The organism is Actinoplanes sp. NPDC048988, from assembly GCF_043197815.1.
GTDB lineage: Bacteria > Actinomycetota > Actinomycetes > Mycobacteriales > Micromonosporaceae > Actinoplanes.
This window is the reverse complement of sequence record NZ_JBICTW010000021.1, coordinates 56,057-112,011: the sequence shown is the minus strand read 5'-3', so window position 1 is coordinate 112,011 and position 55,955 is coordinate 56,057. Positions and strand designations below refer to the sequence as shown.

The following is a 55,955-nucleotide window of genomic DNA, read 5'->3' as shown; positions in this document are numbered from 1 at the left end:
CCGCTCAGTTCTCCACGAGGGTTCGCAGCGTCCGGCGGAACTGATCCGACGCACTGGGGCTGGTCCCGGCCAGGAACGTGCTCTCGGCCTTTCGGTACGCGACCTGAGCCGCGTCGTAGATCTGCAACCCCTGCTCGGTGAGCTCGACGACATTCTTGCGCCGGTCCGCGGGGTCGGGTCGTCGCGTGACGACGCCCTTGCGTTCGAGCACGTCCAGCAACGCCACCATCGTGGTGCGGTCGACGCCGAGCGTCTGCGCCACCTGCAGCTGCGACGCCGGTTCTCGGTTGGCCAGGACCCGAAGCGCCCCGAATTCCTTGCTGTCGATCCCCAGCGGTTCGAGCGCCGCGTCCGTCAACGCCGTGAGCTTCTGGGTCGCGTGCTTGAGGAGGTACCCCAGGACCTCGTGCGGGTCAGCGCTTGTGGACATGACCACCATCTTAGGCGTACTCTGATCGTCAGCACTACTGATCGTTTGAGTTCCTGACAATCAGAGTCACTTCGAAAGGCATCACCATGATTCTCGTCACCGGAGGAGCCGGCTTCATCGGCTCCCACACCGTCCGCGCCCTCACCGAGGCCGGTGAGGAGTGCGTCCTGCTCCAGCGCCGCACTCCGCAGGCTCCCCCGCACCTCACCGACCTGCCCCTTCACCTCGTCCAGGCCGACGTCGCCGACCTCGACGCCCTGCTCGCCGTCGGCCGGCAGTACCCGATCACCGGGATCGTGCACCTCGCCGTCGCCCTGCCCTGGCCGGTGACCGACGACGACCCGATCGAGGCCACCGGGGCGGCCCTGGAGGCGTTCCTCAACATCGCCCGCGCCGCGCAGGCCTGGGGTGTGCGCCGTGTCGTGACCGCGAGCACCATCGGCGTCTACGGCTTCGCCGCCGAAGATGGGCTGACCGAGGACGTGCCGATCTCCTTCGAGCACTCCCACCCCATCCCCACGTTCAAGAAGATCACCGAACTCCTCGCCGGCCACCTCTCGGACGTGACGGACGTGGAGATCGTCAACGCACGCATCTCGGGAACCTGGGGCCCCGGCGGACACCTGCCCGACCCGTTCTTCGCCGCCCCTTCCCTGGCCGACGCCGCAGCCCGGCGCGCCGAACCCGACCTGTCGGGGCTCATCGCGCCGCCGCACGCGGAGGACGCCCTCGACCTGCTGTACGTCAAGGACACCGGTCGCGCGCTCGCGCTGCTGCAGCTCGCGCCGAAGCTGAGCCATTCCACGTACAACGTCGCCTCCGGTCGCGCCACGAGCAACGCCGACGTCATCACCGCGATCCGCTCCGTCGAGCCGGAGTTCCGGTGCGACCTTCCCTCGGGCGGAAACCGCCCGGTGAGCTGGCTCGACATCACACGCCTGCGCGAGGACACCGGTTTCGAACCCCGGTACGACACCGCCGCCGCCGCCGCGGACTACATCGCCTGGCTGCGCGCGGGGAATCAGCGCTGACCCCGCGCCCCGCGATACTCTCTGTCAGTTACTCAGAAACCGAAGGAGAGTGTTGGATGGGAACCCGGGAAGAGATCAGTGGGCTGCCGCCGGAAGCCGATCTGGCCCGGGCGGACTCGCTGGCGCGCGAGATCTTCTCGGATGTCGCCAACAAGTGGGCTCTGCTGATCATCGAGTTCCTGGGCGACGGCGCCCTGCGCTTCGGTGAGCTCCGTACCAAGATCGGCGGCATCAGCCACAAGATGCTCACCCAGAATCTGCGCATGCTGGAACGCAACGGGCTGGTGGAGCGAACCGTCTACCCCACCATCCCGCCGCGTGTGGATTACACCCTCACCGAGGCCGGCGAGGGGTTGCGTCAGGTGGCCGACGGGATGTGCGGTTGGACCCAGCGGTACCTCGGTCACATCGAGGCGTCCCGTAGCCGATTCCGCGACCCGGCCGCCGGCTAGTCCAGCACGGCGACGGCCTCCAGCTCCACGAGGTGCTCCGGCACGTCGAGCGCCACGATGCCGAACAGCGACGCCGGTGCCGCCGGGGTGACGCCCAGCTTCGCCGCCGCGCGGCTGATCCCGTCCAGCACCAGCGGCATCTGCTCGGGCTTCCAGGCGACGACGTGCATGGTCAGCTTCACCACGTCGGCGAAGGTCGCGCCGACGCCGGCCAGAGCGGTTCCCACGTTCAGGTAGCACTGCTCGACCTGGGCGGCGAGATCGCCGTCGCCGACCAGCGCGCCCGACTCGTCCCAGGAGACCTGGCCCGCGACGTGGATGAGCTTCGACCCGGTGGCCACCGACACGTGTCGGTAGATCGGGATCTCGGGCAGCCCGCTCGGGTTCACCAGGGCTACGGCCATGTCAATTGCCTCCGTACTTTCTTTCGGTTACTGGAAAACCGTAGGAGGCCGATACCGATCGCGGAAGAACGCACTTTTTAGTGCCCCGGTCACCAAAAGGTGACCGGGGCCCGAAAAACCGGTCCCCCATGCGAGCGACAGCGAACTGTCCACTCCGTGGTGACGCTTTCGGCGAACTGATCGCTCTAGCGTCATCGGTGTTGCCAGCCGAGGGGAACGGAGAAAAATATGCACACGCTGGTCATGACTGGCGCGACCCGGGGAATCGGGCGCTTCGCAGCGGCCGCCCTGCTGCACGACGACCCGGAGCTCCGGCTTGTCGTCCTCGCCCGTGAGTCCACCAGCGCCGAGGCGATGCGTGAGCTACGGGCCGACGACCGGGTCACGGTCGTGAACACCGAACTGGCGAGTATCGACAGTGTCGAGTCGGCCGGCCGAACCGTGGGCGCTCTGCTCGACGCGGGAGAGCTGCCGCCGCTGCGCGGGTTCGCCGGCAACGCGGGCGTCCAGTTCACCGATGCCCTGCACACCACACCGGATGGCCTGGAGACCACGTTCGCCGTGAACGTGCTGGCCAACCATCTGCTGCTGCGCGCACTCGAATCCCGGCTGGCCGGCCCGGCCCGGATCGTGCTCACGAACAGCGGCACACACTTCGGGGATCTACGGCACACGTACGGACTGACCCCGGCACCACGCTGGGCCGACCCGAGCGTCCTGGCCCGGCCGGGCGCCTTCCCGTCGCCGGCGAGCGCCGCCGCGGGGTACACCGCGTACGCGACCAGCAGGCTCGCGGCGATGTACCTGGTGCACGAGTGGGCGAGGCGCCTGCCTCCTGGCGTGGACATCGTCGCGCACAGCCCTGGCCTGGTCCCCGCCACCGGGCACGGCCGGCACGCCAAGCCCTTCGCCCGCTTCCTCAACGACCGGGTCGTCCCGTTGCTCACGGTGACGCCGGCCATCGACGACGCCGCGACGGCCGGCCGCCGGCTCGCCGCCACCATCACCGGGCGCACGGCCGCGCCGTCCGGCTCGTACGTCGACCGCACCCGCGTGACACCCTCGTCGAGCGAGTCCTACGACGCCGACCGCGAACGCGCCCTGTGGGACTACCTCGAGGCTGTACGGCTGCGCACCATGAACGTATGACCGGCGGCGGACTTCAAACAGATGGGCGCCAGACCACGCTGACGTAGAAGAGGCGGGGGTCGTCGCCTGCCCCGTATTCGTGGTAGGAGGAGACGCTGCCTGAGCCGGCTGGGTGGCGGATCAGGTCCCGGGTCATGCCTGTGGCCTTCATGAGGGCGTCCCGGGCTGTCACCGGCTCCAAGTCGCAACCGAAAGCGCGCAGCGCTTCGGGGTATTCGGCGAATGGGTGTGAGCGGCGCCAGGCCGCGTGCTGCCAAGTGTCTGACTTGGACTGCTGGGCCAGCACCAGAACAGCTTCGGCGGGAATGGGAAAAGCGTCGGGGAAAGCGGGTGGAAGACCGCGTTCGTCGAGCGATTCCAGGAATGTCACGCCGGTGAGGATGTGGGCGTTCGCGTCGTATTCGTAAGGCGGCGCCGGTGGGCGGAGCGGCTCCAGGCGGCCGGACACCCCGCCGGCGTCGAGCGCGGCCAACGCCGCCGCGACCACCCGCGGGGCCTGGCCGGCGTGGTCCTGCAGATCCAGGTGGAGGGTCGGGCCGTCGTCGCTGAGAAAGGCGTCTGCCGCATTGGGTAAGGGCGCGGTGGGCTCGTCGGGGTGGGGGATGGCTCGGACGGCGTCCGCCGCGGCTCGTAGCGCGGCCATGGCCATCTCGTCGTCGGGAGATTCGCGGATCACCAGCACGGCTCGACCGGGGCGGTCGGCCACGTAGGCGGCCAGGGCGGCCTCGTCTCGGTGCAGCATGGCCGAGATTCTGGCACGGGCATCGACGTCGGTGAACGGAAAATGGCAACCGTCGGCCTCACCAGGCGGTCAACATCCGTAGAAGGAGCGGGCGGTGCCGGACAGCACGGCGCCGGCCTCCTCGGGTGAACAGCCGGACAGCAGACCGTCGACCGTCGCGGCCCACCGGTTCCAGCCGCCGGCCAGCGTGCAGACCGGCCAGTCGGACCCGAACATCAGCCGCCGCGGGCCGAACGCGGACAGCAGCACCTCGACGACCGGCCGGATGTCGGCCGGGCTCCAGAGCGCATGGTCGGCCTCGGTGATCAGCCCGGAGACCTTGCACATCACCTGCTCGTGCTCGGCCAGGCGGCGCAGCTGCCGTTCCCAGTCCGTGAGGTCGCCACCGGCGATCGGTGGCTTGCCCGCGTGGTCGAGGACCATCGGCATCTCCGGCAGACGCTCGGCGAGGCGGATGGCCTGGGGGAACTGGTGGCTGCGGACGAGAAGGTCGTACCCGAGACCACGTTGCCGGGCCGCCCGCAACCCGCGCTCGACGTCCGGGCGCTGCAACCAGCCGGGATCGTCCTCGCCCTGGACGAGATGACGCAGACCCCGCAGGTACGCGCCGCCCGGCCCGGCGCTCAACTCGTCGAGAACGTCGCCGACCGCCGGCGATGTCAGATCCACCCAGCCGACCACGGCTCCGACCAGCGGATCCTCGGCGGCCAGGGCCAGAAGCTCCCTCGTCTCGCCGACGGAAGCCAGGCAGTGCACCAGCACCGTGGTCCGCAACCGCCGGCCGGCGATCGGACGGGTGGCCGCCGCGGCCAGGTCCGCGGTGCCGAACGTCCGGCGGATCGGCTGGTGGGCCGGTTCGTCCAGCCAGGGCTGCGGGCGCCGGTCCAGATCCCACAGATGGTGATGGGCGTCGACCAGGCCGGGGTCAGACACGGGAGGACCAGACCGGACCGTCGGGGTACGCGTACTCCTTGAGCGCCCGCGGCAGCATCTGCGCGCTGAGCCCGGGCCGGGCCGGGGCCTGATAGCGGCCGTCGCGCAGGCGTACCGGGTCGACGAAATGCTCGTGCAGATGGTCGACGTACTCGATCACCCGGTCCTCGACCGTGCCCGAGACGGCGACGTAGTCGAACATCGCCAGATGCTGCACCATCTCGCACAGGCCGACGCCGCCCGCGTGGGGGCACACCGGGACGCCGAACTTCGCGGCCAGCAGCAGGATCGCGATGTTCTCGTTGACGCCGCCGACCCGCGCGGCGTCGATCTGCACGATGTCCACGGCACCGGCCTGCAACAACTGCTTGAAGACCACCCGGTTGGCGACGTGCTCGCCGGTGGCCACCTTGATCGGCTGGACTCCGGCTCGTACGGCGGCGTGCCCGAGGATGTCGTCGGGCGAGGTGGGCTCCTCGATCCAGTACGGCCGGTCGGGGGCGAGGGCCCGCATCCACTCGATCGCGGGCGCGACATCCCACCGCTGGTTGGCGTCGACGGCGATCCGCACGTCCGGGCCGACCGCGGCCCGAGCGGCCCGCATCCGGCGGATGTCGTCCTCGAGCGACGCGCCGACCTTCAGCTTGATCTGGGTGAAACCGTCGGCCACCGCCTCCCGCGCGAGCCTGGTCAGCTTCTCGTCGGAGTAACCGAGCCAGCCCGGTGTGGTGGTGTACGCCGGGTAGCCGGTCTCGATGAGCCGGGCCGTGCGTTCCGGCCGGCCCGGTTCGGCCCGGCGCAGCAACTCGAGCGCGTCCTGCGGGGTGAGCGCGTCGCCGAGCCAGCGGAAGTCCACCTGCGACACGAGTTCGCCGGGTGACATCTGGCTGAGGAAGCGCCACACCGGCAGGCCGGCCCGTTTCGCGGCCAGGTCCCACGCCGCGTTCACCACCGCCCCGGTGGCCATGTGGATGACGCCCTTCTCCGGCCCGAGCCAGCGCAACTGCGGGTCGTGGGTCAGGGCGCGAGCGAAGCCGCCCAGGTCCGAGCAGATGTCGTGCACATCCCGGCCGACCACGTACGGTGCCAGCGCGGCGATGGCAGCCGCCTGCACGTCGTTGCCCCGCCCCGTGGTGAAGGCCAGCGCGTGACCCTCCAGACCGTCCGGGGCATCGGTCCGAAGGATCACGTAGGCCGCGGAATAGTCCGGTTCGGGATTCATGGCGTCGGATCCGTCGAGATGCTCCGACGTCGGGAAGCGCACGTCGAGCACGTCAAGGCCGATGATCGAAGCAGCGCGAACAGCAGTCATGGGGTCACTCCGGTCGTTCAGTCCTGGGCCTTGCCTGAGGTGATCCGCGAGAGCACGAGGGCGATCAGGATGATCGCGCCGTTCAGGGCGCCGATCCATTGCGCCGGTACGGACGCCAGGGTCAGCACGTTCTGGATCAGATAGAGCAACAGGATGCCGGTGAAGGCCCCGAACACGGTGCCCTTGCCGCCGTTGAGGCTGACGCCACCGATCACCGCCGCGGCGAAGACGGTGAAGATGTAGCCGTTTCCCTGGGCCGCGGCGACCGATGCCAGCCGCCCGGACAGGAGCAGGCCACCGAGGGCGGCGAGGACGCTGGCCACGATCAGCACGATGGTCAGAACCCGCTCGACGCGGATGCCCGCGGCCCGGGCGGCGTCGGCGTTGCCGCCGATGGCGTAGAGAGCGCGGCCGAACCGGGTGTAGCCGAGCACCACGATGCCGGCCGCGAACAGCACCAGGCACAGCCACACCGAGGCCGGCAGCCCGAGCCACACGGCCGTGCCGAGGTACATCATCGACGAGGGTAGCCCGAAGAAGGTCTGGCCGCCGGAGATGCCGGTGAGCAGGCCGCGGAGCACGATCAGCATGCCCAGGGTCACGATGAATCCGTTGAGCCCGAACCGCACGATCAGAACCGCGTTGGCGGCGCCGACCAGAACGCCGACCAGCAACGTGATCGGCACCGCCCAGACGCCGGAGAGCGCGCCGAGGCCGTGCCCGGCGCCGGCGGCCACGGTCAGCCACGCCGCGATGCCGGGCGCGAGGCCGAAGGTCGACTCCAGGGACAGGTCCATCTTGCCCGCGATCAGAACGAGGGTCTGTGCCAGCACCAGCAGAGCGATCTCCGACATCGTCTGCAGGATGTTGATCAGGTTGTCGCGGTTGAGGAACACCGGGCTGACCAGTTGCCCGATGACGGCGATGGCCACGATCGCCGGCACCAGCACCAGATCGCGCAGCCGGGCGAAACGGATCCGGGCCGTACGACGGCCGGATCGCGGCGGCGGGTCGGGTGCGTCGCGCTGGGACGCCTGCGCGGTTGCGGTGTCAGACATGCCGGTTCAATCCCTCCATCGCGGCCACCAGTTCGTGGTCATGCCAGCCCCGTGGCAGTTCGGTGACGAGGCGCCCTTGAAACAGCACCAGGACCCGATCGCAGGGGCGCAGGTCGTCCAGTTCGTCCGAGGCGACGAGCACGGCGGTGCCGCTGTCGGCGGCCTCGTCGACCTTGCTCAGCAGGAACTCCTTCGACCGGACGTCGACGCCGGCGGTCGGGTTGATCAGCACCAGCAGGCGCGGCTGACTGGCCAGAGCGCGCGCCATGACCACCTTCTGCTGGTTGCCCCCGGACAGAGCGCGTACGGCAAGCTCCGGACCGGTGGTCTTGATCGCCAAGCTCTCGATCATGGCGCGCGCCTCGGCGTCGGTCCGGCGCCGGCTGATCAGGCCGGCCCGCCCCAGGCGCCCGGCGATCGTCATGGTGGCGTTGTCGGCGATCGACATGTCGGCGACGAAGCCCTGGCGGTGCCGGTCCTGCGGGACGAACCCGATGCCCGCGGCGAGGCCGGCGCCGACGTCGCCGGGTTTGACCGGCGTGCCGCCGACGGTGATGGTGCCGGACGCGGGTCGCCGCAACCCGACGATGGTCTCGGCCAGCTCGGTCCGCCCGCTACCGCCGGCTCCCGCCACGCCGACGATCTCGCCCGGCCGGATGTCGAGGCTCAGCTCGGCGAAATTGTCCCCGCTCAGATCACTGACCCGCAGCATGGGCGTCCCGGCGGCGCTGACCGCCGGCCGTTCCCGGGTCGCCGTCAAGCCGCCCGCGTCGCCGGTCATCGCGGCGACGAGATCGGCGCGCGGCAACTCGGCGACCGGTGCGGTGACGATCCAGCGGGCGTCCCGGAAGACCGTCACCGTGTCACAGATGTCGTAGACCTCTTGCAGGTGGTGGCTGATGAACAGGAAGGTGACCCGCTGCGCCTGCAGCTCGCGGATCTTGCTGAACAGGCGGGCGATCGCGGCGGCGTCCAGCTGGGCGGTGGGCTCGTCGAGGATGATGAACCGTGCCCCGAAGGAAAGCGCGCGGGCGATCTCGACGAACTGCCGCTGCTCCACCGAGAGGTCGCCGGCCAGCGTGCGGGCGTCGACCTCCACCCCGTACGTGGCCAGCAGCTCCCGCGCCCGCCGCCGCACCCCCGGCCAGTCCAGGAGACCGGCGCGGCCGCGGTCCTGCCGGTTGAGGAAGAGGTTCTCGGCCACCGACAGCGAGCCGATGATGGTCGACTTCTGATAGACGCAGGCCACCTCGCGGCGCCATGCGTCCCGGTCGCTGATCCTCGGCGCCGGCCGCCCGCCGAACCGCAGCCGGCCGGCGTCCGGTTGCTGCAGTCCGGTCAGGATCGAGACCAGCGTGGACTTCCCGGCCCCGTTGCGGCCCACCAGAGCGTGCGTCTGCCCCGGCTGCACGACCAGATCGGCGTCGTGGAGGGCCACTGTCGATCCGAACCGCTTACTGATCTTCGTCGCCTCCACCACGGGCAGGGCGGCCTGGTTGTCACTCATGTCGTGCTGCCTCCGCTCGCCGGGTCGCCTCAGCTGAGGTTGTTGCCCCAGAGCGATTTGTCGTCGGACTTCACGCTCGGCACGCCGCCGTAGGTGGCGCCGTCCGCCGTGACCAGCGGGGCCTGCAGCTGGTCCTCGAGAAGTCCCGGCCGGACCTGGATGATCGTGCTGTCGTGGTCGGTCGGTCCCGGCTGGAAGGTCTTGCCGTCGATGGCGTCCTTCACGTACGACAGGGCGTACTTGGCATAGAGGTCGGCGGGCTGCGACACCGTGGCGTCGATCTCGCCGGCGGCGATGCCCTTCAGCTCCTGCGGGATGCCGTCGTTGCTGACCACGAAGACGTGTTTCGGATCGGTCGGCGGCACCAGCAGGCCGCGCTGTTTGAGCAGCTGCAGCGTGCCGGCCAGGGCGAAGCTGGACTGCATGTAGACGCCCTTGATGTCGGGGTGCTCGGTGAGCCGGGTCTGCAGTTTCTGCGAGGCGACGGCGCCGTCCCAGTTGGTCGCCTCGCCGAAGACCGTGATGTTCGGGTAGTTCTTCTTCATGCAGTCGTTGAACGCCTCGGTGCGGTCCCGGCCGTTGATCGAGTCCAGACCGCCCTGCAGCATCACGACCTTGCCGGCGCCGTTGAGCTTGGCCCCGAGGAACTGACAGGCCTTCTCGCCGTACGCCCGGTTGTCGGCCCGCACCACCATGAAGACGTTGCCGGTGTCGGGCCGGGTGTCGACGGTGACCACCGGAATCTTCTTCGCCTCGAGCTGCTGCAGCGTCGGCGCGATGGCGGCGGTGTCCTGCGGGGCCATCGCGACGCCCTTGACGCCCTGACTGATGAAGGTCTGCACGTTGGCGGTCAGCTTCGCCACGTCGTTCTGCGAGTTGGTCGTCTTCAGATCGACGCCGAGCTCGCCGGCGAACTGCGGTGTGTATTTGATGTACGAGTTCCAGAAGTCGGTGTCGGAACGCGGGTAGTCCACCCCGACCAGGGGCTTGCCGTCGGCGGAGGCGCCGGCGCTGCCGCCGTCGTCGCCGCACGCCGCGGTGAGCGCGGCGGCCAGCAGAAGCGCGGCTCCCGCGGTGCCGGTTCGAAGTCTCATCGGTGCTCCGATCTATCGCCGTCGATGGAACCGGACATGGGATGTCTTTGTAGACCCGTAGACGCAGCCCTGTCCATAGATCCGGCCGAAATTGCCGCGTAATGCCGAGTTAACCGAAAGCCGGGCCGGCTCCGCCGTGCTGAAGTACTCGGCTGACATGGGATGTCTCTGCTACGTTGGGCTCCCGGCAGGGAGGATCGACAGTGTCGTTGACGGACAAGGCCATCGCCCGCATCCGCGAGCTCATCCTCACCGGGGAGCTGCGCCCGGGCTCCCGGCTGCCGCCCGAACAGCAGCTCGCCGCCGACCTCGGCCTGGGCCGCAACCTCATGCGAGAAGCGGTCAAAGCGCTGGTGGTCGCCAATGTCCTGGAGGTACGCCGGGGCACCGGCACCTACGTCACCAGCCTCGAACCCGAGCTGCTGCTCGAGGGCGTGGGCGTGGCGGTCGAGCTGCTACAGGGTCATACCCTGCTGGAGCTGACCGAGGTACGCCGGCTGTTCGAGCCGGTGGCAACCGGCCTGGCCGCCGAGCGCATCTCCGGCGACCAGCTCGACGCCGTACGCGGACATCTCGAGGCCATGCGCGGCGCCCGCGACGACGTGGAGCTGCTCAACGAGCACGACGCCGCTTTCCACCGCGCCGTTTTCGCCGCCACCGGCAACCGGACCTTGTCGACGCTGCTGGACGGCGTGTCGAGCCGGACTCTGCGGGCCCGGGTCTGGCGCGGCCTCGTCGACGACAACGCCGCGGGACGAACCCTGGCCGAACACGAAGCGATCTACGCGGCCCTGGCCGCCCACGACGGCCCGCTGGCGCACGCGGCCGCGCTCCTGCACGTCGCCACGACCGAGAGCTGGCTGCGCGCCCACCTCGAGACCGAGACGGCGGAACCGGACGAGATCTGAGGCCTCGCGGCCCGGAGCCGGCCAACGTGGAACGAGCCGCCTGGTCCGGACGAGGCCAGGTATCATCGGTCCTCCGGCGAGGGGAGTACGGCGTGCGGGCTGAGCAGCGGGTGCGGCGGGCATGCCGTGCTGTGGTGCTGCCGCTCGTGCTGGTTCTCACGATCGCCTGGGCCGCGCTCAGCAGCGTCGATCACGATGAGACGCCCACCGCCGATACCCTGCCCCGCCTGGCGGTGGCCGCGGTCGTGCCTCAGTCGGCCACGCCGCTGCTGCCGGACACCCGGCTGACCGGTCGGCCGTTGCAGCCAGGCCTGTTGCTGTTCACGGCCACGCTCGTGGCGCTGCTGTTCGGTGTCCGGCGACGCGTGCGGTGGACGGGCACCACGGCGAGGATTCCCGCGGCGAAGCCGTCGCCGCTGCTGCACACGGTGGGAGGTCGGGCACCGCCACGCCGCACGGCGTAGTCGTGTCCCTTCTTCCTTCACCCGCGGAGCCGTCGACGAACGGTGGCCGTGGGCTCATCCGTGTCGAGGAGCATCCGAAATGTCGCGCGCTACTGCCGTGCGCGCAATTCTCGCCCTGGTCGTGCTGGCGGTTTCGGGATGGCTGATCGCCACCCGTTCGCCCCGGCTCGGGCTTGACCTGCGCGGCGGAACCCAGATCGTTCTCGAAACCCGGGACGGCGAGTTCGCCCGGGCCACCACCGCCACCACCGACGAGGCGCTCGAAGTGCTGCGCCGCCGCGTCGACGAACTCGGCGTCGCCGAGCCGGCGCTGGCCCGCTCCGGTGATCGCCGGATCATCGTGGAACTGCCCGGCGTCACCGATCCGGCCGAGGCGGTAGGGGTCATCGGCCGTACCGCCCAACTGACGTTCCATCCCGTTTTCGGCGTCGTCGCCGCAGAACCGTCCCCCGGCCCGAGTGGCGCGCCCGGTGGGGAGCTCGTCCTTGCGGCGGAGAGCGGCGAACGGTTACGGCTGGGACCCGCCGCCCTGTCCGGCCAGCAGGTCGACAGCGCCACCGCCGCCCTGGACCAGTTCACCGGCTGGCAGGTCGGCCTCGACTTCCGCGGTGCCGGCGGAGAAGCCTGGCGCAAGCTGACCGCCGACGCCGCCTGCGCCGCACCCGGTGATCCCGCACGGCGGGTCGCCATCGTCCTGGATCGGGAGGTGATCTCCTCGCCGCAGGTCAACGAGGACGTCGCCTGCGACGCCGGTATCGCCGGCGGCCGCACCCAGATCACCGGCGACTACACCGAGAGCGAGGCGAAGGATCTCGCCCTGCTGATCCGCGCGGGCGGGCTCCCGGTCCCGGTCGAGGTCATCGAACAGCGTACGGTCGGCCCGAGCCTAGGCGCGGCGGCGATCGAGGCGTCCGCGACAGCCGCGATCCTCGGCATGATCGCGACCATCCTGTTCATCATCGCCGTGTACCGGCTCATCGGCGGGATCGCCGCGATCGCCCTCGTCTGCTACGGCCTCATCTCCTACGCCGCGCTGCTGGCCATCGGGTCCACCCTCACCCTGCCGGGACTGGCCGGTTTCGTCCTCGCCATCGGCATGGCCCTGGACGCGAACGTGCTGGTCTTCGAAAGAGCCCGGGAGGAGTACGCGGCCCGCGGCGCCCGCCGCAGCCTGCGAACCGCCCTGCGAGGCGGGTTCAGCAACGCCTGGACCGCGATCATCGACTCCAACATCACCACACTGCTCGCCGCCGGGCTGCTGTTCTTCCTCGCCTCCGGCCCGGTGCGCGGCTTCGGCGTCACGCTGTCCATCGGTGTTGCGGTATCCATGTTCACCGCTCTTGTCCTGACTCGGGCGCTGGCCGGTCCGCTGGCCGATGCCCGCTGGCTGAACCGGCGGCCGGCCTGGAGCGGCCTCGCCGGCATCGGCTGGGTCCGGAGCAGGCTGGAATCCCGCGATCCCGACCTGATGGGACGCCGACGGCTATGGCTGGGGGTGTCCGCCGCGGCGGTGGTGCTCGCGGTCGCCGGCATCGGGATCCGCGGGCTGAACCTCGGAGTGGAGTTCACCGGCGGCCGCCTCGTCGAATACGCCGCCACCGCCCCGCTTTCGGCCGACGCGGCGCGAGACGCGGTCGCCTCGGCGGGACTGGAACGGGCGGTCGTCAACACCTCCGGTGACGGCAACATCAGCGTCCGGGCCGGCGCCTTCGGCGAGGAAACCGAAACGAAGGTACGGTCCGCGCTGGCCCGAGCGGGCGGCGGCGACATCCAGCGGCTGCGCGACGAGAAGATCGGGCCGACCCTCGGTGAGGAGTTGCGCCGCAACGCCCTGATCGCGCTCGGAGCCGCGCTCACCGCACAACTGATCTATCTGGCCGTCCGGTTCCGCTGGCAGTGGGGAGCGGCAACCGTGCTGGCCATGCTCCACGACGTGCTGCTGGTCGTGGGCGTGTTCTCCTGGCTGGGACGGCCCATCGACGGGGTGTTCCTGGCCGCCGTGCTGACCGTCATCGGGTACTCGGTCAACGACTCGGTCGTCAACTTCGACCGGATCCGCGAGCTGGTCCGGCCGAAGGACCGGCGCGGCACCCCGTTCGCGAGGCTGGTCAACACCGGCAGCCTGCAGACCGTGCCCCGCACCGTGAACACCGGCCTCGGCGCGGTCTTCATCCTCACCGCGCTCGCCGTGCTCGGCGGCGACTCCCTCGTCGACTTCGCGCTGGCCCTGCTGATCGGCATCGTCGTCGGCACCTACTCCTCGGTGTTCCTCGCCGCACCACTGGCGATCGTCTTCGAGTCCCGTCCCGGCGGTCTCGCCGCCGCGCCGCGGGCGCCCTCAGCTCACGGCTCCTGACACGCGCACCGGGCGTGACCCGCGTTCGTCAGGTACGCAGGCTTCAGACCGAACGTTCTACCCGCTAAGCTGGTGGCATGACGCGCGGCACAACCGATACTCGAGCCTCGGAATCGCGACCCTCCGAGGCTCGGCAGCGACTTCTCAGCACGGCGAGTCAGATCTTCTACGCCGACGGCATCCACGCGGTCGGCGTCGACCGGATCATCGCCGAGGCCAAAGTTACCCGGGCGACCTTCTACCGGCACTTTCCCAGTAAGGACGACCTCGTGGTCACCTATCTGCGGGAAGTGCACCAGATGGACCGCGGCGCCATCACCGCGGCCATCGCCGCCAACGCGACGGCGGCCGACGCCCTGCTGGCCATCGCGGACACCATCGCCGCCGGCATCAAGCGCCCGGGGTTCCGCGGCTGCGCTTTCCTCAACGCCGCCGCGGAGTTCCCCGACGTCGACCACCCGGTGCACCAGCAGATCATCGCCCACCGCCAGTGGTTCCTGGACACCCTCACGACGCTGATGGCTCAGGTCGCCGAGGACTCGTCCGACGCCGCCGCCCGCCACTTCGTCATGCTGCGCGACGGTGCCATGGCGGCCGGCTGCCTGTTCAACCCCGACCTGATCGTCGACACCTTCCAGCGCGGCGTCGAGGGCCTGGTCCGCATCCACGGCCAGCGTCAGCCGGCCGAGCGCTGACCGGCGGGCTGAACTCGGTGACACCGCTCGGCAGACCGGTGCAGCCGACGGGTGATCGGCGTGGTCCAGGCGCCATCAGAACGCGTCGTCACCGGTCAGGAATGCGATAGCCGCGCTGCTCCCCCGGCCAAAAGCGGCGCGGGGCTCACGCACGTCCGAGCGCGAAAGTCATCGCGAGGCCTGCTCGATGATCTTCGTGACGGCGTCGGGCCGGCTGAGCATGACCGCGTGCGACGCGTTCACCTCGGTGATCTTGGCGCCGGCGCGGACGTCCATCTTGCGCTGCAGGGCCGGGTTGATGGCCTTGTCCTGACGGGTCAGCAGGGCGTACGACGGGATCTTGCGGAAGCCCTCGGTCGCGCTGGCGTCGGTGACCGCCTTGGTGTTGGCCGGGCGCTGAACGGTGGCCAGGTTGGCCGCGTCGTCCTTGCTCAGGTCGCCGGCGAACGCCTCGCGGAACTTCGCCGGGTCGATGATGACCTCGGCGCCCGCGGGCACCGGGGTGGTGATCAGCGGCAGGGCCGGGGTGGACTGCGCGGCGAGCTCGCCGATGGTCTCGCCCTGGACCGGGATGAAGCCGGCGATGTAGACCAGCGACTTCACATCGGGTACGGCGGTGGCGGCGTTGGTGATGACCGCCCCACCGTACGAGTGGCCGACCAGGACCTTCGGGCCCTTGATGGTGGCGAGGTAGCTGGTCACGTACGCGCTGTCGCTGGTCAGTCCCTGGATCGGGTTGGCGATGGCCTTGACCGGGTAGCCGTCGTGGCGCAGCCGCTCGATGACGGGGTTCCAGCTGGACGAGTCGGCCCAGGCGCCGTGCACGAGCACGATGGTCGGCTTGGCCGGCTTGGTGTTCTTGCCGGAGGCCATGGCGGCGGCCGGAACAGCGGCCGCACCGAGCAGGGCGAGGGTGGTGGCGCCGACGACGGCGGCACGGCGGGAGAGACGGATACGCATTTCAGATCGAACCTTTCGATTGGTTGGACGGCCGCTCAGCGGCCGTAGGTCTCCAGGAGGCGCAGCCAGACCTCGCTGACGGTCGGGAACGCCGGGACGGCGTGCCAGAGCCGGTCGATCGGCACCTCGCCGACGACCGCGATGGTGGCGGCGTGGATGAGTTCGGCCACGTCCGGGCCGACCAGGGTGAAACCGACGATCACCTGGCGGTCCTCGTCGACGACCATCCGGGCCTGACCCGCATAGCCCTCGGCGTGCAGCACCGAACCCGAAACCGCGCCCAGGTCGTAGTCGATGACCCGGATGTTCAGGCCGGCCTTCTCCGCCGCGGCGGCGGTCAGGCCGACCGAGGCCACCTCGGGCTCGGTGAACACGACCTGCGGCACCGCCCGCTCGTCGGCGGTGGCCGCGTACCGGGCGTACGTACCGGTGTCGGCCGGCTCGCCCTTGGCCCGGGCCGCGATCGCGTCGCCCAGCACCCGCGCCTGATACTTGCCCTGGTGCGTCAGCAGCGAACGCCGGTTCACGTCGCCGGCGGCGAACAGCCACTCCCCCGCGCCGGCGACGCGCAGGGCGTCGTCGACCGTGAGCCAGGAGCCGGGCTCGAGACCGATGGTGTCGAGCCCGAGCTGCTGGGTGTTCGGAACCCGGCCGATGGCGACCAGCAGTTCGTCGGCGGCGATCTGCTCGCCGTCGGTGAGCGTGACGTGCACCGTGCCGGACTCGTCGCGGCGGACGGAAACCGCCTCGGCCCCGAGCCGCACGTCGACACCGGACTCGCGCAGCGCCTGGGTGACCCGCTCGCCGGCGAACGGCTCGGCCAGGTGGAGCACGCCGTCCCGGGCGAGCATCGTCACCTTGGCGCCGAGGCTCGTGTAGGCGGTGGCCATCTCCGAGGCCACGACGCCGCCGCCGATGACGATGAGCCGGCCGGGAACCGCCTTGGCCGAGGCCGCCTCGCGGCTGGTCCACGGCTTGGCCTCACGCAGGCCCTCGATGTCGGGAACCAGAGCGCTGGTCCCGGTCGCGACGACCACCGCGTGCCGGGCGGTCAGCGTGGTCACGGCTTCGTCGGCGCTGTACACCTCGACGATCCGCTCGCCGCTGATCCGGCCCTGGCCGCGGTACAGCCTGATGCCGGCCGAGTCGAGCCAGGAAACCTGGCCGTCGTCCTTCCAGTTCGACGCGAACGAGTCACGGCGGGCCAGAACGGCCGCCGCGTCCAGCTGTCCGGTGACCGCTTCGCGGGCGCCGGGTACCTGGCGGGCCGCTCGCAGCGCGGCGGTGCTGCGCAGCAGCGCCTTGGTGGGCATACACGCCCAGTACGAGCACTCACCACCGACCAGCTCCCGCTCCACGATGGCGACCGACAGACCGCCCTGCACCGCCCGGTCGGCGACGTTCTCGCCGACAGGGCCGGCACCGATCACAACGACGTCGTACGTGGTGTCGCTCATGTCAGTTTCCCTTTGCGGTACGGCCGAGCCGGACGGCGGCGATGAGGAAGAAGATGGCGCCCGGGATCGCGTAGCCGACCGCGTTGGTCATGGCGGGATCGGTCGCGGAGGCGGCGGCGAAGAACGACGAACCGGCGAGCACGGAGAGGCCACCGCTGATGATCATCGGCCACTGGCCGCCCATCTTCCGGCGGGTGACGCCGACGAACAGCTGGACCAGACCGGCCACGACGGCCCAGGCGCCCCAGACGCGCAGCACCGCCGGGATGCCGGAGGAACCGGCGATGGCCAGGCCGACCGCGGCGATCAGGCTGACCGCGATGTTGACGTACAGCAGGGCCGGCGAGCCGGTGGAGCGCGACGAGCGGGCGTCGATGACGGCGGCGGCCACGTCGACCAGCGGGTAGATCACCAGGAGGGTGGCGCTGAGCCCGGTGAGCTCGTCGGCGACCGCGAAGGTCACCCCGGCCCAGACCAGGGCGAAGGCGGCCCGGGCGAAATACAACCGCCGCAGGGCGGCCGCCGTCGTCGAGATGCCGGGAGCGGCAACGGTGGTCATAGTCATCCTCTCGGTGTTTCGTGAGCGAACGGACGTCCGGCGAGGCGCCGGGGACCGACCACCACGTGAAAGAACGAACGTTCTGTTGTGGCCAACCATGATGACTCCCCGAACCAATGTCAAGACGGAACGTTCTATCCGACAGGTTCGTCACAGGGAGTTCGGCGCGAACGAGGGCCGGGCGGTGGCTCCGGGACACCGCCACCGGGCTGCTGGACGCGCAGGGACGTGATCCGGGTGAGGGTTCAGCGCGGACGATTACCGACCTCAGCGTGGGCGGCGCAACCCGGCCGGCTGATCGGTCTAACCTGGCGGTCATGCGTACGCTCCGTATCGGCACCCGGAACTCGCCCATGGCCCTGGCCCAGGTCGAGCGGGTGCGCCGCATGCTGGCCGAGCGGTATCCGCACGTCGAGGTCCAGGTTGTCTCGATGACCACCAGCGGTGACCGGTGGCAGGGCGACCTGGCCCTGCTGGGCGGCAAGGGCGCGTTCACCAAGGAGGTCGACGGCGCGCTGCTGGCCGGCGAGGTCGACCTGGCCGTGCACTGCGTCAAGGATGTGCCCGGCGACCGCCCGGCCCCGGCCGGCACGGTCCTGGCCTCGTACCTGGCCCGCGACGACGTCCGCGACTGCCTCGTGCACCCGGCCGGGACCCGCCTCGAGGACCTGCCGCCCGGCGCCCGGATCGGCACCTCGGCCGTACGCCGGGTGGCCCAGCTCGCCCTGCACTGGCCGCACCTGACGCCGGTCCCGATCCGGGGCAACGCCAACAGCCGCCTGGCCAAGCTGGCGGCCGGCGACTACGACGCGCTGCTCCTGAGTGCGTCCGGGCTCGAGCGCATCGGCCAGGTGAACCGCATCACCCAGTACCTCGACGTCGACACCATGGTGCCCGCGGTCGGCTCGGGCACGCTGGTGCTGCAATGCCGCGAGGACGACCGGGACACGGTCGAGCTCGCCGCCGCGCTGGGCGATCCGCGCACGTGGCAGGAGACCGTGGCCGAGCGCACGATGCTGCACGTCCTGCAGGGCTCCTGCCACTCCCCCATCGGCGGCTACGCCCGGACCGAACCGGACGGGCGGATCAGCCTGCGCGCCCGCGTCGTCAGCCTGGACGGCAAGACGGTCCTGGACGCGCACGAGTGGGCCACCGACCCGGTCACCCTGGGCACATCGGTGGCCGCCGCCCTGCTGCGCCAGGGCGCTCGCGACGTTCTGGGGCCGAGCTTTAATGGGTGAGTGCTCAGATCGGACGCGGAACTAGTCAGGGCGGCGCGCACCGGGGACATGGCGGCGTTCGCCGTGCTCACCGAGCGGCACCGGGCCGGGTTGCGGGCCACCGCGATCGCGGTGCTCGGATACACCGACGAGGCCGAGGACGCCGTGCAGGACACCATGCTCACGGCCATGCGCAGGCTGCCCGAGCTGCGCGACCCCGAAGCGGCCGGGCCGTGGCTGCGCCAGATCGTTCGCAACACCTGCAAGATGCTTTTGCGCCGTCGTCAGCCGGTGCCGGTCGCCGAACCGGAACCGCTGATGCCGCCCGCCGGGGATCCGCGGCCGGACGAGGTGCTGGGCCAGTCGTACGCCCGGGACTGGGTCCGGGACGCGGTCGGCCGGCTGTCGCTGCCCCTGCGTGAGGTCGTCCTGCTGCGCTACTTCAGCGACTACACGTCGTACCACCAAATCGCCAAACTTTGCGGGATCGGCGAGGACACCGTGGCCAGCCGGCTGCGCGACGCCCGGCGGACCTTGGCGCACACGCTTCGCGAGACCGCGGACGACGCCCATCACGCGGCGGATCACGAGGCCCACCGCCGGCAGGCGCGGGACCATCTGACGGCGATGCAGAGCGGCACGTACGACCGGGTCCTCGACGACTGGTACCGGCCCGACCTTTCGGTCTTCGCGCTGGGCGGTCTGGTCGGCGACCGGTCGGCGCTGCGCGCGATGATGGACTACACCTTCGGCGCGGGTGTGGGCGTCCGGCTGCGGGACGCCACCGCCAGCGGGGAGGTGCTGGTGTGGGACACCGACTACATCAACCCGCACTCGGATCCCGAGCACTGTCCCCCGGGCTCGGCCTGGCTGATCCGCCTGCGTGAGGGCCGGGTGGCGCGGATGGGCGTCGCGTACGCCACGAGGTGAGACCGGCGTCATAGCGATCCGGGCGCAGTTTCCGCGGATCCGGCGCATCTCGTCCGGACGGGCCCGAACCGCGGGTCCCCGACGGAAGGGATCGGTCATGCCGATCGACGAACTGCCCGAACTGCTGCGCCCGGCGATCGAGAAGTACCGCGACGAGGCCGAGGAACGCGGACGACCGGCCGGCGAGCTGGTGACCGAGCTGCGGGAGCGGGGCGCGTTCGGCGTACTCACCCCGCGCGAGCGGGGCGGGTTCGGGGTGCCGGTGGCCGAGGCGCTGGACTTCTACGCCCGCGTCGCCCGCATCGACGGCCCGACCGCCTGGTTGCTGTGGAACTTCAACCTCGGCTTCGCGGCGGGCTGGCTGCCGGAGGAGGCCACCGAGCGGATCTGGGGCGGCGGCACGGCCCCGCTGATCGCCAACTCGGGCTCGCCGGGCCTGCTCACCCCGGTCGACGGTGGCTACCAGCTGAACGGCACCTGGAAGATCGTCAGCGGCGCCCACGTGGCCGAGTGGTACCTGCTGGCCGGGGCCGACCCGACGGCCGGAGCCGGCTTCGACGCGTTGCGCTTGTGTGCCGTGCCACGCTCCGAGGTGTCCATTCAGGACACGTGGGATGTGGTGGGCATGCGGGCGTCCGACAGCAACTCCGTCACCGCCGAGAACGTCTTCGTCCCGGCGCACATGACCCAGGCGTTGTTCGCCCCGCACCACGCCACCGGGCTGCCCGTGATCAACCTGCTGTTCCCCGGCTGCGCGGCCGTGCTGATCGGCATGGCCGAGGCGGCGATCGACGAGCTGATCGCCCTGGCCGCCGTGAAGAAGGGCTTCGACGGCATCACCCTGGCCGAGAAGGACCACGTGGCGATCGCCGTCGGCCGCTCGCTGTCGCAGGTGGCGGCGGCCCGGGGCCTGCTGCTGGCCACACAGCGCGACCTGGACCGGGCGGGCGCCGCCTCGACCGAGCTCGACCGGGCCGCCGTGCGCGGCGCCATCGCCCACGTGACGGAGACCGCCCGGACGGTCCTGACCGCCATGTACGAGGCCGGCAGTTCCGACCCGCTCTACCGGACGAGCCGGCTGGGCCGCATCTACCGTGACGGCATGGCCGCCGCCCAGGCCGCCAACCTCTCCACCACCCAGTGGACGATCCCCGGCCGGCTGGCTCTGAGCCAGCCGGTGGGCTGGCCGTTCATCTAAGAGGCGAGGTCCGGGTCTGGAATGGACAACGGCCGGCCCGGCGCACCGTCGGGTTCGGGATGTGGTGGGCTCAGCGCGGCCAGTTCTGCTCGATCATCAGGCAGCGCAACTCCATGGTCCTCTCACTGGCGTGCGGGCTCGGAGATGGTGAAGAAGTCGTCGATGAGCTGGGCCGTCCGCACGTCCTGGTTGGTCCGGCCCATCACGGCGGGGGCCTGGGCCGGTCCCGGGATCGTATGGCCGCCGCCGTGCACGGTGTAAAGCGCTACCGGCGGGTGCCCGGGCTCGCGGTATTCGGTGCGCTCGACGAAGGTCTTGGCGTCGGCCGCCGGCAGTTTCGTGGTGGTGGGCGCGGCGGTGATGCCGTTGCGGGCGGCGAAGTAGGCCGCGGTCTGGGGCGCGGACAGGCTGCGGCCGCCGATTTTGAACACCTTGCGCGCCCACCAGCTGAACTGCCCGCCCTCGTACTTGACGATCGGGTCCTTCGTGCCGTGGATGAGCAGGACCGGCATCGGCGCCGGCGGCGCGTCGGCGATCAGGAAGCTCTCGGGCGCCGGCATGGTCGCGGCGATCACGGTCGCCCCCGCGATCAGCTGCGGGGCCTCGTGGGCCAGGCGTATCACCATCTGACCGCCGTTGGAGTAGCCGACCGCGTACACCCTCGCCGGGTCGATGCCGTGGCTGACAGCGAGCTTCTCCACCAGCGCCCGGGCGAAACCGACGTCGTCACTGTCGTCGATGCGGGCCGGGAAGGCGCTCTCCCGCCGGGCGTCGTTCCAGTTGCCCTTGTGGCCGTCCGCGTAGACGACCACCGCGGCGCCGCTCTCGGCCAGGGCGTCGTAGGCGCGGCCGATGAACTCGCGGTGCTTGGCCCCGGTCTGCTTCGAGCCGTGGAAGACGAGCAGGAGACTCCGTCCGGGCCGGCCGGCCGAGGGACCGATGATTTCGTACGTCCGCCGGGTGCCGTTCACAGTGATGCCGTCGAGCATGACCGCCTCCTGAAGGGGATTAACTATCCGATCCCAAGATAGCAGGAGCGGATTTTTTATCCGATAGACGGAGTCGCCGGCGAGATCCACCAGCAGGGCGCACGGGTCAGCGAGGACGACGCGCGCCTCAGGCGTCCCGGAGCGGCGCACAGCGCCGGCGCGGTCTGCCTGCGGCGGTCGCGGGCGAGGCTCGGCGCCGCCGACAGCCTATGATATTTTTTCTTTTGCCTAAAGCGTTTAGGCAGACGTACCGTGGAGCGCGTGAAGCCGCTGACCGAGCAGGAAATCCGTGCCGCGTTCGTGAACTGCAGCAAAGGCGAGGCCAAGCGCCTGTACGTGCCACGTGACCTGAGTGACCAGCCCTGGGAAGAACTCGACTATCTGGGCTGGCGAGATCCCCGCGCCCCGCAGCGGGCCTACCTCGTCGCCGGTGACCAGGCGCTGGTTCTGCGGACCCCGAGCGCCGGCGCCGAGCGGATGCGGCGCAGCATGTGCTCGATGTGCACGGTCAGCCCACTGGCCGGCGTCTCGTTGATGGTGGCGCCGCGGGCCGGCGCGGCCGGCAAGCGCGGCGACTCGGTCGGAAGCTACTTCTGCAACGACTTCGGCTGCTCGCTCTACCTTCGCGGCAAGCGTGATCCGGGCCCCGGCGGCCGCCTGCCCGAGACGATCTCCCTCGAGGACAAGGTCGAGCGCCTGGCCACCAACCTCACCGCGTTCCTGGGCCGGGTCGCCGCGTGAACCGCGCGAAGGGGGAGAACCAGGACGCTTGACATACGTACGGCGAAACTCGGCGGCCTGGAAGTCGGCCGAATCGGACCGGCGCGATGGGCACGTCCCACGGCTACCGGCGGCGGCCGCGACGACGCCGAGTCGATCCGCACCATCCAACGCTGACCACCCCAGTGGCGCCTCAGTGGTACGTCAGTTCGCCCGCCTCGATGGTGGCGTCGATGCGGTTCTCCATCGGGGCCAGCGGGCACTGCCAGGCGTCGTCGTAGGCACAGGACGGGTTGTAGAGGTAGTTGAAGTCGAGCTTGACCCGCGTACCGGAAATGATCTGAAGGCCCCGGCCGAAGGTGCCCTTGACCGTGTCGGTGAGGTAGCGGCCGCCGCCGTAGGCGCCGTGGCCGCACAGGCCGTCGCGAACCGGAAGGAAGAGGCCGCCGCCGTAGGCCTTGATCCACCAGAGGGACAGCTCGCCGAGTGGCGTCTCGAGGATGCCGACCCGGTTGTAGTGAACGACGCCGTCCTCGCCGCCGGTGTCGATGTCGATCTCGCCATCAGCCGGGCGCAGCGTGGCTTCGACGATGGCGCCGTCGTTCGGCGGCAGGTAGCGCAGTCCGCGGAACTGGGCGCGAGCTTCCGGCGGGATGGCCGACTGGGGGTGCGAACCGAAGAGCTCATCGCGCTGGGCGCGGAACTCCTTCAGGTCGGTGTCGGCCAGATACATCCGGGCGACGGCGGCGCGATAGTCGGTGAGCTCCAGGGCGTTCATGGCCCCAAACGTATGGCGTCACGGATGCCGCCGTCCCGTGAAACTCGCCTCAGCCTCACGACTCGAACCGCTCTCGGCCATAACATCTTTTCTCCGGAAAACTTCCGGAAGATTTCAAAAGCTGCGACACGACCAATCTCGGCCTCGGCCCACACTTTCGGCAGCTGAGCTGCGCGCTTGTCCGCTTTGCCGAGAGAAAGTTACGAAACATCTCCGAAACTTATTGTTCACTGGTGATCGCTGCGCCTAGCATCGCTCACACATTGAGATGCATCCATGCCCTGCTCGAGAAGGGAGAGGCCGTGGAGACGAGTACACGTCGTGGACGGTCGTCGAGAATGCGGACCGCGGTCGGGGCCATCGTCACGGCGGCCGCCGTCGCGGTGGGCATGATCGCGACGATCCCGCAGGCGAGCGCGGCGGCCGACAACCCCTACCAGCGGGGACCGGATCCCACCGTGGCCAGCGTCGCCGCCCAGTACGGGTCCTTCGCCACCGCCCAGATCACGGTGCCGCCCGGCAACGGTTTCAACGGCGGCTTCATCTACTACCCCACCGACACCAGCCACACGTACGGCGCGGTCGCCATCGTGCCCGGATACACCGCCCTGTTCGCCAACGAGGAAGCCTGGATGGGCCCGCGGCTGGCGTCCTTCGGGTTCGTCGTCATCGGCGTCGAGACCAATAGCCGCAACGACTACGACGCCGCCCGCGGTACCCAACTGCTCGCCGCCCTGGACTACTTGACCAACTCCAGCGCGGTACGCGACCGGGTCGACCGCAACCGGCTGGCGGTCATCGGCCACTCGATGGGCGGCGGCGGCGCCCTGTACGCGGCCACCCAGCGCCCGTCACTGAAGGCCGCCATCGGCCTCGCGCCGTTCAAGCCGTCCGGCAACCTGGCCTCGGACACCGTGCCGACGATGATCATCGGCGGGATCAACGACACCACTGTCACGCCGTCCTACCTCGACGGCCTCTACCCGACCCTTCCGGCGGCGACGCCCGGCGCGTACCTCCAGCTCGCCAACGCCGACCATCTCTATTTCACCCGGCCCAACGACATCGAGCTGCGCAGCCAGATCGAGTGGCTGAAGATCTTCGTCGACAACGACACCCGCTACAGCCAGTTCCTCTGCCCGAGTGTCAAGGACACCACCGGCATCGTCCGGTCGAACGTCAAGTGTTCGACCATCCCGGGCGACGGTTCGACGCCTCCGCCCACCACGACGCCCCCGCCCACCGGGTCCAACCGGATCGTCGGCGCGCAGTCGGGCCGATGCCTCGACGTGCCGGGCTCCTCGCAGAACAACGGCACCCGGGTACAGCTCTACGACTGCAACGGCCAGGCCAACCAGACCTGGACGCTCACCTCGAGCAAACAACTGACCGTGTACGGATCCCGCTGCCTCGACGCCGCCGGCTCCGGCAACGGCTCGGCCGTACAGATCTACAGCTGCAACGGCCAGGCCAACCAACAGTGGAACGTCAACTCCAACGGCACCATCACCGGCGTCCAATCCGGACGCTGCCTGGACGTGTGGGGCACCGGCAACGGCCAGCAGATCCAGCTCTGGGACTGCAACGGCCAGGCCAACCAGAGATTCAGCCTGAACTGACCGAGCCGGCATCCCGTCGTCGAAAGAAGGTCTGATGAAGCGCCTCTTGAGTGTCCTGCTGGCGGCCGGCATGGCGCTGGTCGCCGGTCTCGCCGCGATCCTGGTGTCCGGTTCCCCGGCGATGGCGGCGAGCCTGACCCGGGTGACCAACTTCGGCACCAACCCGACCAACCTCAACATGTACATCTACGTGCCGGCGAACCTCGCGCCCCGGCCGGCGCTGCTGGTGCTGGTGCACTACTGCAGCGGTTCGGCGAGCGCCGTCTTCAACGGCAACGGCCACGACTACGTGACCGCGGCCGACCGCTACGGCTACATCATGGTGCTGCCCGAGGCCACCCGCAGTGGCAGCTGCTTCGACGTGTCGACCGCCGCCGGGCTCCGGCGCAACGGCGGCAGCGACTCCACCGGCATCAAGTCGATGGTCGACTACGCCCGCTCGCAATACCCGAGCATCGACTCCTCCCGCATCGTGGTGTCGGGGTTCTCCTCCGGCGCCATGATGACCAACGTCCTGGCCGCCGAATACCCGGACGTGTTCAGCGCCGGGTCGGCCTTCTCGGGCGTACCGGCCGGCTGTTTCGCCACCAGCGACGGGTCGATGTGGAACAGCCAGTGCTCCGGCGGCAACATCAGCCGAACGGCCCAGCAGTGGGGCGACACCGCCCGAGCCATGTACCCGGGCTACACCGGCGCCTATCCGCGCATGCAGTTGTGGCACGGCACCACCGACACCACGCTCGCCTACCCCAACTTCGGCGAGGAGATCAAGCAGTGGACGAACCTGCACGGCCTGTCGCAGACGCCGGCGTACACCGATCGCCCGCAGTCCTCGTGGACCCGGACCCGCTACGGTGACACCGGTACCCGGGCGACCGTCGAGGGGATCAGCATCTCCGGCGTCGGCCACCAGCTTCCGATGAGCGGCCAGATCGCGTACGCCATCTCCTTCCTCGGACTCGACCAGCCGTCCACCCCGCCGACATCGACCCCGCCGCCGACGACGACCCCGCCGCCCTCGGGCGGCGCGAACAAGATCGTGGGAACCCAGTCCGGCCGGTGCCTCGACGTGCCGAACGCGGCGCGCACCAACGGGACGAGGGTGCAGCTCTACGACTGCAACAGCCAGGCCAACCAGCAGTGGACCTACACGGCGAGCAAGCAGCTTCAGGTGTACGGCAGCATGTGCCTGGACGCGGCCGGTTCCGGCAACGCCTCGGCGGTGCAGATCTACGCCTGCAACGGTCAGAGCAACCAGCAGTGGAACGTCAACACCAACGGCACCGTCACCGGCGCCCAGTCCGGCCGCTGCCTCGACGTGTGGGGAACCGGCAACGGGCAGCAGGTTCAGATCTACGACTGCAACGGACGGCCCAACCAGCAGTTCACACTCCAGTGACCACTGCACGGAGCCACCTGTTAGCCGCCTGACCAGCTGACCTCGGAGGGCCGTTCGGGCCATCGCGGGTCGTTGATCATCTCCGGCAGCCTGCGCGGGTGCCTCGCAAAGATGGTGGCCGCGAACCCGTGGACAATTTCCTCCGGCCTTTGCGGACGCCGCTTCCGCCGCCGCGCTCCAGCTCCCTCGTTGCCCTGGTACGACGTGATGGGGCAGCGGCGGCAGAGGGAGAAGCGGCGGCGGACCGAGGAAACGCGCTCCGGAAGGCCAACGACGTCACGACCGCGCCGGGGGCAGCACCGTCTGCGAATGACTCACGGGACGGCGGAACAGCGGCGAAGGGCGCCGGTTCTGCCGGATCGGGTTCAGGCGTCGGTGGGCGGTTCGTGGTAGGAGCAGGTGACTCACAGTTCGGCGTCGCCGAACGGGACGTCGACGTACTTGCAGTGGTGGGGCCGGTCGGGCTGGTCCGGGTGCACTCGTGGGACGAAGAAGCGGCAGGTGAGGCACGCCGCACCCAACGCCATCGCCGCGATCCTGCTCGCCCTGCGCGATACCACCGGCGTACGCCCGCACTGTTACTTCGCCTGGGCCGAAGGCAGCCCACTCGTGCACATGATCCGCTACTTCCTGCTCGGCCGCGGCGACACCGCCCCCGTCGCCCGCGAGATCATCCGCGAACACGAAGCCGACCCGGACCGCCGCCCCGGCATCCACGTCGGCGCGTGACACCGGCGCCCGGCGCCTGCAGTTCGAGCTTCCGGACGGGCTGGCCGCGGTCACCGGCAAGGCCGCCGGGGCTTCGACCGGCGGAGCCCTGAACAGCAAGGACTCACAGCCAGTCAGGTCGGTCAAATCGGTCAGGTCGGCCACCTCGACGGCTTCGGCACAGATGCTCGGCTGACAGTGCCGAACTCACCTCGCGCGATGTAGCGGCAACTTCCCGGTAGCTCTTGACACTCGCAGCTTGGACTTGAAGGCGTGAACGCCAAGACCAAACGCATCATGCGCCAGATGCACGGCGGAGCCGGGTTCACCCTGCTCCGCCACCGCAGTCTTCTCAACTGACCTCACCCACCGCCACCACTGAAAGAGCACCAGTGCCTCTCATGGCACCGTCCGCCCCATCGGCAGAAATCGTTGGGCCGTCGTACGAACGTGTTACGGCCGGAGAGGAAGAGTTTCACCATTGAGGAGCTTCTTTCCCGCCTCGACCTTGGCTTCGTAGGCCGACGCCTTCTTCCACAACTTGGCCAGTTGCCGGGCATCGCCGAAGTCATAGCCGCGCGCGAAGAACGCGTCGACCATGGCCGCTTCTTCAGGTGTTTGACCGTCATAAACCTGCGAGGTCGGAGGGAACGGGAGGGGGCGCTTGTCAAGAAGCTGCTCGCCCGCCTCGATTTTAGTTGCGGTGATGTTCTCCGTCTTCCAGAGTACTGCCAGCCTGGCGGCATCGGCATAGTCGTATCCGGCGGCAGAGAACCGGGTGATCGCAACCCGGTCGGACTCGCTCAACCAATCCGGAAACCCCTTATCCGGACTCGGCTCAGCCTGCGCGGCCACCGTGACCGCACCAGCCGCCGACATCGGTTGATCGTTGTGACCATGGAGGTACGAGGCACCGGCGAACAGGCTGGCGCCGATCACCACACCGGCCGTTGACCGCAGGAACACCTGACGGCGCCGGTACCTGCCGGCCAAGGACTCGACCTTTGCCGTTAATGCCAAGACGTCATAGTTGGTGTGCTCGTACGCGGCCATTGCGTCGCTGAGCCGGTGGTCGTGTTCCACTGTTGCTCCTTGAGAGTCATCCATCCGTCTCAAAATGGTGGACGGGTACGCCCGAACTGTCGTCAGCCCTCAGCGGATCGACTTCCGAGCGCTACGTCTCTATGACTCCTGCCGCACGGCGGTTGTGCACACGCTCGACCAACTTTCTTGGCTGCGTCCGCCTCTGGGCTCGGTTCAACAGTCAACACCGCTACCACGGCGAATCAGCACAGTGCCACCACAGGCAGGAGGGCCGCCGGGTAGGAGCCGACCGCGCTGCTGGCGGCACAAGCAGATGTGGTTCGTCCGCACGGAGGGCCGCGGTGGGTCACTCTCGGCAAAGCCTGCCGCAGCCGAAAGTACCAGCAACACGGCCACCCAAGAAATCACGCGCCCTCGCCGGCGCATCGATAATGGACCGAAACGGAGAAGGCGCGGCAAAGTTCATTGCATATCGAAGATAAGGATGTGAAATTTCCCGCCCGCGAAATATTCTCAAGAACGTCTTAAGTTGCTTTCTCTTTCATAGTCATCAGTGCTTCGATCTGCCGGACACCCGTCCCGGCAGTTTCGGAGGCTTCTTCAGCAATGCGCGCCCCCCGCAAGGTGATCAGCGTAATCGCCGTGGCTACCGTCGCCATCGGCCTCCCCGTAACAGTCCGCTTCACGGCCGAGGCCGCCACGAGCCCGTCTCGGGCTCGGGCCGTTCAGGTCACGGGAAGCGTCGGCCTGGACGATCCGGCGAAGAAGGAAATCGCGATGGAAATTGTTTCCAGCGCGGAAAACTCGTCGCTCAACTGGAAGGCGCAGTATGCCTACATCGAGGACATCGGCGACGGCCGCGGCTACACCGCGGGTATCATCGGCTTCTGCTCCGGCACCGGCGACATGCTCGAGGTCGTCCGACTGTACGAGCTTCGAAAGCCGGGTAACGTGCTGTCGCCATTCCTGCCCGCCCTTGAGAAGGTCGATGGCACCGCTTCTCATGCGGGTCTAGGGAGCAAGTTGGTCAACGCGTGGCGGACGGCGGCCAAGGATCCGGTCTTCCAGCAAGCGCAGAACGAGGAAAGGGACGCCGTTTACTTCGACCCTTCGGTCGCGCAGGCCAAGGCCGACGGGCTCCGAGCGCTCGGCCAGTTCATCTACTACGACGCCATCGTCATGCACGGTCCGGGCGACGACGGATCGAGCTTCGGGGGAATTCGCAAAGCGGCTCTCAAGCAGGCTCAATCGCCGGCGCAGGGCGGCGACGAGGTCGCCTACCTCAATGCTTTCCTGGACGCCCGCAAGAAGGTCATGCGGCAGGAAGAAGCCCACGCCGAGACCGGCCGCATCGACACCGAGCAGCGGGTCTTTCTGCGCGCGGGAAACCTTGACCTTGATCCGCCGCTGAAGTGGGCGGTCTACGGCGCCGACGACACCTACGAGATCAGCGGCTAATTATCTTGGCAAGCAGGAAAGGACTGTTCCAGTCATGAACCGAATCAGGCGGCGAACGGCAGTACTCGGAGCCGTAGCCCTAGGCGCCCTCGGAGTAGGCGCTGTCGTTGCCTCACCAGCCCAAGCCGTGACCCCGTGCAACAATCGGCTGTGTTACGACGAAAACGCTGGCTATGAGGGCGCATCCGGACAACACAGCTCGGCCGACATAGTCAACCTGGGACCTTATTTCGATGGCTGGCAATGGCGCCCCGCCGGCTATCTGAACGACAAGATCTCCTCCATCCGAAATCACGATTCTGTCTCATGGTGCTTCTGGGAGAACGTGAACGCCACGGGCAATAAGTACCAGGTATACCCGGGCTGGGACGTGCCTCAGGTCCCCGCCTACATCAACGACAAGATCTCCTACGCCACCCGAGGTAACTGTTGGTAAATAGCCGGTAGCGGTGCCTTTTGAACAGCACAGCGACGTTCCGGGGTTGGGGCATCGAATCTTGGCCGACTGCTGTCTTGCCGGCAGCCCCGTCCTATGTCGACTGCAGTGCACCCGCCCCTGCCGTGGCCTGCACCGTCACGGTGAAAAAGGCTCAATGCGGCATGTCAGTTGCTGCGCCGTCGGTTCCGCGTCTGGTGATGGTGCGCGTCTGCGGATTTGACGCGCTCGTCGATGTCGCTGGCTGGTCATATCCAGCGGACCCGGATGGTGTCGCCGACGGCGCAAGGCTCGCCCAACGTCGAGATCGGACGGCAGGTCGGGAGGAGCAAGCAGCCGGTGATCGCCTAGCGAGCTCGATACGAGACCGGAGGGATCAACGCGCTCGCCGATCTGCCTCGTTCGGGCCGGCCAGGCGATCATCGACGAATCCGAGCTGATCATCTCGACGCTGGACCCGCGCCCGAGGCGTTCGGGGCGCGGCTACTCTCGGATCACCTGGCCCACGGCGGGATACCGGTCAGCATCGCAGAGGTCGCCCGGATGTGGCGCGCTACGCCCGTCGAAGGCAGCCCATGGCCGTGATACCACGGCATTCTTCATGCTCGGTGACCCCACACACCCGGTTTGAACGAACCGGCAACACTCCCGTCAATAGGAACGGAAGCGCCGAAGCCGGGCCTGATCCAGGTCCGTGCCCAGGTAGCGAATCTCCTAAGAAGGCGGTACACCATGGATCCGAAGACCGTTCTGCAGCAGTTCTGGGCCGACTTCGAGGAAGGCGACCTGGACCGCACCTGGGACACCTACGTCTCCCCCGACCTGATCATCCACCCGTCCTCCGGGTTCGAACTCACCCGTACGACGTGGCTGGCCGCCGAGAAGGGGTTGTTCAACTCCTTCGACAACATCCGAGTGCAGGTCCTCGACCAGGTCCGCGAGGGGGACAAGGTGGCGACCCGATTCGCCGTCACCGGCACCCAGAAGGCCGAATTCTTCGGTGTTCCGTCCACCGGCAGGACGGCCACGATGACCGGCACCACCGTCGACGTCGTCCGTGACGGGCGCATCGTCGAGCACTGGGCCGAGGTCGGAATCTCGCACTTCCTGCAGCAGCTGGCCGCCTGAGCCGCTGATCCATCACGTGAAGCTCGACTCCGGATGACCTCGAGCTTCACGTCGGTCCGCACGCGACCCACGGTGGCGACCGCTGGAGACAGCCCGGCGGCCGCCACCGGGTCCCCAGCGTCTCTCGGCGGGGCCGCCTCGGCCTTGCCGGAATGCTCGAGTGGCGCCTCGCCGTACCCGGCGCCTTGGTTTAAGAGGCAAAGCCTGTTCGACTGTACGGTGTTCTCATCGGTTCGCTTCGACATGACCGGCGACACGCACCCTGGTCAGGCCGACCGCCTTGTGAACAGCCCGGCCGACCTCCATGTCCGCAGCAACGCGGGCGGGCGCGACCTGTGACTGTCCACGGTGACTCTGGGAGAAGGCAGCCACTGCCCGTGGTCCGCTGTCTCCGGCACGCGCCGGCGTCGAAGTTCGAAGTGCCGTTGACCGCTGGTAACCCACGAACGTACCGACCAATCGTCCGATCGGTTCCCTTCCCGGCCGATCGAGCGAACCAAGGCGTGACAACCCACGTTCACAGCGTCGGCCACTGCCTCGAGGTGAGTGATCCCCGCCGCCTCGACCTGGTCCAGCAGGCCGTTGACGACCAACCGGCCGACGCCACGCCGCTGCCAGCGGTCCGCCACCAGGACGGCGAGATCGCCCGGCTGCGAAGAGTCGGCCGGCCACGCGCACTCGGCCATGCCGATCAGCTTGCCGTCGACGAAGGCCACGTGACCCAGCCAGCTCCGGCTGGAAGACACCGGGCGGCGCAGCCGGGCGAGGTAGACCGGCGGCAGCCGGGTGTTGCCGGTCAGGAACCGACTGGTCAGCGTGCTCACGGAGAAGGAGGACTCGGCCTCTTGGAGACGCTGCAGATCGCCCTCGGCCCAAGGTCTCGCGTAGATGTGTGGCCCCATGTTGTTGCAGACGCGGCGGCCGTCCGGCAGTTCATCGGCACCGCGGGTGCTGGGCGTCATATCATGCGCTGGTCAATGCCAGAGGCGTATGGGGTGCCGCTGACCGGACATGGACCTGAGGGGTCAGGGCCGAGGCGATCGCGCTGGCGACGGCGAATGCCGCGGCTACCAGCAGGCCCCACTGGAACCCGCCGACCAGCGCCTCGGTAGTGGTGGCCCCGTCGCCGAGCAGGGCGGTGACGTGCCCGGAGGACACGGTCGTCACCACGGCGACGCCCACGGCGCCGCCGACCTGACGACCGGTGTTGATCACCCCGGAGGCTGTCGCGGCCAGGTCGGGTGATACGTCAGCGACGGCGACGATCTGGCCGACGGTCAGGGTGCCCACGACACCCACCCCGAACAGGGCCAGGCCCGGCATCATGGTGAGGGTGTAGCTGCTGTCAGCGTCCGCGCGTGACAGCAGCACCAGCCCGGCCGCGGCCAGGACCGAGGTCCCCACCTGGACCGGCTTGGTTCCGAAGCGGCTCACCAGGCGGGCGGCGAGGATGGCACCCACGATGCCGGTGATGCCCATCGGCAACAGCCGCAGCCCGGCTCCGAGCGCTGAATAGTGCCTTACCTGCTGGAAGAAGATCGACGCCAGGAAGAACAGGATCAGGAACGCGCCGCCGTTGAGGGTCAGCGCGATCGTCGAGCCGCTCATCGTCCGGGTACGGAACAAGGAGAGAGGCACCAGCGGCCCGGCCGACCGCTGCTCGACCCAGGCGAACAGAGCGAGCAACAGGGCTCCCCCGCCCAGCAGGCCGATCACCTCGACCGACAGCCATCCCGACGCGTCCGACCGGATGACGCCGAGCACGACGAGGAGCAACCCCGCCGTGCTCAACAACGCCCCGGCGATGTCGAAGCTCCGCTTCGCCTCGCTCGCTGCCCGGCTTTCGGCCAGCAGCAGGACCGTCGCAGCCATGACGATCGCGATGATCGGCACGTTGACCAGAAAGATCCAGCGCCACGACCACTGGTCGACCAGGACTCCGCCGAGGATGGCACCGAAGGTCCCGCCCAGCCCGGCCAGGGCGCCCCAGATGCTCAGGGCGAGGGCTCGCCGCCGGCCGTGGGGGAACAGCAGAGTCACCATGCCGAACGCCGCCGGCGACAGCAGCGCGCCACCGAGGGCCTGCACCCCGCGCAGCGCGATGAGCTGCGCGGGAGTGGAGGCCAGCCCGGCGAGCAGCGAGGCGAGCCCGAACAGCAGCAGACCGGCCAGGAAGATCCGGCGCCGCCCTAGTAGATCGGCCAAACGACCGCCGAGCAGCAGGAAGCCTCCGAAGACGAGGGCATAGGCGCTGACGACCCACTGGAGCGCCGCAGTCGACGAGAACCCGAGCTCCTCGATGCCGGGCAGGGCGATGTTCACGATCGTGACGTCGAGCAGAACCATGAACTGGGCGATGGCCAGAACCATCAACTGGACCCAGGGCCGGTCGCGGACGCGGTCTTTCCATGACGTGGGCACGTCTGATCAGACGGTTCGCCGGGTCCGAGGTTCGTTCCCGGCCAGCGGAGATTCCCTTGAGTATCCGCCTCGCTCACGGGCTGGTTTCGTCAAGCGGGTGACGGACAGTGATGTGTCGACGGGCGATCAAAGAGCCGAGCGACCTCCGACCAGGGGCAGCTCCACGCGGCTGGCCGTCGGCACTACGGAAATGCGGGTGCCGGGCAGCGGCCGCAGCGTGTAGTCATGATCAGTGGAGATGACCACCAGACCGATCTGATGACCGGCCTGGAACACGTAATCCTTCGGCTGCAGGTTCCATCGCAGACGGTAGCGTTGCCCGGCGACCACGGGCTGGGAGATCTGTGCCGAAATCCGGTTCCGCGGGTCCATCCAGCCGCGCGATACCACCACGGGCGCGGATCCGCCGGGTCCGAAATCGACCAGCAGCGCGGTCAGGTTGGCGGCGGTGCGGTTGTCGATGCTCGCGGTCAGCGTCACATACGGGGTACCACTGAGCCGTGCGGGCTTGGTCAGGGGCGGACGGCGATAGATGAGCCGATGCGCCGCCGACGGATCGGCGATCAGTGCCTCCGCCGTCACGGTGCGGCCGTTGTCGGTGAAGGTGTCGACGCGGTTCGGGCCGGTGGCCAGTGGGACGGTGACCGGCTTCGACCCGGGCACCGGCCAGCTGGTCGCCCGCTCGGTCACGGTGGCGTTCGCGTCTTCGAAGGTCACCGGCGGCTCGCGGTCCACACCATTGTCGACGCCGTAGAGGTAGTGCTCATGCCAGCGGTCCACGGTTTCCCAGAAGTCCGAAGACCTGGCGACGCCGTGACCGCCGTCGTAGAGCCAAAGCTTCCGATCGACGCCGGCGCGGCCGAGCGCCTCCCAGAAGCGGATGCCCTGTTGAGTTTTGACGTTCCAGTCACGTAATCCTTGGACAACGAGGACAGCAGCCTTGATCTGACCGGCCCGCGCCGCATAGTCGCGTTCCGCCCACACCGGGGAATAGTCGCCGGAGACGCGGTCCTGCTCAGCTTCGAGCCGATCCATGGCTGCCGCGCAGGCCTCGGGGTGCTCGCGGGTCAGCACCGCCCTGGCCATGATGTCCAGGTCCTCGCCCTGGTAGTTGCCCGGCGCGACGACCAGTCCGTTGGCGCGGTAGTAGTCGTACCAGCTCGTGACCGCCGACATCGGGATGATCGCCTTCAGCGCCGACCGCCCGGTGACCGCAGCGGCGATGGGCAGGGTGCCGTCGTACGATGCGCCCCACATGGCGACCGACCGAGCCGACCAGGTAGCTCGAACGATCTTGCCGGCGGCGTCGTAGGCCCGTCCCTTGCCGTCGAGCCAGTCGATCACCGCCATGGTGGCGGCGGTCTCGTCCTTGCCTCCGGCATCGGGGCACCCGGTCGACCCCGCAGTGCCGAGACTGTCCATGATGATCGAAGCGTAGCTTCGGGCAACGAGATGGCTTCTGATGCTGACGCGGTCGTCATGCCGCCGGCGTTCGGTGCCCGAGGCGGAGCTCTGCTGCGGCAGGCTGCCGACGTCGACGTTGTGGTAGGGCACGTCCAGAAAGCCGCCGTAGTACGGCGACGCGTCGATGATCGAGGCGACCTTCTGACCGGCCCGATCCGTCTCGACGGGGCGGATGATGTTCAAGTGCACCCGGTCGGGCCGGTGGTCGTTGTCGCTGTCCAGCGGCGCCTCGACCCAGACATCCTCGACGATCGGTTCATCGTCGGCGGCCGGCCGGCCCGGGCCGGCCGGCACCGCCGACGCGGGTGACGACACCCCCAGGACACACACTGTCGCCGCCGCGAGCGCGGACGCGGTGCGGGATACGATCCTCAAACTTCTCTCCTCAGTAGAGCGTGCTCTCCTCTAGGACGCTCCTGATGACCTCGCCGTTGAGCTCGCATTCCCATCAATCGGCATTCTTGTTCCCTGGGGTGAGGCCGGCGCTGCCTCAGGTCGGGCGGCCGGGGATCCCGAAAACGGCCGCCCGCCCGCGCCCGCGCGTGTGGCCGAGCCACGTGGCTGGCCGATCGAGACGTCCACCGCCAAGCCAGTGGGCCGAAGGGCGAACCGCCGCCGCCCTTTGACCCCCAGCCACCGCTCACGTTGCGCTACGTGTATTGCACCGCGCCCGCCTTGACCACCTCGATCAAGCCCTTCACGTCGTCGCGAATCAGCAGTGTTTGTCCTGGCGACGCAGATAAGAACGTAGGGTTGCGATGTAGGCGCGCTCGTCTTCGAGCCAGGCGAAGTGGGCGGTGTTGGCGAACTCGGCCCGCTCGGAATGGGGCAGCCTGTTCTCGAGGCCGTCGAGGCATCGCACTTCGAACTCGTCGAAACGGCCACGGGTCAACAGGAACGGCAGCTTCAGCTCGCGCAGCCGGGACGTGCGGTTCCACGGAGCCAGGTTGCCGGTGACCACGAATTCGTTGGGCCCGTTCATGGTCGCGTAGACCTGGTTGCCGTCAAGATTGGCAATGGTCCGCAACAGGGCGTCCGGCAACTCCTTGCCCCGGTACAGGAAGTTGTCGTAGAAGACCTGCACCGCGGCCAGATACTCAGGTGCGGTGTAATCGCCACGAGCTTCGTAATAGTCCAACGTCCGCTGAGTTTCCCGCGGAAGCGTCGCCCGCAGCCGCTTGGTCCCGGCGACGAATTCCGCCGTGCTGCCGGACGTGCTGGCCAGCACCCCGCTGACCACACCACGCGGACGGCGCAGAAGGTACTCGATGGCCAGCCAGCCGCCGAACGAATGCCCGAACAGGTGCACCTTCCCCAGCCCCAGGGCGGAGCGTACGGCGGCAACCTCCGCGACGGATCGCTCGAGTGTCCACAGCGCCGGATCGTTCGGTTTGTCCGACCGTCCGCAGCCCAGATGGTCGTAGAAGATCACCTGCCGGTCGTCGCCCAAGGAAGCCAGCGGCTCCAGATAGTCGTGACCCGCTCCCGGCCCGCCGTGCAGCGTCAACAGTGGCACTCCGCGACCGGTGCCGACGACGTTGACCCACACCTTGCCACCGGGGACAGCGATCATCCGCTCCCCCGGTTCGAGCGGCCGGGAGCCGCTTCCGCCGGCGAGGGCCGGTTGCGCGGCGGCGGTGGTCGCGGCCACGCCCATACCGGCCGCCGCCAGCCCTAATCCGCTCTTCAGCAGAAGTCGGCGGTTGATTGCATTACCGTCGGCATTTGTCATCAGTTCTCCGATGGTCGGCCCGGAAAGAGGCGAGTGAAGACACGCCTTCGACCTCGTACGACGAAAGCGGCCCGGTTGAGTTCAGCCGCACCGGCGCGAATTCATCGGCAGGGCCCTGGACCAGCGCCGATAGGTGACATCGCCTATTCGCGTGCGGTGACCGCTGGTTGCCTCCAGCGGCGTATTGCGGAAAATCCTCCGGCATCAGCGTCACGTTGTAGCGGACGAGATTGTCCATTGCCTTCGCGTATTTCTCCGGCCTCCAGGCGGGAGACTGCTCGCCGTCGCGGGGTTCGTCCCCGATCTCGACGAGTGCCGCCGGCGAGCCATCGGCGGGCCGGTCAGCCGGCACCGTCCGTCAGGCCGCGAGATCGGACGGAAACCGGGGTGAGTACTCCTCTACGACAACTCGGCCGGGTACAAGGCTGAACGGAAGATGCCGTCCGGGTCGTAGCGCCGCCATAGCGCCAGGACGCGGTCGCCGGTGGCGCCGGGGTAGAAGCGGCGGAAGGCCGCCGCGTCGAGGCGGCTCTCGAAATTCGCGTACGCGCCCCGCGTATGTGCGCCGACCGGACGCCAGATGCGGTCGAGTGCCGTCCGGTCGCCGGGTGCGAAGACCGTGCCGACCACCAGCACGGTCGCGTCCCGGTGGGCGTAAGCGGTGGCGTCCGCGGCCACGTCGTTGACGGCGCCGCCGACCGATCGCAACTGCATCAACGCCGGATGCGGTCCGGTCACGGCCGCGGTGACGGCCTGGGCGGCGTTCGGGGTCATGGTGGGCAGCAGGCCGTTGGTGGTGTTGGCCGGCTGCTGGCCGAGGTTCGGATGCAGGTGGGCGGGTGACACCAAGGCCGCGTACGGAGCGCGTTGAGTGCTCTCATCGAGCAACGCGCCGATCTTCAGCAGTGGCGTGACGGCCCGGCGCATACGCCCGGCGTCCGTCCCGGCGTACACGGCGGTCAGCGACAGGATCGCCTGCCGGCCGTGGGACATGAGCATGGCCGCCGTACTGAGTTGACGGGGCGCCCGGGCCAGGTGCTCCGCCCATCGGGTCAGCGTGCTCCCGTCCCGGGCGACCGCCAGGGTCAGCTGGGCGACCGTGATGTCGCTCAGCTCGGTGGCCTCGATCTCGAACGCGGTGACGATGCCCACGCCGGCGCCGGCGCCGCGTACGGCCCAGAACAGGTCGGGCTCGTGCTCGGCGTCGGTGCGCACGACGCGTCCGTCAGCGAGCACCACCTCGGCCGCCCGGATGTGGTCGATCGTCAGACCGTAGTCGCGGACCAGCCAGCCCACGCCGCCCGCGGTGGCGAGGCCACCGACGCCCACGTTGCCGTGGTCGCCGGAGCTGATCGCCAGCCCGGCCGGACTGAGGGCCTGGGCCACCTCGGCCCACCGCGCTCCGGCGCCGACGCGCACCAGCCGGGCCCGGCGGTCGAGGACGCGTACCTGGTTGAGCCCGGACAGGTCGATGACCACGCCGCCGTCGTTCGAGGAGCGCCCCGACATGCCGTGTCCCCCACTGCGCACAGCGATCGGCAGGCCGCTGTCGCGGGCGTACCGCAACGCGACAACCACATCGGCGGTACTCTGCGGCAGCACCACCATCGCGGGTCGTGACACTTTGGTGTAGGTGGAGCGCAGGAGCCGGTAGCGCGGGTCGGACGGCAGCACAACCTTGCCGTCCAGCTCCTTCGGAAGAGTCGCCGGCGTCATCGGGCCACCCGCTCCCGCACGGCCGGGACGACCTCGCCGGCGAACAGCTCGAGCTGAGACTGTGATTCCGCGACCGGCCAAAAGATGAACGTGTCGAAACCCAGGCGGGTGGACCAGTCGGCCAGCGTGTCGGCCCACTGCTCGACACCGCCGGACAGGCCCGGTACACCCCGGGCCGGCCCGATCATGCCGATCACGTTGTAGACGCGCCTGATCGTCGCGGGGTCGCGGCCCGCCGCCCGGGCCGCCTCATCGATGATCTTCTGCTTGGCCGGCACCTCGTCCGGCTTCACGTAGATGTTCAGCGGCGAGATCCAGCCGTCGGCGTATCCGCCGGTCACGGCCAGCATCCGCGGACCTTGAGCGCCGAGCCACACCGGCACCGGCACGGCCGCGGCGGGCCCGGCCTGATAGCCCTCGATCCGGTGCTGCGCACCGTGCAGGCGCACGAAGTCGCCGGCCAGCGCCGGCTGCAGCACCTGCAAGGCCTCTTCGGTGTAGGTCACCATGTCGCGGTTGCTCCGGCGGGTGCCGCCCATGGCCGCGATGCCGTCGGCGAACGCGCCGCCGCCGACGCCCAAGGCCAGCCGACCGTGATGCAGCCTGTTGAAGGTGAGCGCAGCCTTGGCGAGCATGGCCGGAGGCCGCAGCTGCATATCGGCGACGTCGGTCATGAACCCGATCCGCCGGGTCTGCCCGGCCAGATGGGTCAGCCAGGTCCAGCTGTCGAGGTGACCGGCCTGGTAGGGATGATCCTGCACGGCCAGGTAGTCGAGTCCGGCCTCTTCAGCGGCCGAGGCCAGCCGTGCCGAGTCGTTGGCATGCGCCACGTCCGGGTCGAGACTCAACCCGAAGCGGAGAGGGTTCTTTGGCATGTCGACAACAGTCTTCGATGGTCCGCGTTTCGCCAACATGGCCATTAGTAACTTACAAAAAAGTAAGTGGAGATAAGCGGTTCACCGACTTCCAGCGCGACGAGCCGACCGCGCGCGACCAGCGGAGCATCGGCCGCCGCCGCCGGCTGCGCGCCGGCGGCAGCGGTCGTGTGCTCAGCGGCGCGGGGCGCCGGAGGCGAGTGCCAGGTCCTGCTGCAAGACGTCGTACTGGCCCTTCGGGTTCAGCTGCTCGTCGTAGATCAGGGCGGCGCCCTCCTGCGGGTCGGTGAACCAGCCGGGCACCCACGAGTAGGCGTCGCCGAATCCCCACGGCGTGAACGAGATGCAGGCGCGAACGGCCAGGCACGCCTTGAGCGTGCGGGACCAGTAGCTTTCCTGCGCGTACGGGGCGAGCGCGTCCACCGGCTCGTTGACGGCGTCGGGCTTGGTCTGCGTACGGACGTCCACCTCGGTCAGGGCGACCTTCAGCTTGAGGTCGGCGAAGCGCTCAAGGTTGTTCGTGAGGTCGGGGTAGCCGTACTGGGTGGAGAGGTGACCCTGGAATCCGACGCCATGGATCGGCACGCGCTGCGCCTGGAGCGAGCGCACCATCGCGTACACGGCGTCGCTCTTCACTCCGGTGAACTCGAGGTTGTAGTCGTTGTAGAACAGCAGGGCCTTGGGGTCGGCCTGATGCGCCCAACGGAACGCGTCGGCGATGTAGCCGGTGCCGCCCCACGCCTTGTACCAGATCGTCTGGCGGGGCTGGCCGTTGTCGTCGAACGCCTCGTTGACCACGTCCCACTGCCAGATGTCGCCCCTGAAGTGGCGCGCCTGGTCGAAGATGTGCTTCTTCAGTGCGGCCTTCACCTCGTCGTTCGACAAGGTGGTCGTGTAGCCGTCGGAGGACAGCCACGCCGGCAGCTGGTTGTGCCAGACGAGCGTGTGGCCGCGTACCAACTGCTTGTTCTTCTTCGCGAAGGCGACGACCTGGTCGGCCTTCTCCCACGTGTAGGTCCCGCGGACGGCTTCCACCTCGGCCCACTTCATCGCGTTCTCCGGGGTGATCGAGGAGAACTGCTCCGCGGCGATCCGCGTGTATTTCGCGTCGGTGCCCAGCAGATCCGGGTTCACGGCCGTGCCGACGCGCAGGCCCACGCCGGCGGCGAGCGCGCGGAGCGAATCGGCCGGGTACGACGGAGGTGGCGATGGTTTCGCGGTCGGCGGCACGGCACCGGCCGGCGACGAGCCGGCCAAAGTCAGCTGTCCGCCCAGCACCACCGCGGCGCTGACAACAGAAAGGACAAGTCGAAGACGCACCGGAACTCCTTGCGACGAGGACGATCAGGGTCCGAAACTTCCGGAAACATTCCGGAAGTAATTACTGGAATCTATGCGTGCCTCCTCAGGCGGTCAAGAGTTCCGCTCCCGATTCGCAACAGAGCGTGATGTCGTCCCGTGCGCTGACGGTCTAGAGTGGACGCGTGCTGGGAGTCGTCGCGGCCGCGCTTGGCGGGCCTGAGGTGTTGCAGGTGACCGAGTTGCCCGAGCCCGAGGCGGGGCCGGCGCAGGTGGTGGTCCGGATCCGCGCGGTCTGCGTCCACCCGGCTGACGTCGCCGCCACCACCGGAGAGATCCCTCTCGGGCCGGATGTGCCGCCGTTCTCGCCCGGGTGGGACATCGCCGGTGAGGTGGTGTCGGTCGGCCCCGGCCCGGCGGACCTCGAGGTCGGTGATCGGGTCGCCGGGATGATCCCGTGGTACACGACCCGGGGTGTGCCGGGCGGCTATGCCGAGTTCGTGGCCGCCGACACGGACTGGCTGGTGCGGTTGCCGGACGGGCTGGACTTCGTGTCCGCGGCCACCGTGCCGCTCAACGCCCAGACCGCACACCAGGGGCTCTCCCTGGTGTCATTGGCGATGCTCCCGGCCGGCAGCAGCATTCTGGTCACCGGGGCGAGCGGCGGTGTCGGCGGCTTCGCCACCCAGCTCGCCGTGCAGCGCGGCTACCGTGTCTTCGCGCAGGCCAGTCACGACGATGAGCAGTGGGTGCGCGAGCTCGGCGCGCACGAGGTCGTTCCCCGTTCCGTCGAGCTGTCCGCGGTGGGGCCGGTGGCCGCGGTGTTCGACGCGGTCCCCCTCGGCGAGGTGGCGGCCGCCGCCGTCGAGGACAGGGGGGTCGTGGTCGTGACCCGGCCCACGCCGGGCTTCGTTCCGGCCCGCGGTGTGCGCCAGGAGCTGCAACTCATCCGGCTCGACCGCGAGCTGCTGGCCGCGCTCGTGGGGCAGGTGGCGGCGGGACAGCTGCGCACGCGGGTCGCGGACACGATGCCGTTGACCGAGGCGGCCGAGGCTCACCGGCGGGTGCTGGCCGGCGGACTGCGCGGAAAGCTCGTGCTGACGGTGGGCTGACGCCCGATCACCGGTAGAGGGGCGAATTCTGGTCCAGGTACGGATCGGTGTCGGCCCGGATCGTCAGACAACTCGTGGGGATCGTGTCGACCATCGTGCCGGCGCCGTTCGGGCATCGGTAGCGAACCAGGGCCGCCCATTCGCAGGCGCTCTCGACGACTCCCGCCCGCCGGGCGCCACTGCGGTGCACCCAAACCGGGTCGCCCGGCCGGCACGCCACCGCGGGTTCCGGGGCGGCCGGCCCGTACGTCTCGGTGTGGTCGCCGTTCTCGCCGGCCACGACCCAGGTGATGCCGGTCCTGCCGGCGGCTTTCATGTGGCGCTTGGCGCTGAACATCGCCCGGTCGGCGCGGCGCAGCAGGTCGGTGAGGTCGGTCGAGCGGCCGGCCGGGACGACGCCGATCGAGGCGGTGACGGACAGCGCCTGTCCCCGGACGTCCATCGGGGGTGCGATCGCCGCGCTCAGCGCACCGGCCACGTCGTGCCACCACGTCTCCGGGACGTCGGCGTGCGGGGCGCGCGGCAGGGCGGCGAACTCGTCACCGCCGAGCCGGGCCACCAGATGCTCGCCGAGGCACGTGGCCATGCGCTGGGCGATCACGCGGAGGACCTCGTCGCCGGCATCGTGCCCGTACGTGTCGTTGATCGGCTTGAAGCCGTTGAGGTCGAGGATCACGACGGCCGGCGAGCAGTCGCCACCGCGCAACAGGTCCGGCGCGAGCGCGTGGAAGAGGCGGCGGTTGGCGAGCCCGGTGAGCTCGTCGTGGCCGGCCATCCATCGCAGCGAGGCGCGCTCCTGCTCCAACTGCTGGACGTGGGCCGCGAGCTGATCGATGCGGGCCTGGAGGCGGGCGACGTCGGGCACACCGCCCGTCTCGGCGGCTACCGGATCGAGGATCCGCATCGGCCGTCCTCTCAGAACTGCGGCGGACCAGAGGGAAGCGAGGGATCGCCAGGCGCCACAGTGGAATCATGACAGCGGGTCCAGGCCCGTGCAAGATTTCACGAGGACGGGTCTCACGATGACAGGATGCATCCTCGGCGGGTTTCGGCTACGGTAAGTGCCGCCGCTTTCGTGGTGAAAGTTTCGGCCGTCTGATTCCGCACTTCAGGCGGACGTCGGAGCGGTGTCATGTCGATTACATACAGCGAGCAACGCCAGGGGCGGGGGCACTGATGAGCAGCGAAACCGGCTGGATTATTTCCAGCAGGTCGACGGGCAACGGTGGCAGTTGCGTCGAGGCCCGCCGCCAGGACGGCCTCATCGAGGTCCGTAACAGCAAGGCCCGCGAGGCCGGCACCGTGGTGTTCACGACCGACGAGTGGGACTCGTTCCTGTTCGGCGCCAAGCGCGGCGAGTTCGACCGGCTCCTCACCGACTAGCTCGTCACTGGAACTCTCCGACCGGTACGGAGACTTTGAGGATGAGATCGAACACCCGCCGGTATTCGTCGATCTCGACCTGCTCTTCCAGGTAGAGCGCGCCGACGTGGGATTCGAGGTAGACCACGTCCGGGTCGTCCGGATCGTCGAACTCCAGAATCCGGAAGGCGCCGGCCATCGCCGCGTGCGCCCCCACCGAGAACGGCAGCACCCGGATGTCGGCCGTGTCCTGTTCGGACAACCGCCGGAGATGCTCGATCTGCCCTTTCATCACCTGCTCGCCGCCGACCGGCCGGGTCAGCGCCCCCTCACCGAGCACTGTCACGAGGCGGATCGGCGGCCTGCGGGCGAAGAGTGTCTTCTGCCGTTGCAGGCGCAGGTTGATATGGCGCTCGGCGATCTCCGAGTCGGCCGGCTGCTCGGCGCCGAAGACGGCTCGCGCGTACTCCGGGGTCTGAAGCTCGCCGGGAACGATCTCGCCGTCGTACCCGAACATCCGGGACGCGGACGCCTCCAGCCCGACGTACAGCTTGAACCACTCGGGGATCACCGGGCTGGCGTCCCACCACTCCTGCTGTGACGTGCCCAGCGCCAGGTCGGCCAGCGCGTCGGTGATGCTCTGGTCGGCACCGTAGAGCCAGCACAGCGCGCGTACGTTGGCCCCGGTGACCGGCACTTTGCCCGTCTCGATGCGGTGCAGCGTCGGCTCCGAGATGCCCAGCCGCGCCTGCACCACATCACGCCGGCTCATCCCCGACGCGGTGCGCAGCCGCGTCAATCGCCGCCCCAACGCCCGCCGCACGACGCGTTGGCCTGTGACCGGCACGCCTTACCTCCGTTTGCCAACCCCTGTGGACGGTGATGCCGACCACCGTACCGGCAACGCCGCGTTGTCAACAGGCAACTCGTCGTCCCGCTAAGCGCCGTATCCGCCGTCGATCCTCAGTACGGCGCCGGTGACGTACGAGGCCTCCGGGCCGGCCAGGAAGACGACACCCGCGGCGATCTCCTCTCCCCGGCCGTAGCGCCCCATCGACGTCGTCGGAAGGAACACGGCCGCGGCCGGGCCGTCGGCGGGGTTGGCGTCGGTGTCCACGAATCCGGACTGGATGACGTTGACCGTGACGCCCCGGCCGGCCAGGTCGCGGGCCACGCCCCGGCTGAAGCCCTCGAGAGCCGACTTCGTCGCCGTGTAATACGCCATCCCGGGGAACCCGGCCCGTGTTCCCACGCCCGAGCTGATGCTGATGATCCGCCCGTCATCGGGCAGCAGCGGCAACGCCTCCCGGATCGCCGCCGCCGGGCTCCGGTAGTTGGCGGTGAGCTGCCGCTCGATGGCGGCCTCGTCGGGATCGGCCTCGTCGATGCGGCCGCCGCCACCGATCCCGACGTTGTTGACCAGAATGTCGAGCTTTCCGAAATGATCGGCCACCTGGTGGATCAGGCCCACCGCCTGCGTCACGTCCGCCTGGTCGGCCCGGAACGCCGCCGCCCGTACCCCTTTCGCCTCCAGGTCGGCGACCACGGCCTTGGCCCGGTCCTCCGCGGCCACGTAGCTGATCGCGACGTCGGCTCCCTCGTCGGCCAGCGCCCGGGCGATCGCGGTCCCGATCCCGCGCGATCCGCCGGTCACGATCGCCACCTTGTTGTCCAGCTTCCCCATGACGTCCCCACTCCCTCGAGTTCTTGACTGTCCGGTCCAGATTAAGGGTAATGGACCGCGCGGTCAAGAACCGGTATCCTCGATCGCATGGCACGTCCGCGAGGGTTCGACGAAAAGCAGGTACTCGACGCCGTCCGTGATCAGTTCTGGGACGCCGGGTACGCGGCGACCTCCCTGGAGGATCTGATGCGGGTCAGCGGGCTCGGCAAGGGCAGCCTGTACGCGGCGTTCGGGGACAAGCATCAGCTCTTCCTCCGGGCGCTGCGCGGCTACACCCACGAGCAGCACGACCACCTCCGCCAAGCCCTCGCCGAGACACCCCGGGCCCTGGACGCGCTCCGCAAGATCCTCGAGCCACCGATCGGTGACGGCCCGCGGCGTGGCTGCCTGATGGCCAACAGCACCCTGGAACTCGGCAACGCCGATCCCGAAGTCCTCGATCACGCCCACCGCACCTACGAGACGTCCACCGCGCTGATCGCTGACGGCGTCGCCCGCGCGCAACGCGAGGGCGACCTACCCGCCGACGCGGATCCGATCGCGCTCGCACGGGCCCTGTTGGCCGCGCAACAAGGACTGCTCTTCATGAGCCGGACCGGCCTGGACGCGGCCGCACTCACCGCCACCGCCCGATCCTTGGCCGGCCAAATCCTGCCGGATCACCGCGAAGGCTGAGCCCGCCAGGCCGACCGGACCGCTCGCCGAAGTCGCCGTTCGCCAGCAGCCGGCGGCACCGACTGACCGCGCGGGGTACCGTTGCTGGTCTATGTTCAGCGGCCGCACCGTCGTCAGCGCGCAGAGGGCGCGCCGGTGGTCGGTGGTGCTCGCCGTCGCGCTGGTGCTCGCGACGATCCCGGTGGTCCTCAACGCCTGGCCCGTGCGGGCCACCGGCGGGGACCTCGCGTTGCTGCGCGACCGCATCGCCGCCTCCGGAACACAGAGCTTTCAGGGGTACGTGCAGAGCACCGGCCGGCTCGGCCTGCCCGCGCTGCCGAATCTGTCCCAGGTGACCGCTCTGCTCAGCGGCACCACCGAGATGCGCACCTGGTACGCCGGGGCGGACCGCTGGCGGGTGGACGTGCTGGGCCCGGGCACCGAACAGGACCTCTACCAGACCGCCGAGGGGCAGGTTCGCTGGGACTACGGCGAAAGCCAGCTCACCCGGATCCTCGGTGAGCAGCCGTTGCGGCTGCCTCGGGCGGCCGACCTGACCCCGCCCGAGCTGGTCCGCCGGGTGCTGCGCCTGGCCGCCGGCGACCGCGTCGATCCGCTGGCCGCCAATCGGGTCGCCGGGGTGGACGCGGCCGGGTTGCGGCTGGTGCCGGCCGAACCCGGCACGACCGTCGCCCACGTCGACATCTGGGCCGACCCCGGGACCGGCGTGCCGCTGCAGGCCGAGATCACCGCGAAGGGTGGCACCCGCCCGGTGTTCGTCACCCGCTTCCTCGAGGTCCAGTTCCGGGTGCCCGACCCGAGCGTCCTGACGCCGCCGGCGGAACGGCCCGGCATCGGATTCACCGTCACCGAGGCCCCCGACATCCTCGGTGTGCTCGCGGACCGGCAGCCGGCGGCCATGCCGCAACGGCTGGCCGGCATGCAGCGCCGCGACACCGTGCCGGGCCTCACCGCGGCGGGCGCGTACGGCGCCGGGCTGAGCGCCTTCGTCGTGGTGGCGCTGCCGAGCCGGTTCGGGTCGCGGGTCTTCGAGCAGCTCGCGGCGTACGGCCGCGTCGTGACCGTCCCGGCCGGGACGGCGGCTCTCATCGCGACCGGGTTGCTCACCGCGCTCGTGGTGCGCACCGCGAGCGGAAACTGCCTGGTGACCGGCACGGTCGACGCCGCCCTGCTGGAGCGGGCGGCCGGCGATCTGGCCCGGGAGGCCAGCTGTTGATCACAACGCGCGATCTGACCAAGCGGTACGGCCGTACGGTCGCCGTCGACGGAGTCGATCTCGACGTTCGCGAGGGTGACCGGTACGGCCTGCTCGGCCCGAACGGGTCCGGCAAGACCACCCTCGTCCGGATGCTGCTCGGGCTGGTGTTCGCCACCCGCGGCGAGATCGAGGTGCTGGGCCGGCCGGTGCCCCGGCGCGTGCACGAGGTGCTGCCGTCGATCGGCGCGCTCGTCGAGGGTCCGGGCGCCTATCCGCACCTGTCCGGGCGCACCAACCTGGAGCTGTTCGACGCCAGCGGTCCGGGTCCCGGCCGGCGCGGCCGCCGCCACCGGGTCGGCGAAGCCCTGGAACGCGTCGGACTCGCCGGCATCGACCGTCGCCCGGTCCGGGCCTACTCACTCGGGATGAAACAGCGGCTCGGGCTGGCCGGTGCCCTCCTGCGCCGGCCGCGCCTGCTGATTTTGGACGAACCCACGAACGGGCTCGACCCGCGCGGCATCCGCGAGGTCCGCGACCTGCTCGGCGAGCTGAACGCGGAGGGAACGACGGTGTTGCTCTCCAGCCACCTGCTGGCCGAGATCGACGCCTTCTGCACCCGGGTCGGCGTGATGGACCGCGGCCGCCTGGTGGTGCAGGATGAACTGGCCCGGATGCACGAGCCCACCGGCCGGACCCTGATCAGCACCCCTACCCCGGAGCGGGCCGCGGCGCTGCTCGACGGCCGGGTCGAGCGACGCGACGGGGAGTCGCTGATCGTCCGCGGCGCCGATTCCGGCGCGCTCACCGCCGAACTCGTGGCGGCCGGCGTCACGGTCACCGCGGTCGTCCCCGAACGGCGCACGCTGGAACAGGTGGTGCTCGAGGCGACGACCGGGAGCGCCGACCGGATGGAGGGCGACCGATGATCCGGGTGGAGCTCGCCAAGCTGTTCCGCCGCCCCCGTACGTACGTGATCGCCGCCTTGCTCTGTGCCCTGCCGTTCATCGTCGCGGTGTTCCTGGCCACCACCGAGATTCCCCCGCCGCCGGGTCAGGGTGGCGCGTTCCTGTCGGCTGTGCTCAGCAACGGCGCCCTCTATCCGGCCGCCGCGATGGCGCTGGTGCTGCCCGTGTTCCTGCCGGTGTCGGTGGCGGTCCTGGCCGGTGACGCGGTGGCCGGCGAGGCGGCCGCCGGCACCCTGCGCTACCTGCTGATCCGTCCGGTCGGCCGGACCCGCCTGCTGGTCGCCAAGCTGATCTCGCTGGTCGCCTTCGTGCTGTTCGCCATCGGCGCGGTGCTGGTCACCTCGTACGTCACCGGGGTGACCCTGTTCGGCGCGGAGACCAGCTCGGCCGGGATCGCGCTGCCACCCGACGTGACCTCGCTGTCCGGTGTCACCATCAGCCCGGCCGGCCTGGCCCTGCGGCTGGTCGCCACCGTGGCGTACATCGTCGTGTCGATGGTGGGGGTCGCGGCCATCGCGCTGTTCCTGTCGACGGTGACCGACTCCGCGCTCGGTGCCGCCATGGGCGCGCTGGCCGTCCTGGTCACGAGCCAGGTCCTGGTCACCCTGGACGCGGCGGCGGCCGTCCGGCCGTACCTGCCGACCCGATACTGGCTGGCCTGGGTCGACTTCTTCCGCGAGCCGGTGCTGTGGCGCGACATCGAGCGCGGCGCCGCCATCCAGCTCGTCTATCTGGTCGTCCTGCTCGGCGCGGCGTGGGCCAACTTCGTCACCAAGGACGTGGCGGACTGAACCGCTAACCGCCGCCGGGACAGGCCGTGGGGGCGGCCAGCGGCTCGACGCCGAGTGCGGCGACGACCAGGGCCGACACCCGCGGATCGGTCGGCAGATCGCCGTGCGACACGCGAGCCCGGGGGCAGACGCTCTGCAACGGCACGTTCACCGCCCCGGCCAGCCGCGCCGAGTCGGGCGGCTGCACGGTCTCGTCGTCCTCGGTCCAGATCGACAGCCACGGCAGGCCGTCCGGCAGCGACTCGTCGATCTCCCGCAACAACGCGCTGCCCGGGACCAGCTGACGACAGGCCGCCGGGCAGGCGTCCGGAGCGAGCGCCGCACCCTCCCCCGCGATCCGCGTCCCGTGCAGGGGCGAGCCGAGCGTCACGACGCGGCGGGCCACCCGGGCGCCGTCGTACCGGTCCACCCACAGCCTGGTCACCACCCCGCCCGCCGAGTAGCCGACGACATCGACGGAGCCGCCGGCCTCCCGAAGGGCCTGGCGCACCGCGCCGTCGAGCGCGCCGGCCTGTTCGTAAAGGTCTCCGGTGCCCTCCCCGGGCAGGGTCACCACCCGGGCGGTACGCCCGTCCTCGCCGAGGCGACCGGCGAGAACGCTCAGTGCGGCGCGGCCACCGCCGTACCCCGGAACCAGCAGCACGATGCCCGGCCGGGTCTGATCCGGGCGGACACCGTCATCGCCGCCGCCGCGGAGCACGCGCGCGCCGATCACCACCGACGCCACGACGACCAGGACGCCGGCCACACCAGCGAGCAGAAGCCGACGTCGCGGTGACATCACTGCCTCAGCTCTGCTGTTCGGTGCTCCACAGCTGCCACACCGTCGTGCGCACCGAACGGGGCTGTTCGAGTACGACGCGGATCGTGTGTGCCACGTCCTCGGGGCGCAGGTAGGCGTCGAGGTCCGGGGAGCCCTCGGTACGGCCGGCGCCGATGGCGAACTCGGTGGCCGTTCCGGCCGGGCAGATCAGGGTGACGCGGGTGCCCTCGGCGCGCAGCTCGCGGTCGAGGGAGCCGGCCAGCCCGACCTGGGCGTGCTTGGTGCCGGCGTACACGGCCTCGTCGGCGCCGCCGCGGAAGCCCGCCACCGAGGAGACGATGATGATGTCGCCGCCGCCGTCCTGCGATCGGAACTGTTTGACGGCTGACCGCGCGCTCCAGACCGTGCCCAGGTAGTTGGTCTGCACCATTTCGGTCAGGGTGTCGTCGTCGAGGTCGAGGATGCCGCCGTACGCGCCGATGCCCGCGTTGGCGACCATGGTGTCGAGCCGGCCCCACTTGTCGACGGCCGCCTTGACCAGGGCGTCGCTCAGAGCGGGGTCACGGACGTCGCCGACGACCGGCACGACCTTGTCCTCGCCGAGGTCACTGACGATCTTGGCGAGACGGTCCTCGCGGCGAGCCGACACGGCGACCCGCGCGCCGGCGTCGACCAGCGAGTAGGCGGAGGCCGCGCCGATACCGGCGCTGGCGCCGGTGATCGCGACGACGGTGCCGTCCAGGGAGCGGGTGGTGGCATGAGGCATGGGGCTCTCCCGGCTGATGGAACGATCTTGTTGAGTGGTGCTTACCCAGCATCGGCCCAAGTACGACTGCCGCCGACAGATTGAGCCGCGGAGGTCGCTGTTAACCTTCACAATTCGCGATAGCGGAGTTGTCATAATCGGCGAATAGATGGGGCGCATCATCGCCAGAAAGGTGTTACCTAGACCCGGCCGGTCAGGTCGCGACGCGCTAAAAAATACGCTGGAAACGGATACATCCGGTAATTTCCCAGCCCAGGCGAACGCGCTAGACATCGATGTTTATCACTTGACCGGCGTATCGGTTAACGCTAACTTCACGGCCACGCAAGCATCGGGTCGCGCCGAACGGCCCTGGTCGGGAAGGAACCGAGATGGTGACGACACGTGCGGGCCGGGTCCTGCTCGCCGCGGCGCTGGCCGTCGCCGGCGCCATGGTGATCCAGGAGCCCGCGCACGCCGGCACCCTGGAGTTCCGCGGGGTGAACTGGGCCGACCAGCGGGACAACTTCGTCGACGGGGTGCTGTACGTGTCGGGTCTGGGCTCGGCCGACACGTACGCCACGGCGTCGGTCGTCGCCGACCGGGTGGTCGGGCAGCTCTACTCGATCACCGGGGCCAACACCGTCCGCATGCCGATCAACGAGCCGACCGTCGCAAGCTACTGGAACACCTACACCGGCGCGATCGACCAGGCGCTCACCAAGGGCAAGGTCATTCTGGCGTACTGGGCGCACAGCGGCGGCCGGCCCGCCGACGCCGCGGCCTACGACCGGATGTGGGACACCGTCGTAGCCAGGTACGCCGGCAACAGCAACGCCTACTTCGAAGTCATCAACGAGCCGCACGGATACTCCACGGCCGATCTGAACAACCTCTACAACGCGTGGCTCAGCCGGCACGCCGATGTACCACGCGGCCGGGTCATCCTCGACGGCGCCGGGCTCGCCCAGAACGTCGCCGCGGTCGGCCAGGACGGCCGGCTGGGCAACACCCTTCTCGCCGTACACGATTACTCGTTCTTCGCCGGCTTCGAGGACGAGACCTCGTGGGCGAACCACATCGCGAGCTCCATCGGCGGGTACGCCTCTCGCACCGTGGCCACCGAGTGGGGCGGCCCGATGGGCCCGGGCAGCAAGAACGGCGTCTCGTACGACACCATCGACTACGACATACCCAGCGGATCGTTCTTCGCCGACTACATCCGAGGCGTCAGCGGCAAGCTGCGCGAACTCGGTGTGGGTGGGGTCTACTGGCCCGGCCTGCGCGACGGCGACTGGTACAGCCTGACCCGGCGTACCGGCAGCGGCCCGAACCTGAACCTGACACTGACCAACCCCTCCGGGCTCAACCGTCTGCGGTATTCGTGGGGGCTCGGCACCGGGGGCAGCACGACGGTCCGCATCGTCAACGCCGCCACCGGCCGGTACGCCGACGGCCTGGGCCGTACCGCGTCCGGGTCCGACGTCGGCCAGAGCTCCGCCACGACCAGCCTCGACCAGCGGTGGGTGGTCGAGAACGCCGGCACCTATGTGCGAATCCGGAACCTGCGCACCGGGCTGTACTTCGACGGCATGGGGCGCACCGTCAACGGCAGCGCCGCCGGCCAGTACACCGGCGGAACGTCGGCCAACCAGCAGTGGACGGTGGTCACCGACGCCAACAACGTGCGGCTGCGCAACCGGGCCACCGGCCTGTATCTCGACGGTATGGGACGGACGGCGAACGGGGCGAGCGCCGGTCAGTACAGCGATTCCGCCAGCACCAATCAGCGGTGGAAGATCGTCGCCGCGGAAGAGGGGAAACAGCGATGAACGAAGCCCCCGCCCACTCGCGGCGCCGTACCCGCGGCCGTGCCCGGCTGCTCGTCGGCGGTGCCGTCGCCGTGGTGACCGCCGTGGCCTCGGTGGCCGTGGCCACCCTCGCGCACGCCGGCCTCAACGACCCGCCCGGGACCACGCTGAAGGCGGCGGCCGAGCGCAGTGGCCGGTACTTCGGCGCGGCCATGGGAGGAGACCGCCTCAACGACTCCGGCTTCCTCGCCATCGCGAACCGCGAGTTCGACATGATGACGGCCGTCAACGAGATGAAGCCCGACGCGACCGAGCCCAACCGCGGCCAGTTCGACTTCCGAGCCGGTGACGCGATCTACAACTGGGCCACCCAGCACGGCATGCGGGTGCGTGGCCACACCCTGGCGTGGCACGCGCAGCAGCCACGATTCTGGGGCAGCCTCAGCGGCGGCGGCCTGCGCACCGCGATGATCGACCACATCAACGGCGTCATGAGCCACTACCGGGGCAAGCTCGCGTACTGGGACGTGGTCAACGAGGCCTTCGCCGAGAACGGCGGCCGCCGCTCGTCGAACCTCCAGTCCACCGGCAACGACTGGATCGAGGTGGCGTTCCGCACCGCGCGCGCCGCCGACCCGTCGGTCAAGCTCTGCTACAACGACTACAACATCGAGAACTGGACGTACGCCAAGACGCAGGGCGTCTACAGCATGCTGCGGGACTTCAAGGCGCGGGGTGTGCCGGTCGACTGCGTGGGCCTGCAGACCCACTTCACCGGGGGCAGTTCGCTGCCGGGCAACTTCCAGCAGACACTGTCGAGCTTCGGCGCCCTGGGGCTGGACGTCGCGCTGACCGAGGCCGACGTCACCAACGCCTCGGCCACCCAGTACGCCGGGCTGACCCAGGCGTGCGTGAACGTTCCCCGCTGCGTCGGCATCACGACCTGGGGCATCCGCGACAGCGACTCGTGGCGCGGCAACGAGAATCCGCTGCTGTTCGACCGCAACAGCAACCCCAAGGCCGCGTACACCGGCGTCCTGAACGCCCTGAACGCCGCCACCACCACCGTGCCCGGGACGAGCACGCCCCCCAGCACCCCAGGCAGCACGCCGCCGGTCACCGGGCAGCCGGGCGCCTGCACGGCGACGTACCGCACGGCCGGCACCTGGGACGGCGGATTCCAGGGCGAGGTCACCGTGACCAACAACGGCTCGGCCCCGCTCAGCGGCTGGACCGTCCAGCTGACGCTCGCCGGCGGCCAGAGCATCGCCAACGTCTGGAACGGCGTCAACACCGGCACCGCCGGAACGGTCAGCGTCCGCAACGCGTCGTACAACGGCTCGCTGGGTGCGAACGCCTCGACCACGTTCGGCTTCCTGGCCAACGGAAGCAGCGGGACGGCACCAGGCGTCGCCTCGTGCACCAGCCCGTGACCGGGCGGGGGCTCCTCAGCCCCGGCCCGGCGTCCTCACTTGCCACTCACCACCAGGGTCGTTCGAGGGCCTGGTCGGTCCCGCCGGTGTGGTCCAGGCCGTCCAGGACGTCGACGTCGGCCGGGGCGAGCTCGAAGTCGAAGACCTGACCGTTCTGCTCGATCCGCTCCCGGTGGGTCGACTTGGGCAGCACGATCAGCCCGCGCTGCACCGCCCAGCGGATCAGCACCTGAGCCGGGGTGCGGCCCACCCGCTCGGCGATCTCGGCCACCTGCCGGTCGCGCAGGTGACGGCCGGTTCCCAGCGGGCTGTACGCCTCCAGCGCCACGTCACGGTGTTCGCACGCTTCCAGCAGTCCGCGGCGGAATTCGAACGGGCTGAACTGAACCTGGTTGACGACCGGCTTCACCTCCGCGACCTTCAGCAGGGCGTCGACCTCGGCCGCGCTGAAGTTGGAGACGCCGATCGAGCGGGCGTAGCCGCGCTCATGAGCACGCTGCATACCGTCCCAGGCCCAGGTCGGACCACCCTGCGGCCAGTGGACGATGTACAGGTCCACCGAGTCGACACCGAGACGCTCCAGGCTGCCCCGGGCCTCGGCCTCCGGGTCGCTGGAGCCGGGATAGAACTTGGTCGTGATGAAGACGTCCTCGCGGGCGACGCCGCTGTCGCGCAGCGCGCGGCCCACACTGGCCTCGTTGCCGTAGGCCTGCGCGGTGTCGATGTGTCGGTAGCCGGCCTCGAGCGCCCACCGCACCGCGTTCTCACATTCGGGTCCGTCGGGCACCTGCCACACGCCCAGCGCGAGCAGCGGAATCTCCGTGCCGTCGGCGAGCACCCGCGCCCGGCCGTCCTGCGTCAGTTTCCCTGCTGCCATTTCGTTCTCCTGCCCTGGTGGTCAGCGCCTGCCTCCGGTCGTACGGCAGGCGCCGCTGGCACCCTCCTACCCACGCCGCCCGAGAACAACCGGTATTCCGTGACGGTCCGAGAACCCATCCGCTCGGACACCGGCCGGCGATGTGGCGCTCCGCGCCGTCCTTGGTCTCCCGGCGTAACGTTGCGTCCAAGATCTGGACGGCCGGAGCGCGGAGAACTTGGAACCTATTCGATTCACTCTGCTAGGTCCGATGCATGCCTGGCGAGGAGACGAAGAGCTTCCTCTCGGCGCCAAACAGCAGCGGATCATCCTTGCCCTCCTCCTGTCCCGGGCCGGCGACTCGGTCAGCCTGACCGATCTGGTCGAGGCGCTCTGGGCCGACCAGCCGCCCGGCAGCGCCCTCAACGTGGTTCATCGGTACGTCGGTGCCCTGCGCCGCCTGCTCGAGCCCGGGCTGCCCCGGCGGGCCGAAGGGCAGTGGCTCATCGGGTCCGGGGGCAGCTACCGGATGCGGGTCACCGCCGATTCGTTCGATCTGCTGGCGTTCCGGCGCGACGTCGAGAAGAGCCGGGCGTCGGCCGAGTTGGGACGCTTCGAGGAGGCGCTTGAGCAGATCTCGGGGGCGCTGGAGCTGTGGCGTGACCGGTGTGCGGCCGGCCTGGACGCCGCCCTGTCCGATCATCCCTGGTTCGTCGCCCTCGAGAACGAGTGCACCGGCGTCGCCCGCGAGGCGGCCCGGCTCGCCCTGCGATGGGGGCGGCCGGCCGCGGTCCTGCCGGCTCTGCGCCGGTCGGCGGCCCGTAACCCGTTCGATGAGACGTTGCAGGCTGACACCATGCTGCTGCTCGCCGCCGACAGCCAACCGGCGGAAGCGCTCACGTTGTACCAGCAGGTGACGAAAACGCTGGACGACCAGCTCGGCGTGAGCGCGGGCCCGGAACTGCGCGCGGCATTGCAGTCAGTTCTGCACAGCGGCGACGAGGTCACGGTAGCGGCGGAGCCCGTGGGATCCGCCGCGCCGGACGGCTCAGCGGGCGCCGCCGGACCGGTCCCGGCGCAGCTGCCCTCTGACCATCCCTATTTCGCCGGCCGGCAGGAGGCGCTCGACGACCTTCTCGGCCGCGCTCGGCGTCAGACAGGCTCTCTTCGCATCTTCGTCATAGACGGCATTCCGGGCATCGGCAAGACGACTCTGGCCGTCCATCTGGCTCACCTCCTGGCCGCGGACTTTCCCGACGGGCAGCTGTACGCCGACCTCCGGGGCTTCGACGCCTTCCGTCAGCCACTGGACCCGGCCGAGGCGCTGCAGGGGCTGTTGTCCGGCATGGGCGTGATCGGGGTGTCCGACGGCGACGACCTGGAGGTACGCGCGGCGCTGTACCGCAGCGTCCTGGCCGGTCGCCGCGTGCTGGTGCTGCTGGACAACGCGTACGACGCCGACCAGGTCCTGCCGCTTCTGCCCGGCAACGCCGAAAGCCTGGTCATCGTCACCAGCCGCACCCGCCTGGCGCGGCTGGACAGGACGATGGGCGCGCATCTGATGACCTTGGACGTGCCCGGACCCGAGGAGGCGCGGGCGAGTCTGGTCAGCCGGATCGGGCCCGACCGGGCCGAGGCCGAGGCGTCCGCGCTCGACGAGATCATCGAACGCAGCGGGCGCCTGCCCCTGGCCTTGGCTCTCGTCGCCGCACGCGCCGGCGACCAGCAACTTCCGGCGATCGCGGCGGACCTGCGCTCGGCGCGCCGCAGTCTGGACGCGTTCGACGACGAGAACCTGGACAACGATCTGCGCGCCATCTTTTCGTGGTCCTATCACCGGCTCAGTCCCGCCGCTGCGCACTTGTTCCGGCTGCTCGCGGTACACCCCGGTCCGGACATCACCGCCGAGTCGGTG

52 protein-coding genes and 1 pseudogene (1 of these 53 cut by a window edge) are annotated in these 55,955 nt (G+C 69.5%); 26 read left to right on the top strand and 27 right to left on the bottom strand.

Going from position 1 to position 55,955, the window contains the following annotated elements:
• Nucleotides 1-4: 4 nt before the first annotated feature.
• Nucleotides 5-430 carry a MarR family transcriptional regulator gene (locus ACGFJ7_RS41085; RefSeq protein ID WP_360256761.1) on the bottom strand — a complete coding sequence of 142 codons (426 nt, stop codon included), beginning with the start codon at nt 428-430 and terminating at the stop codon, nt 5-7.
• An 86-nt stretch (nt 431-516) separates the two neighbouring features.
• Here ACGFJ7_RS41085 and ACGFJ7_RS41080 point away from each other — a divergent pair, with 86 nt between their 5' ends.
• The gene (locus ACGFJ7_RS41080; protein ID WP_392647414.1) at nt 517-1,461 is read left to right on the top strand and encodes an NAD-dependent epimerase/dehydratase family protein; all 945 of its coding nucleotides are present in this window, start codon (nt 517-519) and stop codon (nt 1,459-1,461) included.
• A 56-nt stretch (nt 1,462-1,517) separates the two neighbouring features.
• Nucleotides 1,518-1,913 (top strand): helix-turn-helix domain-containing protein, encoded by a 396-nt coding sequence (locus ACGFJ7_RS41075; protein ID WP_360256765.1) that lies wholly within the window; start codon nt 1,518-1,520, stop codon nt 1,911-1,913.
• On the opposite strand, the gene ACGFJ7_RS41070 is transcribed toward ACGFJ7_RS41075, so the two are convergent.
• Nucleotides 1,910-2,317, bottom strand: a complete 408-nt coding sequence (locus ACGFJ7_RS41070) for a RidA family protein (RefSeq protein ID WP_360256767.1) — start codon at nt 2,315-2,317, stop codon at nt 1,910-1,912. The genes ACGFJ7_RS41075 and ACGFJ7_RS41070 overlap by 4 nt on opposite strands.
• Before the next feature lie 228 nt (nt 2,318-2,545).
• On the opposite strand from ACGFJ7_RS41070, the gene ACGFJ7_RS41065 reads away from it, so the two are divergent.
• Nucleotides 2,546-3,466 carry an SDR family NAD(P)-dependent oxidoreductase gene (locus tag ACGFJ7_RS41065; protein WP_392647411.1) on the top strand — a complete coding sequence of 307 codons (921 nt, stop codon included), beginning with the start codon at nt 2,546-2,548 and terminating at the stop codon, nt 3,464-3,466.
• A gap of 13 nt (nt 3,467-3,479) precedes the next feature.
• Here the strand turns inward: ACGFJ7_RS41065 and ACGFJ7_RS41060 are convergent, their stop codons facing one another.
• The 6 genes from ACGFJ7_RS41060 to ACGFJ7_RS41035 all read right to left on the bottom strand — a co-directional run bounded on the left by ACGFJ7_RS41060 (nt 3,480) and on the right by ACGFJ7_RS41035 (nt 10,112).
• The gene (locus ACGFJ7_RS41060) at nt 3,480-4,208 is read right to left on the bottom strand and encodes a hypothetical protein (protein ID WP_392647410.1); all 729 of its coding nucleotides are present in this window, start codon (nt 4,206-4,208) and stop codon (nt 3,480-3,482) included.
• A gap of 69 nt (nt 4,209-4,277) precedes the next feature.
• A complete protein-coding gene (locus ACGFJ7_RS41055; RefSeq protein ID WP_392647407.1) occupies nt 4,278-5,141 on the bottom strand; it encodes an amidohydrolase family protein in 864 nt (287 codons plus the stop codon).
• Nucleotides 5,134-6,453, bottom strand: a complete 1,320-nt coding sequence (locus tag ACGFJ7_RS41050; protein ID WP_360256775.1) for an enolase C-terminal domain-like protein — start codon at nt 6,451-6,453, stop codon at nt 5,134-5,136. The genes ACGFJ7_RS41055 and ACGFJ7_RS41050 overlap by 8 nt, the downstream gene beginning before the upstream one ends.
• Before the next feature lie 17 nt (nt 6,454-6,470).
• Entirely contained in the window at nt 6,471-7,511 is a 1,041-nt protein-coding gene (locus tag ACGFJ7_RS41045; protein WP_360256777.1) for an ABC transporter permease, read from the bottom strand.
• Nucleotides 7,504-9,018, bottom strand: a complete 1,515-nt coding sequence (locus ACGFJ7_RS41040; protein WP_360256779.1) for a sugar ABC transporter ATP-binding protein — start codon at nt 9,016-9,018, stop codon at nt 7,504-7,506. The genes ACGFJ7_RS41045 and ACGFJ7_RS41040 overlap by 8 nt, the downstream gene beginning before the upstream one ends.
• Nucleotides 9,019-9,047: 29 nt before the next feature.
• A complete protein-coding gene (locus ACGFJ7_RS41035) occupies nt 9,048-10,112 on the bottom strand; it encodes a sugar ABC transporter substrate-binding protein (RefSeq protein WP_360256781.1) in 1,065 nt (354 codons plus the stop codon).
• A 203-nt stretch (nt 10,113-10,315) separates the two neighbouring features.
• Between ACGFJ7_RS41035 and ACGFJ7_RS41030 the strand changes: the two genes are divergently transcribed.
• From ACGFJ7_RS41030 to ACGFJ7_RS41015, 4 genes are all read left to right on the top strand, one after another.
• Nucleotides 10,316-11,020, top strand: coding sequence for a FadR/GntR family transcriptional regulator (locus ACGFJ7_RS41030; protein WP_360256783.1), 705 nt, complete (start codon nt 10,316-10,318; stop codon nt 11,018-11,020).
• A gap of 92 nt (nt 11,021-11,112) precedes the next feature.
• Nucleotides 11,113-11,484 (top strand): hypothetical protein, encoded by a 372-nt coding sequence (locus tag ACGFJ7_RS41025; protein WP_392647402.1) that lies wholly within the window; start codon nt 11,113-11,115, stop codon nt 11,482-11,484.
• A 79-nt stretch (nt 11,485-11,563) separates the two neighbouring features.
• A complete protein-coding gene (secD, locus tag ACGFJ7_RS41020) occupies nt 11,564-13,840 on the top strand; it encodes a protein translocase subunit SecD (protein ID WP_392647400.1) in 2,277 nt (758 codons plus the stop codon).
• Between the two features lie 77 nt (nt 13,841-13,917).
• Nucleotides 13,918-14,535 (top strand): TetR family transcriptional regulator, encoded by a 618-nt coding sequence (locus ACGFJ7_RS41015; protein ID WP_360256785.1) that lies wholly within the window; start codon nt 13,918-13,920, stop codon nt 14,533-14,535.
• Between the two features lie 168 nt (nt 14,536-14,703).
• Here the strand turns inward: ACGFJ7_RS41015 and ACGFJ7_RS41010 are convergent, their stop codons facing one another.
• From ACGFJ7_RS41010 to ACGFJ7_RS41000, 3 genes are read right to left on the bottom strand one after another with little or no spacing between them, the layout of a single operon-like run.
• Nucleotides 14,704-15,495: an alpha/beta hydrolase gene (locus ACGFJ7_RS41010; RefSeq protein ID WP_360256787.1), complete on the bottom strand. Its 792-nt coding sequence runs from the start codon at nt 15,493-15,495 to the stop codon at nt 14,704-14,706.
• Between the two features lie 35 nt (nt 15,496-15,530).
• Complete coding sequence (locus tag ACGFJ7_RS41005) at nt 15,531-16,952, bottom strand: NAD(P)/FAD-dependent oxidoreductase (protein WP_360256790.1); 1,422 nt, start codon at nt 16,950-16,952, stop codon at nt 15,531-15,533.
• 1 nt (nt 16,953) lies between these two features.
• A complete protein-coding gene (locus tag ACGFJ7_RS41000) occupies nt 16,954-17,511 on the bottom strand; it encodes a hypothetical protein (RefSeq protein ID WP_360256793.1) in 558 nt (185 codons plus the stop codon).
• A gap of 317 nt (nt 17,512-17,828) precedes the next feature.
• Between ACGFJ7_RS41000 and hemC the strand changes: the two genes are divergently transcribed.
• From hemC to ACGFJ7_RS40985, 3 genes are all read left to right on the top strand, one after another.
• Nucleotides 17,829-18,752: a hydroxymethylbilane synthase gene (gene hemC / locus ACGFJ7_RS40995; protein WP_360256795.1), complete on the top strand. Its 924-nt coding sequence runs from the start codon at nt 17,829-17,831 to the stop codon at nt 18,750-18,752.
• Nucleotides 18,753-19,661, top strand: a complete 909-nt coding sequence (locus tag ACGFJ7_RS40990; protein WP_392647395.1) for an RNA polymerase sigma factor — start codon at nt 18,753-18,755, stop codon at nt 19,659-19,661.
• Nucleotides 19,662-19,758: 97 nt separating this feature from the next.
• Nucleotides 19,759-20,859, top strand: a complete 1,101-nt coding sequence (locus ACGFJ7_RS40985; protein WP_360256801.1) for an acyl-CoA dehydrogenase family protein — start codon at nt 19,759-19,761, stop codon at nt 20,857-20,859.
• Nucleotides 20,860-20,981: 122 nt separating this feature from the next.
• On the opposite strand, the gene ACGFJ7_RS40980 is transcribed toward ACGFJ7_RS40985, so the two are convergent.
• A complete protein-coding gene (locus ACGFJ7_RS40980) occupies nt 20,982-21,848 on the bottom strand; it encodes a dienelactone hydrolase family protein (protein WP_360256803.1) in 867 nt (288 codons plus the stop codon).
• Nucleotides 21,849-22,109: 261 nt separating this feature from the next.
• Here ACGFJ7_RS40980 and ACGFJ7_RS40975 point away from each other — a divergent pair, with 261 nt between their 5' ends.
• Nucleotides 22,110-22,589: an FBP domain-containing protein gene (locus ACGFJ7_RS40975; RefSeq protein WP_392647392.1), complete on the top strand. Its 480-nt coding sequence runs from the start codon at nt 22,110-22,112 to the stop codon at nt 22,587-22,589.
• A gap of 172 nt (nt 22,590-22,761) precedes the next feature.
• Here the strand turns inward: ACGFJ7_RS40975 and ACGFJ7_RS40970 are convergent, their stop codons facing one another.
• A complete protein-coding gene (locus ACGFJ7_RS40970) occupies nt 22,762-23,346 on the bottom strand; it encodes a DUF1684 domain-containing protein (protein ID WP_392647390.1) in 585 nt (194 codons plus the stop codon).
• Between the two features lie 338 nt (nt 23,347-23,684).
• Here ACGFJ7_RS40970 and ACGFJ7_RS40965 point away from each other — a divergent pair, with 338 nt between their 5' ends.
• The 3 genes and pseudogenes from ACGFJ7_RS40965 to ACGFJ7_RS40955 all read left to right on the top strand — a co-directional run.
• Entirely contained in the window at nt 23,685-24,965 is a 1,281-nt protein-coding gene (locus ACGFJ7_RS40965; RefSeq protein WP_360256811.1) for a ricin-type beta-trefoil lectin domain protein, read from the top strand.
• Nucleotides 24,966-24,999: 34 nt separating this feature from the next.
• Nucleotides 25,000-26,364: a PHB depolymerase family esterase gene (locus ACGFJ7_RS40960; protein ID WP_392647389.1), complete on the top strand. Its 1,365-nt coding sequence runs from the start codon at nt 25,000-25,002 to the stop codon at nt 26,362-26,364.
• A 510-nt stretch (nt 26,365-26,874) separates the two neighbouring features.
• Nucleotides 26,875-27,093: pseudogene (locus ACGFJ7_RS40955) on the top strand (amino acid transporter); the annotation flags it as partial.
• A 432-nt stretch (nt 27,094-27,525) separates the two neighbouring features.
• Here ACGFJ7_RS40955 and ACGFJ7_RS40950 read toward each other — a convergent pair.
• Nucleotides 27,526-28,155: a hypothetical protein gene (locus ACGFJ7_RS40950; protein ID WP_360256815.1), complete on the bottom strand. Its 630-nt coding sequence runs from the start codon at nt 28,153-28,155 to the stop codon at nt 27,526-27,528.
• Between the two features lie 603 nt (nt 28,156-28,758).
• Between ACGFJ7_RS40950 and ACGFJ7_RS40945 the strand changes: the two genes are divergently transcribed.
• From ACGFJ7_RS40945 to ACGFJ7_RS40935, 3 genes are all read left to right on the top strand, one after another.
• A complete protein-coding gene (locus tag ACGFJ7_RS40945; RefSeq protein WP_392647388.1) occupies nt 28,759-29,574 on the top strand; it encodes a chitosanase in 816 nt (271 codons plus the stop codon).
• Between the two features lie 34 nt (nt 29,575-29,608).
• On the top strand, nt 29,609-30,010 hold the full coding sequence (locus ACGFJ7_RS40940) for a peptidase inhibitor family I36 protein (protein WP_360256819.1): 402 nt from the start codon (nt 29,609-29,611) through the stop codon (nt 30,008-30,010).
• 732 nt (nt 30,011-30,742) lie between these two features.
• Nucleotides 30,743-31,138, top strand: a complete 396-nt coding sequence (locus ACGFJ7_RS40935) for an ester cyclase (protein WP_360256821.1) — start codon at nt 30,743-30,745, stop codon at nt 31,136-31,138.
• A 266-nt stretch (nt 31,139-31,404) separates the two neighbouring features.
• Here the strand turns inward: ACGFJ7_RS40935 and ACGFJ7_RS40930 are convergent, their stop codons facing one another.
• The 7 genes from ACGFJ7_RS40930 to ACGFJ7_RS40900 all read right to left on the bottom strand — a co-directional run bounded on the left by ACGFJ7_RS40930 (nt 31,405) and on the right by ACGFJ7_RS40900 (nt 40,666).
• Nucleotides 31,405-32,040, bottom strand: a complete 636-nt coding sequence (locus tag ACGFJ7_RS40930; RefSeq protein WP_392647494.1) for a GNAT family N-acetyltransferase — start codon at nt 32,038-32,040, stop codon at nt 31,405-31,407.
• A 61-nt stretch (nt 32,041-32,101) separates the two neighbouring features.
• Nucleotides 32,102-33,559: an MFS transporter gene (locus ACGFJ7_RS40925; RefSeq protein ID WP_392647385.1), complete on the bottom strand. Its 1,458-nt coding sequence runs from the start codon at nt 33,557-33,559 to the stop codon at nt 32,102-32,104.
• A 126-nt stretch (nt 33,560-33,685) separates the two neighbouring features.
• Nucleotides 33,686-35,338: a CocE/NonD family hydrolase gene (locus ACGFJ7_RS40920; protein WP_392647384.1), complete on the bottom strand. Its 1,653-nt coding sequence runs from the start codon at nt 35,336-35,338 to the stop codon at nt 33,686-33,688.
• A 397-nt stretch (nt 35,339-35,735) separates the two neighbouring features.
• The gene (locus tag ACGFJ7_RS40915) at nt 35,736-36,755 is read right to left on the bottom strand and encodes a proline iminopeptidase-family hydrolase (protein ID WP_392647381.1); all 1,020 of its coding nucleotides are present in this window, start codon (nt 36,753-36,755) and stop codon (nt 35,736-35,738) included.
• A gap of 399 nt (nt 36,756-37,154) precedes the next feature.
• Nucleotides 37,155-38,471: an FAD-binding oxidoreductase gene (locus tag ACGFJ7_RS40910; protein ID WP_392647378.1), complete on the bottom strand. Its 1,317-nt coding sequence runs from the start codon at nt 38,469-38,471 to the stop codon at nt 37,155-37,157.
• Nucleotides 38,468-39,346, bottom strand: a complete 879-nt coding sequence (locus ACGFJ7_RS40905) for an LLM class flavin-dependent oxidoreductase (protein WP_392647375.1) — start codon at nt 39,344-39,346, stop codon at nt 38,468-38,470. The genes ACGFJ7_RS40910 and ACGFJ7_RS40905 overlap by 4 nt, the downstream gene beginning before the upstream one ends.
• Nucleotides 39,347-39,520: 174 nt before the next feature.
• Nucleotides 39,521-40,666, bottom strand: coding sequence for an endo-1,4-beta-xylanase (locus ACGFJ7_RS40900; RefSeq protein ID WP_360256838.1), 1,146 nt, complete (start codon nt 40,664-40,666; stop codon nt 39,521-39,523).
• A 164-nt stretch (nt 40,667-40,830) separates the two neighbouring features.
• On the opposite strand from ACGFJ7_RS40900, the gene ACGFJ7_RS40895 reads away from it, so the two are divergent.
• The gene (locus ACGFJ7_RS40895; RefSeq protein WP_360256840.1) at nt 40,831-41,757 is read left to right on the top strand and encodes an NADP-dependent oxidoreductase; all 927 of its coding nucleotides are present in this window, start codon (nt 40,831-40,833) and stop codon (nt 41,755-41,757) included.
• 7 nt (nt 41,758-41,764) lie between these two features.
• Here ACGFJ7_RS40895 and ACGFJ7_RS40890 read toward each other — a convergent pair whose 3' ends face one another.
• Nucleotides 41,765-42,661, bottom strand: a complete 897-nt coding sequence (locus ACGFJ7_RS40890) for a GGDEF domain-containing protein (RefSeq protein WP_360256842.1) — start codon at nt 42,659-42,661, stop codon at nt 41,765-41,767.
• Between the two features lie 272 nt (nt 42,662-42,933).
• On the opposite strand from ACGFJ7_RS40890, the gene ACGFJ7_RS40885 reads away from it, so the two are divergent.
• Nucleotides 42,934-43,140 carry a DUF397 domain-containing protein gene (locus ACGFJ7_RS40885; RefSeq protein WP_203777612.1) on the top strand — a complete coding sequence of 69 codons (207 nt, stop codon included), beginning with the start codon at nt 42,934-42,936 and terminating at the stop codon, nt 43,138-43,140.
• A 4-nt stretch (nt 43,141-43,144) separates the two neighbouring features.
• Here ACGFJ7_RS40885 and ACGFJ7_RS40880 read toward each other — a convergent pair whose 3' ends face one another.
• Together ACGFJ7_RS40880 and ACGFJ7_RS40875 are read right to left on the bottom strand one after the other, a co-directional pair.
• Nucleotides 43,145-43,942, bottom strand: a complete 798-nt coding sequence (locus ACGFJ7_RS40880) for a helix-turn-helix domain-containing protein (RefSeq protein ID WP_392647493.1) — start codon at nt 43,940-43,942, stop codon at nt 43,145-43,147.
• A gap of 114 nt (nt 43,943-44,056) precedes the next feature.
• A complete protein-coding gene (locus tag ACGFJ7_RS40875) occupies nt 44,057-44,803 on the bottom strand; it encodes an SDR family oxidoreductase (RefSeq protein ID WP_360256847.1) in 747 nt (248 codons plus the stop codon).
• Between the two features lie 87 nt (nt 44,804-44,890).
• Here ACGFJ7_RS40875 and ACGFJ7_RS40870 point away from each other — a divergent pair, with 87 nt between their 5' ends.
• The 4 genes from ACGFJ7_RS40870 (at nt 44,891) to ACGFJ7_RS40855 (ending at nt 48,432) form a co-directional block, all read left to right on the top strand.
• Nucleotides 44,891-45,478, top strand: coding sequence for a TetR/AcrR family transcriptional regulator (locus tag ACGFJ7_RS40870; RefSeq protein ID WP_392647370.1), 588 nt, complete (start codon nt 44,891-44,893; stop codon nt 45,476-45,478).
• A 91-nt stretch (nt 45,479-45,569) separates the two neighbouring features.
• Complete coding sequence (locus ACGFJ7_RS40865) at nt 45,570-46,694, top strand: hypothetical protein (RefSeq protein WP_392647367.1); 1,125 nt, start codon at nt 45,570-45,572, stop codon at nt 46,692-46,694.
• Nucleotides 46,691-47,602 (top strand): ABC transporter ATP-binding protein, encoded by a 912-nt coding sequence (locus ACGFJ7_RS40860; protein ID WP_360256853.1) that lies wholly within the window; start codon nt 46,691-46,693, stop codon nt 47,600-47,602. Before ACGFJ7_RS40865 ends, ACGFJ7_RS40860 begins: the two co-directional genes overlap by 4 nt.
• Nucleotides 47,599-48,432: an ABC transporter permease gene (locus ACGFJ7_RS40855; RefSeq protein WP_360256856.1), complete on the top strand. Its 834-nt coding sequence runs from the start codon at nt 47,599-47,601 to the stop codon at nt 48,430-48,432. Before ACGFJ7_RS40860 ends, ACGFJ7_RS40855 begins: the two co-directional genes overlap by 4 nt.
• A gap of 4 nt (nt 48,433-48,436) precedes the next feature.
• Here the strand turns inward: ACGFJ7_RS40855 and ACGFJ7_RS40850 are convergent, their stop codons facing one another.
• Both ACGFJ7_RS40850 and ACGFJ7_RS40845 read right to left on the bottom strand, forming a co-directional pair.
• A complete protein-coding gene (locus ACGFJ7_RS40850; RefSeq protein WP_360256859.1) occupies nt 48,437-49,213 on the bottom strand; it encodes a lipase in 777 nt (258 codons plus the stop codon).
• Between the two features lie 7 nt (nt 49,214-49,220).
• A complete protein-coding gene (locus ACGFJ7_RS40845) occupies nt 49,221-49,961 on the bottom strand; it encodes an SDR family oxidoreductase (RefSeq protein ID WP_360256861.1) in 741 nt (246 codons plus the stop codon).
• A gap of 371 nt (nt 49,962-50,332) precedes the next feature.
• Here ACGFJ7_RS40845 and ACGFJ7_RS40840 point away from each other — a divergent pair, with 371 nt between their 5' ends.
• Together ACGFJ7_RS40840 and ACGFJ7_RS40835 are read left to right on the top strand one after the other, a co-directional pair.
• Entirely contained in the window at nt 50,333-51,772 is a 1,440-nt protein-coding gene (locus ACGFJ7_RS40840) for an RICIN domain-containing protein (protein ID WP_360256863.1), read from the top strand.
• A complete protein-coding gene (locus ACGFJ7_RS40835) occupies nt 51,769-53,184 on the top strand; it encodes an endo-1,4-beta-xylanase (RefSeq protein WP_360256865.1) in 1,416 nt (471 codons plus the stop codon). The genes ACGFJ7_RS40840 and ACGFJ7_RS40835 overlap by 4 nt, the downstream gene beginning before the upstream one ends.
• 46 nt (nt 53,185-53,230) lie before the next feature.
• On the opposite strand, the gene ACGFJ7_RS40830 is transcribed toward ACGFJ7_RS40835, so the two are convergent.
• Nucleotides 53,231-54,061: an aldo/keto reductase gene (locus ACGFJ7_RS40830; RefSeq protein ID WP_360256867.1), complete on the bottom strand. Its 831-nt coding sequence runs from the start codon at nt 54,059-54,061 to the stop codon at nt 53,231-53,233.
• Nucleotides 54,062-54,311: 250 nt separating this feature from the next.
• Here ACGFJ7_RS40830 and ACGFJ7_RS40825 point away from each other — a divergent pair, with 250 nt between their 5' ends.
• On the top strand, nt 54,312-55,955 hold the 5' portion of the coding sequence (locus ACGFJ7_RS40825; protein ID WP_392647362.1) for a BTAD domain-containing putative transcriptional regulator. The gene runs 1,119 nt beyond the window's last position; only the first 1,644 of its 2,763 coding nucleotides appear in the window; its start codon is at nt 54,312-54,314; its stop codon lies beyond the right edge, outside the window.

What these genes read in the sequence shown, in the direction of transcription:
- ACGFJ7_RS40885 (WP_203777612.1), top strand. Translation starts at nt 42,934, where the DNA reads ATGAGCAGCGAAACCGGCTGGATTATTTCCAGCAGGTCGACGGGCAAC.
- ACGFJ7_RS41035 (WP_360256781.1), bottom strand. Translation starts at nt 10,112, where the DNA reads ATGAGACTTCGAACCGGCACCGCGGGAGCCGCGCTTCTGCTGGCCGCC.
- ACGFJ7_RS40835 (WP_360256865.1), top strand. Translation starts at nt 51,769, where the DNA reads ATGAACGAAGCCCCCGCCCACTCGCGGCGCCGTACCCGCGGCCGTGCC.
- ACGFJ7_RS40965 (WP_360256811.1), top strand. Translation starts at nt 23,685, where the DNA reads ATGCGGACCGCGGTCGGGGCCATCGTCACGGCGGCCGCCGTCGCGGTG.
- ACGFJ7_RS40930 (WP_392647494.1), bottom strand. Translation starts at nt 32,040, where the DNA reads ATGGGGCCACACATCTACGCGAGACCTTGGGCCGAGGGCGATCTGCAG.
- ACGFJ7_RS40840 (WP_360256863.1), top strand. Translation starts at nt 50,333, where the DNA reads ATGGTGACGACACGTGCGGGCCGGGTCCTGCTCGCCGCGGCGCTGGCC.
- ACGFJ7_RS41065 (WP_392647411.1), top strand. Translation starts at nt 2,546, where the DNA reads ATGCACACGCTGGTCATGACTGGCGCGACCCGGGGAATCGGGCGCTTC.
- ACGFJ7_RS40850 (WP_360256859.1), bottom strand. Translation starts at nt 49,213, where the DNA reads ATGTCACCGCGACGTCGGCTTCTGCTCGCTGGTGTGGCCGGCGTCCTG.
- ACGFJ7_RS40855 (WP_360256856.1), top strand. Translation starts at nt 47,599, where the DNA reads ATGATCCGGGTGGAGCTCGCCAAGCTGTTCCGCCGCCCCCGTACGTAC.
- ACGFJ7_RS40865 (WP_392647367.1), top strand. Translation starts at nt 45,570, where the DNA reads ATGTTCAGCGGCCGCACCGTCGTCAGCGCGCAGAGGGCGCGCCGGTGG.
- ACGFJ7_RS41080 (WP_392647414.1), top strand. Translation starts at nt 517, where the DNA reads ATGATTCTCGTCACCGGAGGAGCCGGCTTCATCGGCTCCCACACCGTC.
- ACGFJ7_RS41050 (WP_360256775.1), bottom strand. Translation starts at nt 6,453, where the DNA reads ATGACTGCTGTTCGCGCTGCTTCGATCATCGGCCTTGACGTGCTCGAC.
- ACGFJ7_RS40935 (WP_360256821.1), top strand. Translation starts at nt 30,743, where the DNA reads ATGGATCCGAAGACCGTTCTGCAGCAGTTCTGGGCCGACTTCGAGGAA.
- ACGFJ7_RS41070 (WP_360256767.1), bottom strand. Translation starts at nt 2,317, where the DNA reads ATGGCCGTAGCCCTGGTGAACCCGAGCGGGCTGCCCGAGATCCCGATC.
- ACGFJ7_RS40910 (WP_392647378.1), bottom strand. Translation starts at nt 38,471, where the DNA reads ATGACGCCGGCGACTCTTCCGAAGGAGCTGGACGGCAAGGTTGTGCTG.
- hemC (WP_360256795.1), top strand. Translation starts at nt 17,829, where the DNA reads ATGCGTACGCTCCGTATCGGCACCCGGAACTCGCCCATGGCCCTGGCC.
- ACGFJ7_RS40845 (WP_360256861.1), bottom strand. Translation starts at nt 49,961, where the DNA reads ATGCCTCATGCCACCACCCGCTCCCTGGACGGCACCGTCGTCGCGATC.
- ACGFJ7_RS41005 (WP_360256790.1), bottom strand. Translation starts at nt 16,952, where the DNA reads ATGAGCGACACCACGTACGACGTCGTTGTGATCGGTGCCGGCCCTGTC.
- ACGFJ7_RS40970 (WP_392647390.1), bottom strand. Translation starts at nt 23,346, where the DNA reads ATGAACGCCCTGGAGCTCACCGACTATCGCGCCGCCGTCGCCCGGATG.
- ACGFJ7_RS41060 (WP_392647410.1), bottom strand. Translation starts at nt 4,208, where the DNA reads ATGCTGCACCGAGACGAGGCCGCCCTGGCCGCCTACGTGGCCGACCGC.
- ACGFJ7_RS40890 (WP_360256842.1), bottom strand. Translation starts at nt 42,661, where the DNA reads ATGCGGATCCTCGATCCGGTAGCCGCCGAGACGGGCGGTGTGCCCGAC.
- ACGFJ7_RS41000 (WP_360256793.1), bottom strand. Translation starts at nt 17,511, where the DNA reads ATGACCACCGTTGCCGCTCCCGGCATCTCGACGACGGCGGCCGCCCTG.
- ACGFJ7_RS40915 (WP_392647381.1), bottom strand. Translation starts at nt 36,755, where the DNA reads ATGACAAATGCCGACGGTAATGCAATCAACCGCCGACTTCTGCTGAAG.
- ACGFJ7_RS40960 (WP_392647389.1), top strand. Translation starts at nt 25,000, where the DNA reads ATGAAGCGCCTCTTGAGTGTCCTGCTGGCGGCCGGCATGGCGCTGGTC.
- ACGFJ7_RS41040 (WP_360256779.1), bottom strand. Translation starts at nt 9,018, where the DNA reads ATGAGTGACAACCAGGCCGCCCTGCCCGTGGTGGAGGCGACGAAGATC.
- ACGFJ7_RS41015 (WP_360256785.1), top strand. Translation starts at nt 13,918, where the DNA reads ATGACGCGCGGCACAACCGATACTCGAGCCTCGGAATCGCGACCCTCC.
- ACGFJ7_RS41045 (WP_360256777.1), bottom strand. Translation starts at nt 7,511, where the DNA reads ATGTCTGACACCGCAACCGCGCAGGCGTCCCAGCGCGACGCACCCGAC.
- ACGFJ7_RS40905 (WP_392647375.1), bottom strand. Translation starts at nt 39,346, where the DNA reads ATGCCAAAGAACCCTCTCCGCTTCGGGTTGAGTCTCGACCCGGACGTG.
- ACGFJ7_RS41010 (WP_360256787.1), bottom strand. Translation starts at nt 15,495, where the DNA reads ATGCGTATCCGTCTCTCCCGCCGTGCCGCCGTCGTCGGCGCCACCACC.
- secD (WP_392647400.1), top strand. Translation starts at nt 11,564, where the DNA reads ATGTCGCGCGCTACTGCCGTGCGCGCAATTCTCGCCCTGGTCGTGCTG.
- ACGFJ7_RS40875 (WP_360256847.1), bottom strand. Translation starts at nt 44,803, where the DNA reads ATGGGGAAGCTGGACAACAAGGTGGCGATCGTGACCGGCGGATCGCGC.
- ACGFJ7_RS40980 (WP_360256803.1), bottom strand. Translation starts at nt 21,848, where the DNA reads ATGCTCGACGGCATCACTGTGAACGGCACCCGGCGGACGTACGAAATC.
- ACGFJ7_RS40940 (WP_360256819.1), top strand. Translation starts at nt 29,609, where the DNA reads ATGAACCGAATCAGGCGGCGAACGGCAGTACTCGGAGCCGTAGCCCTA.
- ACGFJ7_RS40870 (WP_392647370.1), top strand. Translation starts at nt 44,891, where the DNA reads ATGGCACGTCCGCGAGGGTTCGACGAAAAGCAGGTACTCGACGCCGTC.
- ACGFJ7_RS41085 (WP_360256761.1), bottom strand. Translation starts at nt 430, where the DNA reads ATGTCCACAAGCGCTGACCCGCACGAGGTCCTGGGGTACCTCCTCAAG.
- ACGFJ7_RS40985 (WP_360256801.1), top strand. Translation starts at nt 19,759, where the DNA reads ATGCCGATCGACGAACTGCCCGAACTGCTGCGCCCGGCGATCGAGAAG.
- ACGFJ7_RS41075 (WP_360256765.1), top strand. Translation starts at nt 1,518, where the DNA reads ATGGGAACCCGGGAAGAGATCAGTGGGCTGCCGCCGGAAGCCGATCTG.
- ACGFJ7_RS40830 (WP_360256867.1), bottom strand. Translation starts at nt 54,061, where the DNA reads ATGGCAGCAGGGAAACTGACGCAGGACGGCCGGGCGCGGGTGCTCGCC.